Annotated in this window: 30 protein-coding genes (2 of these 30 only partly in view); 16 read left to right on the top strand and 14 right to left on the bottom strand. The window is 65.2% G+C overall.

Annotated elements, in window-relative coordinates; all coding sequences use genetic code 11:
• Both ACFC2Y_RS04000 and ACFC2Y_RS03995 read left to right on the top strand, forming a co-directional pair.
• A protein-coding gene (locus ACFC2Y_RS04000; RefSeq protein WP_375175343.1) for a tandem-95 repeat protein crosses the window boundary here: on the top strand, positions 1-29,443 show its 3' portion. The gene continues 3,092 nt to the left of window position 1, outside the view; 29,443 of the gene's 32,535 nt are visible here — the last part of the coding sequence; its start codon lies off the left edge, out of view; its stop codon occupies positions 29,441-29,443.
• 65 nt (positions 29,444-29,508) lie between these two features.
• On the top strand, positions 29,509-31,014 hold the full coding sequence (locus ACFC2Y_RS03995; RefSeq protein ID WP_375175344.1) for a tryptophan halogenase family protein: 1,506 nt from the start codon (positions 29,509-29,511) through the stop codon (positions 31,012-31,014).
• Positions 31,015-31,035: 21 nt separating this feature from the next.
• On the opposite strand, the gene ACFC2Y_RS03990 is transcribed toward ACFC2Y_RS03995, so the two are convergent.
• The 5 genes from ACFC2Y_RS03990 to ftsY form a co-directional block, all read right to left on the bottom strand.
• Positions 31,036-31,638 carry a toxin-activating lysine-acyltransferase gene (locus ACFC2Y_RS03990; protein WP_375175345.1) on the bottom strand — a complete coding sequence of 201 codons (603 nt, stop codon included), beginning with the start codon at positions 31,636-31,638 and terminating at the stop codon, positions 31,036-31,038.
• A 173-nt stretch (positions 31,639-31,811) separates the two neighbouring features.
• Positions 31,812-32,684 (bottom strand): carbon-nitrogen hydrolase family protein, encoded by an 873-nt coding sequence (locus tag ACFC2Y_RS03985; protein ID WP_375175346.1) that lies wholly within the window; start codon positions 32,682-32,684, stop codon positions 31,812-31,814.
• Positions 32,681-33,292, bottom strand: coding sequence for an inner membrane-spanning protein YciB (locus ACFC2Y_RS03980; RefSeq protein WP_375175347.1), 612 nt, complete (start codon positions 33,290-33,292; stop codon positions 32,681-32,683). Before ACFC2Y_RS03980 ends, ACFC2Y_RS03985 begins: the two co-directional genes overlap by 4 nt.
• A 13-nt stretch (positions 33,293-33,305) precedes the next feature.
• Positions 33,306-34,208, bottom strand: coding sequence for an EamA family transporter (locus ACFC2Y_RS03975; RefSeq protein WP_375175348.1), 903 nt, complete (start codon positions 34,206-34,208; stop codon positions 33,306-33,308).
• A gap of 244 nt (positions 34,209-34,452) precedes the next feature.
• A complete protein-coding gene (gene ftsY / locus ACFC2Y_RS03970) occupies positions 34,453-35,799 on the bottom strand; it encodes a signal recognition particle-docking protein FtsY (protein WP_375175349.1) in 1,347 nt (448 codons plus the stop codon).
• A gap of 194 nt (positions 35,800-35,993) precedes the next feature.
• On the opposite strand from ftsY, the gene ACFC2Y_RS03965 reads away from it, so the two are divergent.
• Together ACFC2Y_RS03965 and ACFC2Y_RS03960 are read left to right on the top strand one after the other, a co-directional pair.
• Positions 35,994-37,019: an alkane 1-monooxygenase gene (locus ACFC2Y_RS03965; RefSeq protein ID WP_375175350.1), complete on the top strand. Its 1,026-nt coding sequence runs from the start codon at positions 35,994-35,996 to the stop codon at positions 37,017-37,019.
• A 30-nt stretch (positions 37,020-37,049) separates the two neighbouring features.
• The gene (locus ACFC2Y_RS03960; RefSeq protein WP_375186405.1) at positions 37,050-37,496 is read left to right on the top strand and encodes a hypothetical protein; all 447 of its coding nucleotides are present in this window, start codon (positions 37,050-37,052) and stop codon (positions 37,494-37,496) included.
• Between the two features lie 7 nt (positions 37,497-37,503).
• On the opposite strand, the gene xseA is transcribed toward ACFC2Y_RS03960, so the two are convergent.
• On the bottom strand, positions 37,504-39,108 hold the full coding sequence (xseA, locus tag ACFC2Y_RS03955) for an exodeoxyribonuclease VII large subunit (RefSeq protein ID WP_375175352.1): 1,605 nt from the start codon (positions 39,106-39,108) through the stop codon (positions 37,504-37,506).
• A 233-nt stretch (positions 39,109-39,341) separates the two neighbouring features.
• Here xseA and infA point away from each other — a divergent pair, with 233 nt between their 5' ends.
• The 9 genes from infA (at position 39,342) to ACFC2Y_RS03910 (ending at position 45,026) form a co-directional block, all read left to right on the top strand.
• A complete protein-coding gene (gene infA / locus ACFC2Y_RS03950) occupies positions 39,342-39,560 on the top strand; it encodes a translation initiation factor IF-1 (RefSeq protein ID WP_010137880.1) in 219 nt (72 codons plus the stop codon).
• A gap of 56 nt (positions 39,561-39,616) precedes the next feature.
• Positions 39,617-40,192, top strand: a complete 576-nt coding sequence (locus ACFC2Y_RS03945) for a Maf family protein (RefSeq protein WP_375175353.1) — start codon at positions 39,617-39,619, stop codon at positions 40,190-40,192.
• Positions 40,189-41,250 (top strand): ribonuclease E/G, encoded by a 1,062-nt coding sequence (locus tag ACFC2Y_RS03940; RefSeq protein WP_375175354.1) that lies wholly within the window; start codon positions 40,189-40,191, stop codon positions 41,248-41,250. Before ACFC2Y_RS03945 ends, ACFC2Y_RS03940 begins: the two co-directional genes overlap by 4 nt.
• Positions 41,247-41,447 (top strand): DNA gyrase inhibitor YacG, encoded by a 201-nt coding sequence (locus tag ACFC2Y_RS03935; RefSeq protein ID WP_375175355.1) that lies wholly within the window; start codon positions 41,247-41,249, stop codon positions 41,445-41,447. The genes ACFC2Y_RS03940 and ACFC2Y_RS03935 overlap by 4 nt, the downstream gene beginning before the upstream one ends.
• A gap of 204 nt (positions 41,448-41,651) precedes the next feature.
• Positions 41,652-42,971 carry a histidinol dehydrogenase gene (gene hisD / locus ACFC2Y_RS03930; protein ID WP_375175356.1) on the top strand — a complete coding sequence of 440 codons (1,320 nt, stop codon included), beginning with the start codon at positions 41,652-41,654 and terminating at the stop codon, positions 42,969-42,971.
• A gap of 108 nt (positions 42,972-43,079) precedes the next feature.
• Positions 43,080-43,559, top strand: a complete 480-nt coding sequence (locus ACFC2Y_RS03925; protein ID WP_375175357.1) for a UPF0262 family protein — start codon at positions 43,080-43,082, stop codon at positions 43,557-43,559.
• Positions 43,560-43,562: 3 nt separating this feature from the next.
• Complete coding sequence (locus ACFC2Y_RS03920; protein ID WP_375175358.1) at positions 43,563-44,024, top strand: low molecular weight phosphatase family protein; 462 nt, start codon at positions 43,563-43,565, stop codon at positions 44,022-44,024.
• Positions 44,025-44,034: 10 nt separating this feature from the next.
• Positions 44,035-44,424 (top strand): ketosteroid isomerase-related protein, encoded by a 390-nt coding sequence (locus tag ACFC2Y_RS03915; protein WP_375175359.1) that lies wholly within the window; start codon positions 44,035-44,037, stop codon positions 44,422-44,424.
• The gene (locus tag ACFC2Y_RS03910) at positions 44,421-45,026 is read left to right on the top strand and encodes a GNAT family N-acetyltransferase (protein ID WP_375175360.1); all 606 of its coding nucleotides are present in this window, start codon (positions 44,421-44,423) and stop codon (positions 45,024-45,026) included. The genes ACFC2Y_RS03915 and ACFC2Y_RS03910 overlap by 4 nt, the downstream gene beginning before the upstream one ends.
• A gap of 77 nt (positions 45,027-45,103) precedes the next feature.
• Here the strand turns inward: ACFC2Y_RS03910 and ACFC2Y_RS03905 are convergent, their stop codons facing one another.
• From ACFC2Y_RS03905 to ACFC2Y_RS03895, 3 genes are read right to left on the bottom strand one after another with little or no spacing between them, the layout of a single operon-like run.
• Positions 45,104-46,402: a flavin-containing monooxygenase gene (locus ACFC2Y_RS03905; protein WP_375175361.1), complete on the bottom strand. Its 1,299-nt coding sequence runs from the start codon at positions 46,400-46,402 to the stop codon at positions 45,104-45,106.
• A 1-nt stretch (position 46,403) separates the two neighbouring features.
• A complete protein-coding gene (locus tag ACFC2Y_RS03900) occupies positions 46,404-47,363 on the bottom strand; it encodes an NAD-dependent epimerase/dehydratase family protein (RefSeq protein WP_375175362.1) in 960 nt (319 codons plus the stop codon).
• A 59-nt stretch (positions 47,364-47,422) separates the two neighbouring features.
• Positions 47,423-48,043, bottom strand: a complete 621-nt coding sequence (locus ACFC2Y_RS03895; protein WP_375175363.1) for a TetR/AcrR family transcriptional regulator — start codon at positions 48,041-48,043, stop codon at positions 47,423-47,425.
• Positions 48,044-48,291: 248 nt separating this feature from the next.
• Between ACFC2Y_RS03895 and ACFC2Y_RS03890 the strand changes: the two genes are divergently transcribed.
• Complete coding sequence (locus ACFC2Y_RS03890; RefSeq protein ID WP_375175364.1) at positions 48,292-50,961, top strand: Hint domain-containing protein; 2,670 nt, start codon at positions 48,292-48,294, stop codon at positions 50,959-50,961.
• Here ACFC2Y_RS03890 and ACFC2Y_RS03885 read toward each other — a convergent pair.
• From ACFC2Y_RS03885 to ACFC2Y_RS03865, 5 genes are all read right to left on the bottom strand, one after another.
• Positions 50,958-52,889, bottom strand: coding sequence for a sulfotransferase (locus ACFC2Y_RS03885; protein WP_375175365.1), 1,932 nt, complete (start codon positions 52,887-52,889; stop codon positions 50,958-50,960). The two genes, ACFC2Y_RS03890 and ACFC2Y_RS03885, sit on opposite strands and share 4 nt — an antisense overlap.
• Positions 52,886-53,656 (bottom strand): hypothetical protein, encoded by a 771-nt coding sequence (locus ACFC2Y_RS03880; RefSeq protein ID WP_375175366.1) that lies wholly within the window; start codon positions 53,654-53,656, stop codon positions 52,886-52,888. Before ACFC2Y_RS03880 ends, ACFC2Y_RS03885 begins: the two co-directional genes overlap by 4 nt.
• 98 nt (positions 53,657-53,754) lie before the next feature.
• Complete coding sequence (locus tag ACFC2Y_RS03875; protein WP_375175367.1) at positions 53,755-54,117, bottom strand: S-adenosylmethionine decarboxylase; 363 nt, start codon at positions 54,115-54,117, stop codon at positions 53,755-53,757.
• 74 nt (positions 54,118-54,191) lie between these two features.
• Complete coding sequence (locus ACFC2Y_RS03870; protein WP_375175368.1) at positions 54,192-55,328, bottom strand: acetate/propionate family kinase; 1,137 nt, start codon at positions 55,326-55,328, stop codon at positions 54,192-54,194.
• The gene (locus tag ACFC2Y_RS03865) at positions 55,325-56,707 is read right to left on the bottom strand and encodes a bifunctional enoyl-CoA hydratase/phosphate acetyltransferase (RefSeq protein ID WP_375175369.1); all 1,383 of its coding nucleotides are present in this window, start codon (positions 56,705-56,707) and stop codon (positions 55,325-55,327) included. The genes ACFC2Y_RS03870 and ACFC2Y_RS03865 overlap by 4 nt, the downstream gene beginning before the upstream one ends.
• A 133-nt stretch (positions 56,708-56,840) precedes the next feature.
• Between ACFC2Y_RS03865 and ACFC2Y_RS03860 the strand changes: the two genes are divergently transcribed.
• Complete coding sequence (locus tag ACFC2Y_RS03860) at positions 56,841-57,104, top strand: hypothetical protein (RefSeq protein WP_375175370.1); 264 nt, start codon at positions 56,841-56,843, stop codon at positions 57,102-57,104.
• A gap of 207 nt (positions 57,105-57,311) precedes the next feature.
• Positions 57,312-57,671: the start of an iron-containing alcohol dehydrogenase gene (locus tag ACFC2Y_RS03855; protein ID WP_375175371.1), read on the top strand. It continues 780 nt past the right edge of the window; the window shows 360 of its 1,140 coding nt (coding positions 1-360); it begins with the start codon at positions 57,312-57,314; the stop codon falls past the right edge of the window.

Here is a 57,671-nt window from a genome sequence, read left to right as displayed (position 1 = left end):
CAAAACCGCGATCGAAGCCTCGCCGGTGGCCGGGCCGCTTTTCAAGGCCTACGAAGTCCTGTCGCTGGCCAATGGCGCCGCCTGGCTGGGCGGTGCTGCGATCCGGCTGGCCAAGGGTAATGCCTGGGCCGCCGGGCAGGACCCGCTGGTCATCGACCTTGATGGCGACGGGATCGAAACCGTCGCCTTCGACAAGGCGCGCGTCTATTTCGACCTCGACATGGACCTGTTCGCGGAACTGACCGGCTGGCTCAAGGGCGACGACGGCTTTCTTGTCCGCGACCTCAACGACAACGGCCGGATCGACGATATCTCCGAGATGTTCGGAAACCGGTTCGATGGCGGTTACAACGACCTTTCCGTCTTCGATCTGGCCGAAAACGGCGGCAACGAGGATGGCAAGATCTCCGCCGCCGATCTGATCTGGCAGGAACTGGGGATCTGGCAGGATTTCGACCAGGACGCGGAGACTGACGAGGGCGAGCTCAGGACGCTGGACGAGCTGGGCATCGTCTCCATCGACCTCGCCCATGACGAGATCGACATCACCACGCCGCAGGGCGCGCAGCTTCTGGCCACCGGTCTGGTCGAATTCGACACCGGCGAAACCGTCCGGATGTTCGAGGCGATCTTCGAATCCTTCGACAGCTACACCATCTACGCCGGCGAGGCAGGCCGCGCCGCCTGGCAGCAGGACCTGACGATCGAGAGCAAGGGCTACGGCTCCATGACCGATCTGAGCGTCGCGATGGCCAACGACATTCTGTTGAGCCAGATCGTCGCTGACGTCTCCGCCTCCATGACGGTGCCGGACTATTTCATTCTGGGCCAACAGGTTGGCGAGGTTCTGAGCTATTGGGGCCAGACGCTGGAAACCTCGCGCGAACTGATGCCTGTCCTGCTGGGCGAGGATGCGGAAGGCAAGGTCACGCTGCTCGACTACGGTGTTTATGTCGAGGACGAGACGGGCGGCTACTGGACGCTCAACAGCGGCGATCCCATCACAGATGCGGGCGGCACGGCCATCGACCGGCCTACGCTGGAGGACCTCCTGGCCCAGGCCGAAGGCGCGGGCGAGACCTGGCAGCTGGAGCAGGCCTGGTCCCCGGCCACACGTGGCGAACCGGTCGCGCATCGCGAGAACGCCCCCTACCTGATGCGCATCGTCGAGGACCGGGCGGTCATCGACGACTACGGCATTCAGAACCCTGACGGATCCTGGCGGCTGGCCAGCGGGCGCGAGATCACCGATGCGGGCGGCACTGTCATCGCGGCCCCGACCATCGAAGATATCCTCGCCCTGTCAAAGGATACGGGCCAGGAGTGGCGGGTCGAGGAGATCAGCCACAACCCCTATGCGGATATCGACGTGGAGGCCATCGGCGTCCGCATCATCGACGGTATCGTGGTCGACTACACGGTCGAGGTCACCGACCGCGACGGCAGCTTCTACGTCTGGGCGCGCAATCTGGACCGGGCGCTGGAGCTGCAGTTCAAGACCGGCGATTCCCGCGAATTCAACCTGCGCAACTACGCCGTGGATTTCGAAACTCTGGACGAGGTGAATTCCAGCGACGACAGCTTCCACCGGGTGGAGCTGATGACACCCGGGGAATTCCACTTCTCCACCAGCCTCGCCGGAATTGACTTCCACGAAGAAATGCTGAGCGCGACGCTCGACAACGACACCGGCCTGATCGACTACAAGGTGGTCGAGGGCGGCAGCTATACCCATTCGGAAGAGCGCTACGAGTCCGTCATCAATCCGATGATCGACCTCGTGGAAATCTCCTTCCAGCAGTACTTCCTGACCAGCCGCCGCCTTGCCGTGCGACTGGCGCTGCAGGACGGCCTCAAACATTTTGCCCGCGATCTGGAATACGACCCCGTAGCGGACGTCTACCGTCCCACCACCGACCGCGAACTCGCCCCGATGTTCGAGGCGATCTTCGAATACGCGCCCGCCAGCAACGAAGACGACGCGGTCTACGACTATCTGCAGGGCTGGCAGACGATCCTGTCGCAGATCTACCCGGACTACAAACCGGCGGACAAGAAGTACTACTTCGACGCCGGTGTCGAGATGGATCAGGGCATGGTCATGCAGATGATCATCAATGCCTACGAACAGGTCGGCATCGACCTCGATCTCATCGGCATCGCCAATGCCATCGGCATCGACGAACGGCGTATTGTCGAACACGCGGCCACCGACACGGAGGTTCGGGGCCACGACGGCGTCAATATTTTCTACGTGTCCGAAGGTGATCAGACGATCATCGGCAGCTACGAACCCGACGCGGAGGTCTTTGACAACAGCGTCCAGTCGGATGTTTACATCGTCGGCGAAAACTCCGGCAATGACATCATCATCGACCGCGACACCGGCGACCATGACCAGTTGCGCTTTGCCAGTGTCCGGTCCGAGGATGTGACGGCCGTCCGCGATGGCGAGGACCTGATCCTCTACTACAACGACGACGGCAACTTCATCCGCCTGATCGACCAGTTCAAGGGCGAGTTGAACATCATCCTGACCAACGGCGACCGCGTGCAGACCGGGGTCGAGGAAATCGTCTTTGCCGATGGTGTCGTCTGGGACCGCTACCGCATGTCCTTTGCCGTGGTCGATTTCGACCGGGCGGCGGGGGATTTCAACGACGCCTACTATGGCTCCGGGTCCGGCGACATCTTCTACAGCGGCCTTGGCAACGACTACATGTCGGGCGGCGCGGGTGGCGACACCTATATCTTCCAGGTCGGCGACGGCAATGATGTCATCGACGACCTCGGCAATTTCTCCTTCGGACCGGTGACGGCCGGTCTCGACTTCCTCATGTTCCGCGGTGACATCACGCAGGACACCGTCCGCCTGACCCGCGACGGCGCGTCGGAAAACCTGCTGATCACCATCCTTGATGCCGACGGAAACGAAACCGGCGACAGCGTCGAACTGGTCGGCCAGTTTGGCGGGGTGCGGCTCAACCTCGGGGCCTTCAGCCAGGCGATCGGCGCGGATGACGGGCTGGACTACGTCGCCCCGAACCTGATCGAGAAGATCATCTTCGAAAAGGGCATGACCCTCGACTACACCGACATTGTCCGCCGGGTCATGGAGAACGCCAAGACCGACAATGACGATGCCATCTACGGCATGCTCAACGACAACCAGCTGGATGGTGGCAAGGGCGACGATTACCTCACCGGTCTGCAGGGGTTCGACACCTATGTCTTCGGCCGCGACTATGGTCAGGATGTCATCCTCGACAACGATTTGTCCTCGTCGCTGTTTGGCCCCAAGGACGACCTGCTGAAATTCACCGACGACCTGCGCTGGACGGATTTCGATTTCCTCCGCGACGGCTCCAGCGACACGCTGCGCCTGCAGGTCAAGGGGACCGAGGATCAGGTCATCCTGACCGACTTCCTCAAGGAAATCCTGCTGGTCGGCTACCTCAACCTGATCGAGGATATCGAGTTCGCGGACGGCACGGTCTGGAACTATCTCAAGCTTCTCCAGCACTACGTCGATATTGCCAAGACGGACGGCGATGACACGATATACGGGTTCGAAACCATCGCCGACACGGTCGACGGCGGGCTGGGCGATGACCGGCTGGAGGGGATGAGCGCGGGCGACACCTATGTCTTCGCTGCGGGCTATGGCTCCGACACTATTTTCGACACGGCCGGCACCGATACGATCGACTTCCGCGGGCTCAACAGCGATGACGTGGAATTCAGCCGCACCGCGCTGGATCTGATCATCACGATCAAGGGCACGACCGACCGGATCGTTCTGGAGAACCAGTATGTCCGCGAAGGCCGTCAGAAAAACGCGGTGGAGGTCTTCCAGTTCGAGGATCGCGCCCTCGACTTCACCGACTTCAACCCCGAAGACATTGATCTGGTCGGCACCGCCGGGGCCGAGACGATCACCGGTTCGAACTTCTCCGAAACCATCGACAGCCGCGGTGGCAATGACCTCATGGTCGGCGGTGACGGTGGCGACATCTACCTCTTCGACGTGGGCTATGGCGAGGATATCATCGTCGACACCCGGGTCCGCGCGGCCTGGAACGACCGCGAAGGCTTTAACGTGCCGGTGGATGACATCGTCCGCTTTGGCGACGACATCACCCAGGCGAACGTCGAATTCACCAAGGACGGCAATGACCTGGTCATCACCGTTGCCGACCGCACCGACACCCTGCGCATCCGTAATCAGTTCCTCGACCTCGACAACGGGGTGGAGCGGTTCGAGTTCTCCGACGGGAATTTCCTGCTGATCTCGGATGTCGAGGAACTGCTGCAGATCGAGGGCGGCAACCGCGGCGACAACGTGATCGAGGGCAATCCGACCAGCCCCAACACACTGGACGGGCGCCAGGGCGATGACACGCTGATCGGCGGGTCCGAGGCGGATCTCTACGCTTTTGGCGCAGATTACGATTTCGACCGGATCATTGAAAAGACCGATGCGCCGGGCGTGATCGACATGGTGCAGTTCGGCGCCTCGGTCACCCGCGACGTTCTGCGCATCACCCGTGACGGCGACAACCTGGTGATCGACCTGGGCAATGGCGCGGATGTGCTGACCATCGTCGGTGGTCTGGCGGATACCCGGGTCGAACAGTTCCGCTTTGGCGACGGCACGATCCTCACCCTCGACGAAATCATCGACCAGATGCTCACCGGCACCGAGGTTGATGAGGAACTGGAGGGGCTGGACAGCCGCGACGACACGATTTCCGGCGGGGCGGGCTCCGACGGGATGCAGGGCGGGCTGGGCAATGACACCTATCGCTTCGGCTATGGCGACGGCAGCGACGCGATCCGCGACACCGGCGGGATCGACCGTCTGATCTTCGGCACCGGGATCACCCAGGACAAGGTCAGCTTTGCCAATGTCGACGGCAATCTCCTGATCCGTCTGGCCACGACCGATGAACGGATCGTAATCCTGTCGGGCCACCGCGACCTGCCGGTCGAGGTGTTCGAATTTGACGACGGCACCGAGCTGACCATCGAAGAGGTCCGCGCGATCATTCACGACGAGTCGTCGAACCTTGGCCAGAATATCCTCTACACCTCTGATTTCGCTCCGGGAACGGAGCTGGAGCCGGGGGCGGGTCACGACCTGATCCTGCTCTCTGAAGGGGCGCGGGTCATTCTGCGCACCGGCGACGGCATCGACCGCGCGGAAATGCAGCCGGGCACCTCCGAGGCCACGATTGTCATGGCCGAGATCCAGGCCCGCTCTGTCGTGGTGCGCGCGGCGGGCGGCGACAGCGAAGACCTGATAGTCGCCAGCCCGGCGACCGGGGATCAGCTGATCATCAAGGGGGCGCTTGGCAACGGGGCTGTGCCGCGGATCGAATTCGCCGATGGCACTGTCTGGACCGCCGCAGAGCTGATCCAGTCCTACATCGAAACCCAGGGCTCCGAGGGCAAGGATACGATCCGGGGCAGCGACCGCGACGACACCATCGAGGGCGGCGCGGGCGACGATGTGACGGACGGCGGTTACGGCCACGACACCTACCTCTTCACGCGCGGCGATGGCCAGGACGTGATCGAGGACGCACATGGCACCGACCGCCTTGTTCTCACCGGCTACCGGCCGGAGGAAATGCGGGTGGAGCGGCTGGCCGCCGACCGCGACGACCTGATCCTGACCTTCATCGACGAAAACGACGCGATCATCATCCGGGGCGCGGCGCTGGAATCCGTCGAATTCAGCGATGGCACGATCTGGTCACGGGACCTGCTGCTTGATCTGGTCAATGCCAATGGCACCGATACCGACGACCGCCTGATCGGCACGCCGGGCGATGAAATCTACCGTCCCGGTTACGGTAACGACGAGGTGGTCGATGGCCGTGGCGCGGACCTCTACACCTTTGACCGGGGCGACGGGCAGGACCGCATCACCACCTCCGGGGCCGCCGACGGTTTCGGCACGATCGAATTCGGCAGCTCCATCGCGCTGGAGGACATCAGCGCCAAACGTGACGCGGACGGCAATATCATCCTGATGCTCGACGGGACGGACGACCGTCTGACCTTGATCGACCCGACCGGCGATCCCGACGCGATTGTCGGCACGTTGCTCTTCTCCGATGGTCGCAGCCAGACCTTGGCCAACGTGGCCCGGGCCATTGCCGCGACCGACGGCGACGATCACATCATCATCCCCTCGGGTGCGCCGACGGGCGGGGCCGAACCGGGGACGGATGCCTTCGGGCGGGACGGCAACGACTGGATTGAAACCGGGCGTGGCGCGGATGTCATCTATGGCGGGCAGGGCAATGACCTGCTGCAGGGGCACAGCGGCGGCGATACCTATGTCTTCAACCCCGGCGACGGTCAGGACACCATCGAGGATGTCGAAGAGATCGCCAATGGCGTGGTGGACCGCATCCGCTTTGGCGCAGGCATTCAGCCCGAAGATATCGAGGTCCTGGCGGCGGGCCCTTCGGACCTAGTGCTCGGCATCGCGGGGACCAGCGACCGGCTGACCGTAAAGGGCATGTTCGGATCGGCCGGGCGCGACAGCCGGATCGAGGAGATCGTCTTTGCCGACGGCACCACCTGGTCGCTGGCGGATATCGTCGCAATGGTGTCCACCGGCACGCCGGACGACGATATCCTCGACATCGGCACCTCTCTGACCACCGACACGACCATGGCGGGCGGCGCGGGCGACGACCTGCTGGCCGGGGGGCGTGGCAATACCTCCTATCAGTTCAATCCGGGCGACGGCCGCGACCAGATCGTGGAGGCCGGAAACTGGTCCGGCTCCACCGATACGATCCTTTTCGGCGCAGGGTTCGCACAGGCGGATATGGTGGCCGTGCAGCAGGGCAACGACCTGCTTCTGCGCTTTGTCGGCAGCCCGGACCAGCTGCTGATCCGCGATCAGTTCGCCTACACCAATCCGCCGATCGACATCTTCCGCTTTGACGGGGCCATCGCGCTCAGCGCCACCGACATCGCCGGGCTGCTTGTAACGGAGGAGGCCGCGCAGCGCCTCTTGTCCCCGGCCAGCGGCGCCGATCCCTTTGCCGATCCGGCCTTCGCCCATGCCAATGGCGGCACGGGGGACGGCGACGGCGGGGACACGGGCTCCTCCGGCGGCAGCGGCGGCACCTCTGGCCTGCCGCGCAACCTGACCGCGACCGACGGCGTTGTGGACGTCTTTGAAACCTTCGTGCCCGAGATCGACGATGGCACAGCCCTGCTCACCATTACCGGATTCGAGACGGGCGATCTGGGCGACAAACTGGACATCCGCCTCGCCACCGGCCTGGCCGGAGAGGTCGTCGCCCGGCAGGAAGGCGCCGACACCTACGTCTTCTTTGTCGATGACGGGATAACCGACCTTGACGCCGCCCGCCGCCTGATCCGCCTCGTCGGCGTCGACACGGCAGAGTTGACGCTTGGCAACTTCAACGGCGCGCCCTTTGTCACCGCCCTGCCGCAGACGATCAACGGCACCGGCGACGCGGAGACCCTGACCGGGGGATGGGGCGATGACAGCCTCTACGGCTCCAACGGCGCAGACGAATTGAACGGCGGCCCCGGCAACGACTGGCTGCAGGGCGGGCACCAGAACGACACCTATATCCTCAATCCCGGCTTCGGGCAGGATATCATTCAGGACAGCGGTTGGGCCTCGAACTCCGGCGCGGATGTTGTCGCCTTCGGTCCGGGCGTCGACCCGAACGACCTTGTCGTCACCAAGGACGGGTTCGACCTGATCCTCACGTTCCTCGGCAGCAGCGACAGTGTTCGCCTGCCGAACTTTGTCAACAACTCCGACAATCGGATCGAGACTTTCAGCTTCGATGACGGCACGACCTTCAGCGACTATGACCTGATCGCCATTGCCTGGACGATGACCGACGCCGACGAACGGATCGACGGCAGCTACGAAAACGACGATCTGAACGGGCAGGGCGGCAACGACAGCCTCTATGGCAACAATGGCGAGGACACGCTGACCGGCGGCACCGGCAACGACTGGTTGCAGGGCGGTCATCAGAGCGACACCTATATCCTGAACGCCGGGTTCGGGCAGGATATCATTCAGGACAGCGGCTGGGCCTCGAACTCCGGGGCTGATGTGGTGGCCTTTGGGCCGGGCATCGACCCGGATGATCTGATCGTCACCAAGGACGGCTTCGACCTGATCCTAAGCTTCCTCGGAAGCGAGGACAGCCTCCGCCTGCCGAACTTTGTCAACAACTCCGACAACCGGATCGAGACCTTCAGCTTCGATGACGGCACGACCTTCAGCGATTTTGACCTTATCGCCCGGGCGTGGGTGATGACGGATGGCGACGAGCGGATCGACGGCAGCTATGAAAACGATGTTCTGAACGGGCAGGGCGGCAACGACAGCCTGTACGGCAACAATGGCGAGGACACGCTGACCGGGGGCACCGGCAACGACTGGTTGCAAGGCGGGCATCAGAGCGACACCTATATTCTCAACGCCGGGTTTGGTCAGGATATCATTCAGGACAGTGGCTGGGCTTCGAACTCCGGCGCGGATGTTGTGGCCTTCGGTCCGGGCATCGACCCGGCCAACCTCGTCGTGACGCGCGACGGCTTCGACGTGATCCTCAGTTTCCTCGGCAGCGAGGACAGCCTCCGCCTGCCGAACTTCGTCAACAACTCCGACAACCGGATCGAGACCTTCAGCTTCGACGACGGCACGACCTTCAGCGATTACGACCTGCTGGCCCGCGCCTGGACGCCGACCGACGGTGACGACCGCATCGACGGCAGCTATGAAAACGACGACATCGGCGGCGCGGGCGGCAACGACAGCCTCTACGGCAACAATGGCGAGGACACGCTGACAGGCGGCACTGGCAACGACTGGCTGCAGGGCGGCCATCAGAGCGACCGCTATGTCTTTGAACAGGGCTTTGGACAAGACATCGTCGCGGACAGCGGCTGGGCGTCCAACTCCGGCGCGGATGTCATCGCCTTCGGTCCGGGGATCGACCCCGCCGATCTGATCGTGCGGATCATCGGCAACGATATCGTTCTCGGTTTCGCGGGCTCCGAAGATCGCGTGACGATGCAGAACGGCGTCAGCAACAACGATTTCGTGATCGAAACGGTGACCTTCGATGATGGCACGACGATCGCCTATGACGATCTGCTGGCCATGGCTGCGTCTGCGACGGAGGGCGATGATTACATCGTCGGCGGCTCCAATGCCGACAGCCTCGACGGCGCGGGTGGCGACGACCAACTCTTCGGCGGCAGCCGCGAGGACACGCTTGAGGGCGGCGCGGGCTTCGACACTCTCCGTGGCGGCAGCCACGAAGACCTCCTCTCGGGAGGTGCCGGAAATGACAGCCTTCTCGGCGAAGACGCTCGGGACACACTGATCGGCGGCTCCGGCGACGACACGCTGCAGGGCGGTGATCGCGACGACACCTACCGCTTCTCGCTCGGCTTCGGGCGCGATGTCATCGACGAAAGCGATGGTTCGAACAACCGCTCCGGCACCGATGTGGTGGAGTTTGATGCAACAATCGCCTCCACCGATATCACGATCTACACCGACGGCGCCGATCTGATCCTGAAGGTTGCCGGGGCAGAGGACGAGTTGCGCATTGTCGGCACCGTCGACGGCGGCAACAAACGGGTGGAATCCGTGTCCTTCCCGGCAGAGGGGCTGACCTGGACGCACGCCGACCTGATCGCCGCCGCACTGCCCTATCCCGGCCCTTCGGGGACTCAGATCAGTGGCGACCCGACCTCCAACGAGTTGATCGGCGGGCCGGGCGACGACCTGATCCAGGGCCTGCCGATCGGCAGCGCGATGGACGGTGGCGCGGGCAACGATACGCTGGAAGGCACCGACGCGGATGACGTCCTGACCGGTGGCACCGGCAATGACATCAGTGACGGCGGTCTGGGCAGCGATACCTACCATTTCGCCCCGGGCGATGGTCAGGACACGATCAACGACAGCGGCGCGAATGTCGGGGACGGTTCCGGCAATGCGGATATCGTGCAACTGGGCGCGGGGATCGAGCCGACGGATGTTTCGGTCGAGACGCAAGGCGATGATCTTGTCCTGCGCATTCTGGGCTCTGAGGACCGCCTGACCATCATCGGCGGTGCCGATCCTGCGCCCGCCACGGGCGGTATCGACGCGCTGCACTTCGACGATGGGACGATCTGGGATCTGACCGAACTTCTGTCCCGCGCCGTGCCTTTCAACCCCGATGGCCAGATCATCGAAGGCACTTATGGCGAGACCGCAGACAACCTGACCGGCGATGACCGCGACGAGTTCTTCGACCTTGGCGGCCTGGACGATACGGTCGATGCGGGCCACGGCAATGACGAGGTCTATGCAGGCGACGGCGACGACGAGATCCGCGGCGGCAGCGGCAATGACGACCTCAACGGCGAGGGTGGCAGCGACCGGTACATCTTTGCCGCAGGCTTTGGTCAGGACACGATCTGGGACGGCGATTTCGGCGAGGAAAGCCCGCCCGTCAACGAGATCATCTTCGAGGCCTCTCTCGCGCCGACGGATCTGGAAGTGTTCTTCGACAGCGTCTTCGGTCAGCTCGTCCTGGGCTTCGCAGGCACCGCCGACCGCATCGTCATGAATTCCGGCTTCGGCGGTGGCGAAGGCGAAATCGAAGGCGAATTCGAGGGTGAGCTTGAGGGCGAGGAAGAGGTCATCGGCGACGGCCCGATCCAGCTGGTCACCTTCCTGCTCGACGGGACGACCTACACCTTCGAAGACCTGCAGGAGATGGCCCTGCCGCTGCCGACGGGCCTCTACTACGGCGACGATCAGCCCGACACGCTGGTCGCAGCGGGCAACGTCGCGCTGCTGCGCGGCTTCGGCGGCGATGACGAACTGGAAAGCCAAGGGATCAATGCCACTCTCGAGGGCGGTGAGGGCGACGATCAGCTGACCGCAGGGCTGGGACGTCAGATCCTGGACGGCGGTCCGGGTGACGATTGGTTTGTGGTCGGTGCGAACTTCGACCACGTCAGCTTTGCCTCCGGCAGTGGCGGCGGCTTTGACACGCTCGACCTGACGGCCTTTGCCTCGACCGATGTGATAGTGAATTACGACGCCCGCTACAACGCGCAGATCGTGATCCCGGGCACGGAAAGCCGCATCGTCGTCAGCAATTTTACCGCTCTGGAGGAGATCCTCTTCTCCGACACGGTCTGGACGAATTCGGACCTTTTCGACGCGGCCAGCACGACCGGTCGCAGCGGTCTGGACATCTATCCAAGCTCGGGCCAGGTCGATGTGGAGGGCGCCTCCGGCGACGACAGCTTGTCTGGCCGTTCGGGCAGCCAGGTGATCAGTGGCTACGGCGGCTCCGACCGGATCTTTGCCTCCTCGGGCAATGACACCGTGGACGGCGGGGCCGGGCATGACGACCTGGACGGCGGGCGTGGTGACGACACCTATCTCTTCAGCGCGGGCTTCGGCCACGACATCATCACGCTGGACAGCGACAGCGACGCCCTCGACGTGATCGAGTTCGACGCCACGATTCTGCCCTCGGAGATCCAGGTCTTTGACGTGATGGGAACGCTGATTCTGTCGCACAACAACGGCGCGGGGACCATTCAGCTGCGCGATGAAAGCGGCTCCGGCACCGCCGCCCCGATCTCCGAGGTGCGTTTCGACGACGGCACCGTCTGGACCGCGGCCATGCTGACGGCGATGGCGACGGCGCTGGACACCCCGCTGGACGGAACGGCGATTGCCGAGGCGCTGACCGGCACCGGCGCCGATGATCAGATCTATGGCGGCGCGGACAACGACACGCTGCGCGGCGAGGGGGGCAACGACACGATCGAGGGCGGCATCGGTTTCGACGACATCACAGGCGGTGCTGGCGACGACATGCTGAGCGACCTGGGCGGCGGGGCGGTCTACCGCTTCTCCGCGGGCTTCGGCCAGGACGAGATCGTCAACCTGCTGACCCCCTCCGCCACCTCTGCCATCCTGTTCGACGCCACCATCGTTCCCACGGATGTGCAGATCCTGGAGGAATGGTCGGGCGGCCCGATCCAGTTGCGGATCATCGGCACCGGCGACCGGATCAGCATCCGGGAATACGGCCCCGAGGATGGCGAATACGGCATCGACGAGGTCCGCTTTGCCGACGGCACGATCTGGACGGCCGAAGACCTGTCCGCCATGGCGGAGGACGTCGATACCCCCTTCATCAGCGGGGATAATCCGCCGGTGCCTGCAGGCGGGGCCGGGGACGACAGCATCGAAGGCACGTCGAACGCCAATGTCCTGGACGGGAACGGCGGCAATGACACGCTGATCGGCAGTTATGACAATGACACGCTGACTGGCGGGTCGGGCAATGACCTGCTGAACGGCGGGTATGACGACGACACCTATCTCTTCTCCGCCGGGTTCGGGCAGGATTTCATCGCAGATGGCGGTTGGTCCTCGGATGAGGATGTCATCATCTTTGATGCAACGATTGCGCCCGCGGATATCATCGTCGAGCTCTCCACCACCGACAGCGGCGACCTCGTCCTGCGGCGTCTCGGCTCAGACGATCGCATCACGATCGAAAACGGCGCGAACGAAGACTACCTGTCCGAGGTGCGTTTCGACGATGGCACTATTTGGTCCCATGCCGATCTGATCGCCCGGATCACCGCGCCCCTTGGCTCCACTGTCACGGGACCCGTCGGCGATGACACGATCACCGGAACCGCGCTGGACGACATTCTGGACGGGCTGCAGGGCAACGACAACGTCAGCGGTCTGGCTGGTGACGACCAGATCATCGGCGGCTCGGGCGACGATACGCTTGGCGGCGGCGCGGATGACGACGACCTGAGCGATCTGTCGGGCAATGAGACCTATGTTTTCAACGCTGGCGACGGGGTCGACCGGATCACCGATGCGGGCGGCACCGACCGGATCGAGTTCGGCCCCGGCATTGACCCCGCCGACCTGATCATCACGCAGCGCGATGCGACCGACATCATCCTGCGGATCGCCGGGACCGGCGATCGGCTAGAACTGATCGGCGCCTTTGCCTCCGCCGACAATGTGATCGAGAGCCTTGTCTTTGACGATGGCACTGTCCTGAGCCATGCCGATCTGCTGATCGCGGCCGTGGCGGGCGACAATGCCCCGTCCGAGATCGTGGGCACTCTGGGTCACGATACCATCGACGCCCAGGGCGGCGACGACACGGTCGAGGGCCGGGCGGGCGACGACGATCTCTTTGGCAATTCCGGTGCCGATCAGATCTTCGGCCAAAGCGGCGATGACACGCTGGATGGCGGCACCGGCGCCGATCTGCTGGATGGCGGATCGGGCGACGACGCCTATCTCTTCGGCCTCGGAAGCGGCAATGACACCGTCACCGATGCGGGCGGCTCGGACCGGATCGAGATCGCCGCCGGGGTCGCCCCGGCCGACATGCAGGTCATGCTGTCGGGCAACGACATCATCCTGCGGATTGCCGGAACCGAGGATCGCCTGATCCTCACGGGCGTGCTGAACAGCGCCGCGCGGATCATCGAGGAGATCCGCTTCAACGATGGCACGACCTGGACCCAGGCCGATCTCATCGCGCTGACCAATATCCCGACCGCCGACAATGACGTGATCGACGGCACGCCTCATGCAGACGTGATCGACGCGCTGTCAGGCGCGGATCAGGTGGATGCCCACTCCGGCGATGACGATGTCTCCGGCGGGGCCGGGGCGGACACGATCGAGGGGGGTGTTGGTAATGACACCGTCACCGGCGGCACCGGTCCCGACACGCTGACCGACAGCGCGGGGGACGACCTGTATCACTTCGCCCCGGGCGACGGGCAGGACGCGATCACCGATCACTCCGGCACCGACGCCATCCAGCTTGGAGCGGGCATTGCCGAGGCGGATGTCTATGTCACCCAGTCCGGCGGCAGCGACCTGATCATCCGGTTCCATGGCAGTTCCGACCGTATCAGCCTGATCGGCGCTCTGAACACGTCCGCCCGCGCAATCGAGGAATTGCGCTTTGACGGCGGCGCGACCTGGACCTTCGACCAGCTTGTCGCCCTGTCCAAGACGACCACGGATGGCGCCGACAGCATCCATGGCACCGCCATCGACGACACGATCGACGGCGGCCTGGGCCGTGACCTTGTCGACGGGGGCTCCGGCGACGACGCGGTCAGCGGCGGCATGGGGGCCGATACGGTCAACGGTGGCGACGGCAATGACACGCTGACCGGTGGCACCGGCCCCGACAGCCTGTCCGGCGGGGCAGGGGACGACACCTACCACTTCGCCGCAGGCGATGGTCAGGATACGATCAACGATGCCTCGGGCACCGACCGGATCGAATTTGCCGCCTCCGTCAGCGCGGGCGATGTCACCGTGCTGAAATCCGGCAACGACCTGATCCTGCGCTTCGCCGGGACCGAGGACCGGATCACCATCACCAATGGCGTGACCACCGGCGCGATTGAAACCGTGGCCTTCTCCGACGGCACGGAATGGGATCTGGCCGAGTTGCTGCGGCAGGCGAACACGGGCACTTCCGGCAATGACAGCATGACCGGCACCACCGGCGCGGACGCGATGCTGGGCCTCGCGGGCAATGACATGCTCGAAGCGCTGTCCGGCGATGACACGGTCGAGGGCGGTCTAGGCGCGGACTCCCTCTTCGGTGGCGCGGGCGGGGATGAGCTGATCGGCGGCAGCGGCGACGACCTGTCCACCGGTGGCGCGGGCGGCGACCTTTATGTCTTCGCGGCTGGCGACGGCGTGGACGAGATCGACGATCAGGGCGACGACACCGCCGACACGCTGCGGATCGAAGGCTATGCGCTGGAGGACATCCGCTTCAGCCAGACCGGCGCGGACGGCGCGGACCTGACAATCCGCTTCGACGGCAGCCTGGACCGGATCGTGGTCCGTGGCGCCTTCGCCGCCGAGGCGGCGGGCCGGATCGAGGTCTTCGAAATCACTGACAGCCTGTCGACCCTGACGCTGGACGAGGTGCAGACCCGCGTTCAGCCCGATTTCGGCACCGATGGCGCGACCTTCTACGGGGATAACACCGCCAACAGCTTCACCGGCACCTCGCTTGGCGACTATTTCGAAGGCGGCGCGGGCCCGGACAGCATGACCGGCGGCTCCGGCGACGATGTCTTTGGCGATATCGCGGCCGACGATGCGGTGGACGAGATGACCGGCAACGCGGGGCGCGACACCTATCGCTTCCTGCCCACCTCCGACCCCTCCGGCACCATTGCCGAAGACATCATCACCGATTTCACCCCCGGCGACGCAGGCGATGTGATCCGGCTGGCCTCCAGCACGCCGAACCCGTTCACCTCCGGGCGGCTGCAGATCGTGCAGGATGGCGCGGACACCGTAATCCGCCTGGTCGCGGATGAGGGCGGCGTGCAGCCCGTACTGCGCCTGCTGGGCGTTCTGGCCGACGACCTGACCCCGGCCAATTTCGGCGGTGTCGAACTGACCGTCGACGACAGCGGCATCATCGACGGCGATGATCCCACGCTGCTGGAAGGTGGCCCGCTTGGGGATCTGATCGACGGCAACGGCGGCGCGGATACTATCCTGGGTTTCAACGGCGACGACACCATTGCCGGTGGCGCGGATGGCGACAGCATCTCCGGCGGGTTCGGCAACGACCGGATCGCGGGCGAAGAGGGCCACGACGTCATCACCGGCGGCGCGGGCGACGACACGGTCACCGGCGGGGCAGGCAATGACACGCTGACCGGCGGCGATGCGGATGCGGAGTTCGCGGGCAACGACGTCTTCTCCGGTGGCTCCGGCGATGACGAACTGAATGGGGGGGCGGAGAATGACATCTACCTCTTCGGCGCCAATGACGGACGCGACACGATCACCGATGCCGGCGGCACCGACCTGATCGAATTCGACGCCTCTGTCCTGGCGGGTGATGTGGCGGTTGTGCAGCTTGGCGACGACCTGGAACTGCGCGTGCTGGGCGGCACCACCCGGATCCGCCTGATCGGCGCGGTGGCCGATCCGGCCGGCACGGATATCGAGGCCGTGGCCTTTGACGACGGCACCACCTGGGCGCGGGCCGATCTGCTGTCCCGGGCCATGCTGGCGACGGAGGGGGATGACGACCTCACCATTCTGGCGGGCAACGAAATTGACGCGCTTGGCGGCAATGACACCGTCACGGGCAGCGCGGGCGACGACACGGTCACCGGCGGGGCGGGCGATGATCTGCTGAAGGGCCGTGGCGGCAACGACACCTACCGCTTTGGCCTTGGCGACGGTCAGGACCGGATCGAGGATACCGAGGGCAGCAATGTCATCGAACTGGGCGCCGGGATCACCGAGGCGGATGTGCGGATCGTGCGCGGCCTGCCGACCGTGGTGCTGGAGATCATCGGCACCGGCGACCGCATCGACCTGGGCTGGCAGCCCGATCCGGCGATGGCCATCGGCGAGGTCCGTTTCGAGGGCGGCGCGATCTGGACCGCACAGGACCTTGTGGACATGGCACTGGCCGGCGGGCCGGGCGACGATGTCATCTTTGGCACCGGCGGGGCGGAGACCCTGGCCGGTGCGGGCGGCGATGATCGCCTGATGGGCCTGTCGGGCGATGACGAGCTCTCCGGCAACGCGGGCGTTGACCTGCTGGACGGTGGAGAGGGCGACGACACCTACCACTTCGGCCTCGGCGACGATCAGGACCGGATCATCGACGCGGGCGGCACCGACCTGCTGCAACTGGGCACAGGCATCACCACGGCAGACGTGCGCGTGTCGCAAAGCAGCGATGGCAATGCGATCATCCTGCATGTCGGCACCGACGGCGACCGCATCCGCATCGACAACGCCCTGGGCGACGAACGGATCGAAACCGTCCGGTTCGAGGACGGTACCGAATGGACCGTGCCCGACATGATCTCGCGCGTGGCGACGCCGCTGGATGATTTCATCTATGGCGACAATACCGCCAACGACCTCTCTGGCGGGCTGGGCGACGACCGCATGTTCGGCGCGCTTGGTAACGACACCTATCGCTTTGCCGCCGGCGATGGCCGCGACATCATCCGCGACGGCTCCAGCTCCTCTGCAGACCGTCTGATCATCACTGGCTATGGCGAGGCTGACCTGCGCTTCACCCGCCTGGGCAGCGACAGTACCGATCTGGCGATCCAGTTCGCGGGATCGGACGACCAGATCATCATCTCCAACGGGCTGCGCACAAACGGGCGCGGCATCGAAGAGATAATCCTCGACGACGAGGGCACCACCCTGACGATCCCCGATGTTCTGGCGCGTCTGGTGACGGAACAATCCTCCGACGGCGACGACACGGTCATCGGCACCGATGGCAACGACGAGATCGCAGGCGGACCGGGCAACGACCTGCTGGTCGGCCAGAACGGCAACGACACCTACATCTATGCCAGCGGTGACGGCGACGACCGGATCGAGGCCCTGGGCCGTGGCAACAGCGTGGTGGAGCTGACGGATTACACCCCCGAGGACGTCTCCTTTGCCCTGCGGGCGGGACCGACCAGCGACGATCTGGTCATCCTGTTCAAGGAGCCCGCTGACCGCCTGGTCCTGGTCGATGCGCTTGGCGCCGCCAACGGGTCGCCGGGCAGCCTGATCATCCGGTTTGCCGACAACACCGTCTGGACCCGCGCCGAAATGCGCGCCCGCGCGTTGGAGGACATCCAGACCGACGGGGACGATTCCATCTTCGGCTTCGACGGGGCGGATACCGTCGATCTCTCGCTCGGCGATGACTTTGCCTCCGGCAACGGCGGCAGCGATCAGTATCTCTACGAACTGGGGGACGGCCACGACTGGATCGAGGATGCCAGCGCCTCACCGGGCGATCTGGATATCGTCAACCTTGTCGGGTTCGACCCGGCTGCGGCCACCGTGACACGCCTCTTCCGGGGCAGCGAAACGATCGAGTTGCGCTTTGCCGGGAACAAGAGCGACAGCCTGACCCTGATCGACGCCATGGCCCAGGACGGTCGCGGTGTGGAGGAATTGCATTTCGACGACGGCACGATCTGGACCCGGTCCTCCATCCTCGCGCTGCTCGCAAATTCCGCGCCGGTGGCGAATGATGATGGCTTCTTCGCCGTCATCACCGGGCTGGAGCTGGTGGTCCGGCTGTCGGACATCCTGGGCAACGACGTGGATGCAGATGGCGACCCGCTGCGCATCGTGGATGTGGACGCCAGCCCGGACGGCACCGCCATGATCGACGGCGACGGCAATGTCCGCTTCACCTCGGTCGCGGGCTTTACCGGGGCGACGACGATCCGCTACCGGATCACCGACGACCGCAACGCCTTTGACACCGCCGCCATCAAGATCAACGTCCGGCCCGAGGCCGAGGCGCATGATGACTTCGGCTTCACCGTGGCCGAGGACGACTTCCTGGCGATCAGCGCCGAGCGGTTGCTGTCCAATGACACCGACGGCGACCGGATGATCGTCGGCCAGGTGCTGGACGCCATCGGTGGCACGGTTGCCCTGACCAGCGACGGCAATATCGGCTTCACCCCGGATGCGGATTACAACGGACCCGCGCAGTTCACCTATGCCGCCAACACCCCCGAGGGCGGCCGCGCCGAGGGCATAGTCCATATCGACGTCACCCCGGTGAACGACGCGCCCGAGGCGCGCAACGACAGCGGCCTGTCGACCGACGAGGGGACACAGCTGATCGTCAGCGCCGCGGCCCTGATCAACAATGACGTGGATATCGACGGTGACCTGCTGTCCCTCGTCTCCGTCACGCCCTCCGCCAACCTGCAGGTGTCGATCAACGCCGCGGGCAATGTCGTCATCGACCCGGTGGACGATTTCTTCGGCCAGGCGAGCTTTGACTACACGGTGGCCGACCCCTCGGGCGAAACCTCCACCGCGACGGTCACCGTCACGGTCAACCCGGTCAACGACGCCCCCGTGGCCCGCGATGACCGGTTCGAGGAGACCCAGGCAGGCGGTCCGATCCTCGAAGACAACCCGATCATCATCAACATCACGCAGCTGATCGCGAACGACACGGACCTCGAGAATGACGAGCTGACCCTGATCGGCGTGCGCAACGCCGACGGTGGCCGGGCGACCCTGCTGGACAACCAGACGGTCCTTTTCGAGCCGGGATCGAACTTCAATGGCGAGGCGAGCTTCGTCTACACGATCGACGACGGTCAGGGCGGCACCGCCTCGGCGACGGCCACGATCGTCTATCAGCCGGTCAACGACCGCCCCAATGCGCGCAACGATCACTATTCGGACGAAGACCTCTACTTCCTCACCGGGCCGCAGAACACGCCGATCTCCATCCCGATTGCCGAACTGCTGAAGAACGACTTCGATATCGAAGGGCTGGCCGTGTCCTTCGAAACCGCCACCGGTGCGGTCAATGGCGATCTTGTTGTCGAGGGCGAGACGATCATCTTCACCCCCGACGCCGGGTTCGTCGGCGAGGCGACCTTCGGCTATTCCATCACCGACCCCGAGGGCGCGGTCGACGGGGCGCTCGTCACGCTCTTTTTCGAGGCGACGGAAAACGCGGCCCCCGTGGGGGTCCGCGACCTGATCTACATCGCCGAAGACATCCCGACGGTGATCAACCTCGACACCCTTCTGGCCAATGACACCGACGTCGATGGCGACACGCTGCGCGTTGTCGGCTGGCGCCCGCTGAACGGTATCGGCGATGCCTTCAAGTTTGGCGGCCAGGCGGCCGGGCCGCTGAACGGCACGATCGAGGTCAACGCTGAGGGCAACCTGCTCTTCACGCCCTTCATCGACGCCAACTTCTCCTCCGGTTTTGTCTATCTGGTGACCGACGACAACGACGGCACCGCCGAGGTCTTTGTCGATATCGAGATCATCCCCTCCAACGACGATCCCACGATCATCGAGGACCCAGGTTTCGTGACCCCCTTCGACATTCCGCTGATCATCCGCGCGGCCGATCTGATCTTCAACGATTTCGACATCGAACAGGCCGACCACGATCTGGATGGCACGCGCGACGATGATCTGGACGATCCCGACCGCGCCCGCCCGACCTTTGTCGGCGTCGACGCGATCCTCGACCCGCTGGAACTGGCGCAGGGCAATTGGGTCAGCGTCGGCAGCTTTGAACTGGTCGAATTCCGCGGCGAAGAGTTCCTGGTCGCGCGCTTTGACGAGGGCTTCACCGGGCCGGTGGTCATCGAATACCGCATCGCGGACGAGGAAGGGCTGGAAGACACCGGCTTCGCCTATGCCACCGTGTCGGACTACTACGGGATGGAGCTGACCGGCTCGCCGCTGATCGACTATCTTGAAGGCAACGAGCTGTCGGAACGCATATATGGCTACCGCCGCGACGACTGGATCGTCGCCAAGGCCGGGGATGACACGATCACCACCAGCGCGGGCCGCGACCTGATCCATGCGGGCTCCGGCGATGACGTGATCGACGCCGGGGATGATGCCGACGAAATCCATGGCGGCGACGGCTTTGATATCGTTCAGTTCTTCGGATCCAACACCGGGGTGCGGGCCGATCTGTCGACGCTGATCGGGCAGGGCGGCTATGCCCAGGGCGACCTCTACACCGGTATCGAGGGTTTTGAGGGCACCGATTTCAACGACACGCTCGGCGGCGATGCAGGGGACAACCTGCTGGACGGCAAGGCCGGGAATGACGAGTTGGAAGGCCGCGAGGGTGTCGACACCCTGCGCGGTGGCGCGGGCGACGACCGCGCGGATGGCGGCGAAGGCGGCGACGAGATCGACGGCGGCTCCGGCGATGATACGGCCAGCTATTTCTCCTCCGACGCGGGTGTCGACATCTCCCTCGCCGATGGCACGGCAAGCGGGGGCTGGGCCGAGGGCGACACCCTCACCTCCATCGAGAACCTCGAAGGGTCGGAACATGACGACCGGCTCGAAGGCGATGCGGGCGACAATGCCCTCATGGGCTTCCGCGGGATGGACAGCCTCTATGGCGGCTCCGGCGACGACCTGCTGAATGGCGGCCGCGATGCCGACATGCTCTTTGGCGGGGCGGGCACGGATACGGCGGACTACACCCTGTCGCTGACCGGGATCACCATCGACCTTGCGGCCGGTACGGCGGCAGGCGGCGATGCCGAGGGCGACATTTTCGACAGCATCGAGATCATCCAGGCCAGCTATCACGACGATACGCTGCGCGGTGACGAGAACGACAACCGGTTCCGTGGCAGCCGCGGTGCCGATCTGATCGACGGTCGCGGCGGCTTTGACACCGCGGATTACGCCCGCGCCGACGAAGCGGTGGAGGTCAACCTGGCCTCCGGTTTGGGTCTGGCGGGCGAGGCCCTGGGCGATCAGCTCTTCTCGATCGAGAAACTGATCGGGTCGATCCATGCCGACACCTTCACCGGCAGCGCCGGGGACGAAGTCTTTGACGGCGGCTTTGGCAACGACCTGCTGATGGGGGCCTCGGGCGATGACATCTATCTCTTCGGCTTCGACAGTTCCGAAGACAGGATCACCGAACAGGGCCATGCGGATGACATCGACCGGTTAGTCCTGGGCGAGGGGATCGAGACCAAGGATATCTCCGTCCTGCGCTTCGGCGACGACCTGTTTGTCGAGGTCGAACGCGACGACGGCTATCTGATCGACACGGTCACCGTCACCGACCATTTTCGCGGCACCGAAACCGGGATCGAGGAGATCGTCTTTGCCGATGGCACGATCTGGACCCGCACCGATATCGAGGACCGCCTGCGCGAGGGCCGGTTCAACGCGGCGGACGATATTTTCCGCCTCGGGATCGAGGATGAGATCGCGGTCATCGACCCTGCTACCCTGATCGAGAACGATGCCGAAACCGGGGTGGAGGATCTGATCCTCGTCTCCGTCCAGGCCGCCCAGGACGGCACCGCCTGGATCAATGCCGATGGCATGATCGAATTCCTCGGCGCGCAGGATCACAACGGCGATGCTTACTTCAGCTACACCGTGCGCGATCTGCTTGGCCGGGAATCCACCGCGCGGGTGGAGGTCAACCTGGCGCCGGTCAATGACGCGCCGGTCGCCAACGACGACCCCATGGTCTACGGCGTGGAGGACGAGCCGCTCCGTATCCGGATCGAGAACCTGCTGGCCAACGACTATGACGTCGATGGTGATGCGGAACAGGAAGGCCTGCGGATCAAGGAACTGATCCCGCTGGTCAATGTCGATGGCGAAGGGTTGCGCCCTTATATCAAGCGGCCGGAATATGACGGCTCCGCCACCGACGCTACCTGGAAAATCGACGGCCAGTACATCGAACTGCTGTCCCGCCCCGACTACTTCGGCTTCGCCGGCTTCCAGTACGTGCTGGAGGACAGCAGCGGTGCCACCGATACCGCCAGCGTCGAGATCTATTTCGCCCCGGTCAACGACGCCCCCCGTATCCGCGACAGCAAGTTCGTCCTGAAACTCGAAGAGACGACCGAGATCACCGTCGATCAGCTGATGGCCAAGGTCTATGACATCGAGGGCGACGATTTCGAATTCGTCGATCTGCACCTCGCGGCGGACGGCAATGCCTCCAAGAACGGGGTGGAAGTCTTCGACCCCTCGACCGGCATCATCGAGTTCACGCCATTCAATCTGGGCAACGCCTCGCTCTCCTTCGACGTGATCGACGCGCGCGGGGCTGAGGCGACGCTGGAATTCCTGATCTGGGTGCGCCCGCAGAACCTCGACCCGAACGCGCGAGACGACTACGGCCTTCGCGCGCTCGAAGACGAAACGATCCTGATCGACCCGGCAACACTGCTTGCCAACGACAGCGATCCGGACGACGACCCGATCACCTTCGAAGGCGTCTATCGCTTTGCAGAGAACGGCAAGGTCATCGTCAACGACGACGGCTTGATCGAGTTCGCCGTGAAGCCGAACTACAACGGCCAGGCGAGCTTTGAGTACACGATCAGCGACGGGCGCGGCGGCTTTGACACCGCAGTGGCCCATATCACGGTGCTGCCCTTCAACCATGGTCCGGAACTGCGCAACGACGTTGTCTTCGGCATCGAGGACGGCCCGCAATATGTCATCCCGGCGGAGGCCTTCGGCAACGACCTGGACCTCGACGGTGACGTTATCTTCTTCGACGGCGAGGTGCTCCTGGGCGCGCTGCCCTATCGCTTCCTCTCGCCCGACTACACGGTCGAGGCGAAATCGGCCAACAACACCGACCTGCCGGACTGGCTCTTCTTCGACGAGGCCACGCTCACCTTCTCCGGTATCGTACCGGACGATCTGGTCGACCCGGTCGAAGTGGCGGTCTTCCTCAAGGATATCGGCGGCGGAGCCGTGCATCCCTTCCGCTTCGAGTTCGGACCAGGCAACGCCGACGCCCTTGCAGAGGGCCGGTCGGTCGAAGAAGAGGTCATGGGCGGCTTCCGCATCCGCGAGGCCTTTGACTGGTCGCTCGACGAAGACGGCGATGACGTCGCAACCTTCGACATCTCCGAAGGCAGCTTTGCCGCGCAGGTCAATGGCGGGCGTCCGTTGCCCTCCTGGCTGCATTTCGACGCCGAGACCCGGATGCTGGAACGTACCGGCTTTGACCCGGACGAGGACGAGGATCCCGCCCGCGTGCAGATCGTCTTCACCCCGGAGAACCTGCCGGAGTTGGACGAGGACCAGTATTACGCGACCGAACGCGGCTTCACCGTCGAATTCCTGATCGACCCGGCGGATGCGCTGGACGACACGCTGGCCGCGATCAACACGCTGCTGGCGGGCGATCCGGCGCTGGAGGCTTCCGGCCTGCTCGGGCTCGACCTGTCAGCGGCGGCTGCCATGACCGCCACCCGCGAAAGCGGCGCGCCGCTGAACGACTGGCTGAGTTTCGACGCCGACACGCTGAGCTTCACCGGCATGCCGCCCTCGCATTTCGTGGGGGCCGTGCCGCTGCGCATCGACGTGACCGGGTCGGGCGATCTGCCCAGCCTGTCGATCATCACCGAGGCCGTGGTGGATCAGATCATCGAGGTGGACGAGGATGCGGGCGATGGCGCGCGGATCTTCGGCCAGCCGGACCGGATCGACGTCACCACACCCGAGGATTTCAATGGCACGCTGATCTTCAGCTATGGCGCGACAGACGAAAAGGGCGGCACTTCCGAAGAGCCCGCGCTGATCGCCTTCAACGTTCTGGCCGAACGCGAGGCGCCGGTGGCGGGCGAGGACCTGGTGGAACTCGTAGAGAACGGCCAGGTCACCTTTGCCGTTGCCGACCTGCTGGCCAACGACCGTGACGACGATGGCGATCCCCTGCGGATCACCGGCTTTGGCGATCCTGCCAATGGCGCCATCACCGTCACCCTGGGCCGCGTCACCATGGCGGCCCCCGCCCTCGCACCTCTCGCCGGCGGCACCTGGGCCGCGACGCTCGCCGATGGCGCTGACCTGCCGGACTGGATTGCGATCGACCCCGCGACGGGCGAATTGACCGCCGATGTCCCCCTCGACGTGATGCAGACGCTGTCGATCCTCTTCACCCTCAGCGACGGCACCACCACGCATAGCGACACGGTCGACGCGGCCTTCGACGGCAATGCCGAGGCCACCGTCACCTATGTCCCGACCGCCGATTTCTGGGGCGAGGACCCGCTGAGCTATACGCTGACCGACGATGCCGAAGGCCCCTCCACCGGCACCGTCATCCTCGACGTCGCCTCGCGCCTCGACCCGCCGCTGGCCGTGACCGATCGTTTCGAGGTGGACGAGGACAGCTTCATCATCCTCACCCCGGCCGATCTGCTGGCCAATGACATTGACGTGGACGGCGACCCGATCCGCTTCCTCAGCGTGCAGGACGGAATCAACGGCACGGTCACCTTCGACGGGACCGACATCCGTTTCACCCCGGCGGCGGATTTCTCCGGCAAGGCCAGCTTCACCTACACCGTCACCGACGACACCCATGGCGAAAGCACCGGCGACGTCGAAATCACGGTCCGCAGCACCAACACCGCCCCCGAGGCCGTCACGGATGTCTTTGCCACGGTGGAGGACACACCGTTCGAATTCTCCATTGCCGACCTGCTGGACAACGACACGGATATCGACGGCGACACGCTGAGCTTCGTCTCGATCCAGAGCTCCATCGCGGATGCCCGGATCATCGAACTGCCCGACGGCCGCTATCAGTTCGTCCCGGACGAGAACATCTTTGGCGAGCGCAGCTTCAGCTATTCGATCACCGATGGCCGCCTGACCGACCGGGGCACCATCACCTTTGACATCGCCGCAGTGAACGACGCCCCGATCGCCAATCCGGATGGGCATTTCCACGGCGATCAGGACACGCCGCTGGTCATCGACTTTGCCGACCTGATCTTCAACGACCGCGATGTCGAAGGCGATGCCTTCCAGATCGTCGATGTCTTTGACGGCGACAACGGCACCGTGACCCGCGATGGCGACACCGCCGTCTTCCTGGGCCGCGAGGGCTATTTCGGCGATGGCGGGTTCCATTACCGCGTGACCGACGAACACGGGGCGACAAGCACCGGCTATGCCACCGTGCTGATCTTCCCCGAGTTTGACGTGCCGGTCGCCGTGTCGGATGCCGGGTTCGAGATGCTGGAGGATACCTTCCTCGACATCGACCCCGATCAGCTTCTGGCCAATGATGAAATCCCCCTCGGCTCCGACGTCACCTTCCTTGGGCTGACGGGCCCTGGCGTGGAGGAGTTGGACAACGGTCTCTACCGTATCACGCCCGATCCGGATTTCTTCGGCACGCTGATTCTGGAATACCGCATCACCAACGAGATCGGCTTCGAGGTCCCGGCCTCTGTCACGATCGAGGTGCTGCCGGTCTCCGATGCGCCGGTCGCGGTGGACGACCGCTTCTTCCTGGTCGAGGATCAGCCGCTGGTCATCTTCACCAGCGACCTGACCGGCAACGATTACGATGTGGATCGCCAGGCCTTCACCCTGACCCGCATTTTCGACGCCGTGGGTGTCACGGTCCAGGATCTGGGCGACGGTCAGTTCCTGATTACCCCGGACGAGAATTTCACCGGCATCGCGGGCTTCGACTACGAGATCAAGGACACCACCGGCATCGCCGCCCAGGCCCATGTCACCGTGGCGCTGGAGGCTGCCAATGATGCGCCGGTCATCGCCGATCCCGGCGTGCTTATGGGGCTGGAGGACGAACCCCTCTCCATCGCGCTTGGCGATCTGGTCACCGATGCCGACAGTGACGCGCTGGTTGTGGAACTGCGCGGGCCGGGCGGTCTGGCCATGCCTGCCTGGCTCAACTTCGATGCGGAGACCCGGGTGCTGAGCGGCACGCCGCCGCAGGATTTCAACGGTGAAATCCTGATGGAGCTTTTCGCCACCGACGGGATCGAGGACGCGCTGCGGGCGCTGACCCTGAACATCGTCCCGGTGAACGACGCCCCGGTCATCACCTCCGACGCGGGGGCGGCCACGGCGCTGCACACCATCTTCGAGAATTCGACCGGCGTGAGCACCGTCACGGCCATGGATGTCGACGGCGACCCGCTCGGCTTTGCGATCACCGGCGGTGCCGATGCCACGCTCTTTGCCATTGACCCGACAACTGGCGAACTCACGTTCGTCGCGCCCCCGGACTTCGAGGCACCGACAGATGCGGGCGGCGATAACCTCTACGACGTGACGGTCGCGGTCTCCGATGGCCTGGCCATGGCGGAACAGCAGATCAGCGTCGCCGTGCTGAACGTCAACGAAACCCCGGTCATCGCCGATCCCGGGCCGCTGACCGGCGAAGAGGATCAGCCGCTCGTGATCGACCTTTCCGGTCTGATCACCGATCCGGAGGATGATCCTCTGCAGGTCGCGCTGACCGGCGATGGTGCGGCGGCCCTGCCGGGCTGGATGTCCTTCGATTCCGAGACTCAAATCCTCACCGGCACCCCGCCGCAGGACTTCAACGGCGAGATCCTGCTGGAGCTTTCCGCCTCCGACGGCGCCAAATCCGCGCTGCGCGATCTGGTCCTGACACTCACCCCGGTGAACGACGCGCCTGTCTTCACCTCTGGGGACGCCTTGGATGTCGCGGAAAACACCACCCTCGTCGCGACGATCACCGCCGAGGACGTGGATGGCGATGCCCTGCAATACGCCATCGCGGGCGGGGCGGATGCGGCGCTCTTCACCATCGACACGACCAGCGGGGCACTCGCCTTCCTCAGCGCGCCCGACTTCGAAGCGCCAACGGATGCAGACGGCGACAACGCCTATGAGGTGACCGTCTCCGTCACCGACGGCGAAGAGGTGGTGGCGCAGCAGATCACAGCCACCGTCCAGAATGTGAACGAGGCTCCGGTCATCACCTCTGACGGCGGTGAGGCGACGGCGGCGCTCTCGGTGACGGAGAACACCACTGGCGTCACGACCGTTGCTGCGCAGGACGTCGACGGCGATCCGCTCAGCTACGCCATCGCGGGTGGCGCGGATGCCGCGCTCTTCACCATCGACCCGACGACCGGCGCTCTTGTCTTCAACGCCGCGCCGGATTTCGAGGCTCCGGCGGATGCGGACGGCGACAACATCTACGACGTGACGGTCGAGGTCTCCGACGGCGCCATCACGGATAGCCAAGCGATCAGCGTCACCGTCACGGACGTGAACGAAGCGCCGATCATTTCCGACCCCGGCCCGCTGAGCACCTTGGAAGACCAGGCGATCTCCCTCTCCCTGGCCGGGCTGGTCTCCGATCCGGATGGCGATACCCTGACCGTGACCCTGCGCGGGGTTGCCGCGTCGGCGCTGCCCGGCTGGATGGCCTTCGACCCCGACACGCTTGTTGCCTCGGGCACGCCGCCGCAGGATTTCAACGGCGAGATCCAGCTCGAGCTCACCGCCACCGACGGGATCGAGGAGGTGCTGCGCGCGCTCACCCTCACCATCCAGCCGGTGAACGACGCCCCGGTCATCACCTCCGACGGCGGAGAGGCGACAGCAGCGCTGACCGTTGCCGAGAACACCACCGATGTCACCACGGTCACGGCGGGGGATGTCGACGGCGACGCCCTGACCTACGCCATCACCGGCGGCGCGGATGCCGCGCTCTTCACCATCGACCCGACGACCGGCGCGCTGGCCTTCCTCGCGGCCCCGGATTTCGAGGCCCCGGCGGATGCGGACGGTGACAACATCTACGATGTCACGGTTGAGGTCACCGACGGCACGGCGACCGACAGCCAGGCGATCAGCGTCACCGTCACCGACGTGGACGACACGAGCCACGAAGTTGTCGAAACCGACGACGACGGCTCGCAACCCTGGGCCTCGCGGACCCGGACCTATGACGCGGAGGGTAATCTCGTCGCAGAGCAGGTGGTCTATGACGATGATCGTGTCCGGACCAGCCAGTATGAAGATGGTCAGCGCGTCTCGGATAGCTGGGTGGATGTGGCGGGCCGCTATGGCTGGGCCGAACAGACCCGGACCTACGATGCCGAGGGCAATCTGCAGCAGAACCGGCTGATCAATAACGACGGCCTGATCTACGACACCCATTACGAAGACGGGGTGCGCCAGTCGAAAACCTACGAGGACGTCAACGATCTGCGCACCTGGGACACGATGTCGGAGAGCTACGATGCCGACGGGCTGATCGAAAGCCGGACCATCACCTACGACGATGGCCGCGAGGCCGTGCTGACCTTCACAGGGGCCGTGATCCGCAGCCAGGCCTACCCGGACCGGGGTGGCGGCGGCATGACCGAAATGGTGCGCTATGACTACGGCAACACCCTGGTCCGGAACATCATTGACGGCGTGGTCCGTAGCGAGCGCGGGATTGATGGCGCCGATGTCTTCGACTGGAAGTACACCACCGCTCTCTATGACGAGACTGGCGTTATCGAGCAGGAGGTTGTGGAGAACGACGACGGCTCCGTCGTGACGACGCTATATACCGACGGCGTGCGCCAAACGATGGAGATGGCCGATCCGGACGATTGGATGCCCTGGCAGAGCATCGTCGAAACCTATGATGCCGCCGGCATGCTGACGACCCGCACCACCGTCTACGACGATGGCCGCGAACAGGACGCGCAGTATGATGCGGGCGTGATCGAAAGCGTGGACCTGGCGGACCTGTCGGACGAATTCGTCTGGACGACCCAGACCGCCACCTATGACGCCGGAGAAGTCACGAGCCAGCAGACGGTCTTTGACGATGGCATCACCGCCACTTCCGACTTTGTGGACGGGGTGATCCGGACGCTGCTTGAAGAGGACACCGGCGACATCGTGGATTGGCTGACCCGGACGACCACCTATGACGAGGCCGGTGTCGCGACGCAGCGGGTGACCGAGTTCGACGATGGCTCGACCGATACGCTCATTTACTGAGGCGGGGTCTGACCGTGGTGATCCGCGCCTCTGGCGCACCCGGCGCCGCGTGGTAGCATCGTGACATGACCTCTCCCGGCTCCTTACCGCGGCGCGTGGTCATCCTCGGCGGCGGGACCGCTGGCTGGATGGCGGCCTCTGCACTGGCGAAATACTTTGGCGACGCCCTGGCCATCACTCTGGTGGAGTCGGAGGCCATCGGAACCATTGGTGTGGGCGAGGCGACAATCCCGCAGATCCGGCTGTTCAATTCCAGCCTCGGCATCGACGAACGGGATTTCCTGCGGGCGACCGGCGGCACGATCAAACTGGGGATCGAATTTGTCGGCTGGCATCGGGAGGGCGCACGGTACTTCCATGGCTTCGGGGATGTCGGACGGACCATCGGGCTGGTCCCGTTCCACCATTACTGGCTGCGCTACCGGGCCGAGGGCGGGGACCTGCCGCTGGATCATTTCATCCCCACCACCCGCGCCGCACGCGAGGGGCGCTACGGGCCTGCGCCGGGCGGCATGGGCGCGCGGCTTCCGGCCTCGGCCTATCATTTCGACGCCGCCCGCTATGCCGCCTTCCTGCGCGACTACGCCGAGGCACGGGGCGTGACGCGTCAGGAGGGCATCCTGAGGCGCGCCCTGCGAGACGGGGAAAGCGGCCATCTGACGGCCCTCGAACTGCAGGGCGGTCGGCAGGTCGAGGGAGATCTCTTCCTCGATTGCTCCGGCATGCGGGCCCTGTTGATCGAGGGGGAAATGCAGTCGGGGTTCGAGGATTGGTCGCATTGGCTGCCCTGCGATAGGGCCATCGCCATCCCGTCGGAGGGGGACGGGCAGCTGAACCCCTTCACCCGCGCCACCGCCCGCGCCGCAGGCTGGCAATGGGAAATTCCGCTACGCCATCGCACCGGCAATGGCCATGTCTACTCCAGCGCGCATCTGAGCGAGGAGGAGGCGCTGAAGACCCTGCTGGCCAACCTCCCTGGAACGCCCCTTGATGACCCCCGCACCATCCCCTTCCGCACCGGCAAGCGTCGCGAGATATGGAAGGGCAACTGCCTGGCCATCGGCCTCTCCAGCGGGTTCCTGGAGCCGCTGGAATCCACCAGCATCCACCTGATCCAGTCCGCGATCGCCCGGCTGATCGCATTATTTCCCGACCGGCGCCACGCCCCGGATCTGGCGGCGGAGTTCAACCGGCAGAGCGATCTGGAATATGCCTCGATCCGGGATTTCCTGATCCTGCACTACCACCTGACAGCGCGCGAGGGGTCGGAGTTCTGGCGCGAGTGCCGGGCCATGACCGTCCCCGACAGCCTGACCGCCAAGATGGAGCTCTTTCGTCGCACCGGCCGCTTCATCCGGGGCGAGGGCGATCTGTTCGACACGCCGAACTGGGTGCAGGTGATGTGGGGGCAGGGGATCAGCCCCGGGGGCTTCCACCCGATGGTCCGGGCGGCCTCGGCCCCCGATCTGGCGCAGTTCATCGCCAGGACGGCCGCCGAAACCGACGCTCAGGTCGCGACGCTTGGCCCGCATGCCGACTGGATCACCCGTCTGGCTGGGGACGGGGGCTGAAGGCCGCCGGTCCGGCCCGGTTCAGTCGGAGGCCCCGGCCCCCTCGGGTGTTTTCTTTGCGCCCATCTTCTCCAGCACCTCGGGATCAACAAGGCGCGTGATCAGCGGATGCAGCCGCAATTCGCCCTCTTTGACCACCTGACGGAAGTTGGCGATCACGGTCGTGATCGTCGACCGATCCTGCGCCACGACGTCGAGCAACCAGTTGATATTGCCGCTGTTCCATTCGTCGGGCTTCAACCGGATCGGAAATACGCCACTGGAGATCTGCTCGCGGATCTTGGCGTCCACCTCTTCGGACACGCTGGCCCAGATCCCGAAGCCCGCCATGTCGGCAACATCTGACTTTTCGGCGGCATTGGGATAGGCGATGGCGATCCTGTCGTGCAGCATCGGATCGAGGACCAGGTGCTGCAGGTCACCCAGCATCTGCGAGCGATAGCGCGGCATCATCATCAGGGCCATCACGACCTTGCCGAAATTCTCGCGCAGGGCAGAGCGGAGTTGATTGATCTTCTTCGCGACATCGGGGTCGATCTGCGAGGCATCCGCCATCTTGGTTTCGGACCCGTTCTTGCCATCCGTCTGGTCCGCCGCTTCCGTCTTGGTCGTCTTCTTTGCCATGTCCGTCGGCCTTCTCTCTGTCTTGCGTTCAAAAAAGTGTTTTCAATTAGGTTCTTGCAAGGATCTTGCCCCCGCGTGAATGTGCCTAACCAAAGGCGGCTTGGCCCTGTCTGTCAAGCCCGCAGGCTTCCGGCCGACCGAACACACTGTCCACACCCGTCCCGGGCGGGCGGTCAGGTCAGCGAAACTGACCGAACCTCTGCCTGTTCGGAGAGCGGCCAATCCGCACGCAGGCGCACACCGCCGGCCTTCCGCACCTGGCCCAGCACGCTCAGGTCGACATCCCCATAGGTCCAGCCCGGGGTATCCAGCTCCGCACTGGCGATCACGCCATCCTGCGGCAGGCCAACATCCGGCGGACAGAAAATCCCCCCGGCCCCATGGCTTACATCCACCGCCGACAGGGGAAACTGCCCGGTGAGGGAGGCCATCGCGGTATAGCACTGCCCCTCCAGCGCCCGGGCCATCGCGCCGATGCGCACGCGGGAATAGCCGCCAACGGTCTCCGTCGCCGAGGGGATCAACAACAGGTCCGCCCCGGCCTCCGTCAGGTGACGCGCCAGCAGGGGGAATTCGCAGTCATAGCAGATCAGTACACCGATCCGGCCTAGCGCGGTGTCGAACAGGGTAAGCGGCCCCTGGCCCGCGATGCACCAGGGGGTGACCTCCCAGGGGGTCATGATCAGTTTGTCCTGATATCTGATTGATCCATTGGGCGCGAGGAAGGCGGCGCGGTTGACCAACTGACCGCCATCCAGCTGCGGACCGGAGGGGGCGAGGATATGTACACCCTCCGCCACCGCCAGACCCGACAGAAAGGCATTCGCCCGGGGCAACAGCTCTGACACCGCCGCCGTCGCGCCCTCCAGATCCTCTGCTACGACCCCGACCAGCGAGGCCAGCTCCATCGCGCCATATTCGGGGAAAACCAGGATCTGCGCCCCTTCCCGGGCGGCCTCAGTCACCCAGGTGGTCAGCTTCGCCTCATAACCGGCCCAGTCAGCGAACCAGTCCAGCGGATAGGTTGCCGTGGCGATGCGGATCATTCTTCCTCCGCGGTGTCGGCCAGGGCATGATCGCGGAACAGACGGCTTTGCGCGATGAAGAAGATGAATAGCGCGGCGGTCAGCCCGAAGGTCTTGAAATAGACCCAGGTTTCGGTCGACTGCGTGCGCCAGATCACCTCGTTCGCCAGGGCAAGGCCGAAGAAGAACGCGCAGAGCCGCCGTGTCAGTTTCATCCAGCCCTCGTGGTCTAGCGGAACCAGTTCCTCCATCACGTGGCGCAGCCAGCTCTGCCCGCGCAACAGGCCGAGGCCCAGGATGCCGCCGAATAGCAGATAGATCAGCGTCGGCTTGATCTTGAAGAACCGGTCGTCATTCAGCCAGACCGACAGCCCGCCAAAGACCGTGACCAGCACCGCCGTCACGATCTGCATCTTCGAGAGATGGCCGGTCAGCTTCCACAGGATCGCGGTGGAGGCGAGGATCAGCGGGATGAAGGCGGCCGTGACGAGGATGAACCCGTCATACTCCGTCCCGCCGATGGTGAAGACCCGGTCCTTCAGTTTCACATAGGCCGCGAAGAACAGGACGATCGGTCCCAGTTCCAGCCCAGTCTTCAGCCAGGGGTTCACTTTGTTTTGGTCCGTCATGATCTCTCCTGCTTCAGCCGCCAACTTCCACGATCACGGCGCCAAGGGCAATGAGCGTCATCAGCGCGATCCGACGCGGCCCCACGGTTTCCTTCAGGATCAGCCAGCCGATCAGCGCCGCAAAGACGGTCGAGGTTTCGCGCAGGACCGCCGCTTCGCCCACCTTGTCCAGTCGCGTGGCCAGCATGACCGAGCCGAAAGAGCCGAAGGCGATCAGCGCCCCGGTGATGCCGAGCCGGGCCAGATGGACCGGATCGGGCCGGTCCGACATCCGCCGCCAGCGCAGCGCCGCCAGGATGGGCATGTCCACCGAACAGATCACGAAGAACCAGGCGAGGAAGGTGAAGGGATCGGGCGTGGCCCGGATCGCATAGGCGTCATAGGTGGTATAGAGCGCGACCAGCCCGCCGGTCCCCGCCGCCAGCCAGAGCGCAGGCACCAGCGTTTCCCGCGCCACCTCGATCGTGACCAGATTGTAGAGCGCCAGTCCGAAAATCCCCATCAACAACACGATCACGCCGAACCATTGCGTCAGGGTGAAGACCTCTCCAAAGACGATCCAGGCCGCGAAGACGGTAAAGACCGGACCCATGCCCCGCACCACCGGATAGACCACGGTGAAGGCCCCGCGCGAATAGGCCAGCGCCATGCCCAGCTTGTAGGTGAAATGGATCGGCAGGGCGCCCAGAATAAGCAGCCACTCCGTCCCCTGCGGCCAAGGCACGAGGAAAAGGGCCAAGGGCAGGCTGATGATGACCTGCGCCGTGTCGATCGCCCCACGCGACAGCCAGGGGTCGATCCGCCCCTTCTGGAGCGAGCCGAAGACCGCATGCAGAAAGGCCGCCAGCAGGGCAAGCAGCATCGCCGCCGTATGCCCCGCCTCGGTCCCTTCGATGGAGATGATCCAATCGCTCATGCGGCTAGATCACGGTTGCCGTTTGGGTGGTCGGGCGGAGGGGCCGCCGGGGAGGGTTTTGGCAGACGCCTGGTAGAGCAAAGGGTTGAGGCCCCGGCGCAGGGCCGGGGCAGCGACCACCCCTGTCCCGGCCCTGAGCCGGGACCTCGCGGCCGCAATGCCATGACCTCCCGGCCTTGGGCCGGGACCCCACCACAGCGGTGCACACCGACATCGCGCCGCATGCTGTCAGACCCCGAACCGCTCAGCTGTCCGCTCCGGTCAGGGCGCGGGCGAATTCCTCCGGATCGAAGGGCGCAAGATCGTCGATCTGTTCCCCCACGCCAATCGCGTGGATGGGCAGGCCGAACTTGTCCGCCAGCGCGACCAGCACACCGCCCTTGGCCGTGCCGTCGAGTTTCGTCATCACGAGGCCGGAGACATCGGCCATCTTGCGGAAGGTCTCGACCTGGCTCAGCGCGTTCTGGCCTGTCGTCGCATCCAGCACCAGCAGCGTGTTGTGGGGGGCGGAGGGGTCCTTCTTGCGCAGCACGCGCACGATCTTGGCCAGCTCTTCCATCAGGTCCTGGCGGTTCTGCAGCCGCCCGGCCGTGTCGATCATCAGCAGGTCCGCACCGTCCGCCTCGGCCTTTTCCAGCGCATCATAGGCCAGCGCGGCAGGATCGGACCCTTCGGCGGCCTTCAACACGGGCACACCCGCCCTGTCGCCCCAGATCTCCAGCTGTTCGACAGCAGCGGCCCTAAACGTATCGCCCGCCGCGATCACCACCGATTTCCCGGCGGCGCGGAACTGGCTGGCCAGCTTGCCGATGGTCGTCGTCTTGCCCGATCCGTTCACCCCGACCACCAGTACCACCTGCGGCTTCTTGGGGAAAAGCGGCAATGGCTTGGCCACCGGTTCCATGATCCGGGTGACCTCCTGCGCCAGTAGGTCCTTGATCTCGGCCGTCGACAAGCGGCGGCCCATGCGCCCCTCGGCCATATTGGCGGCGACGCGCAGCGCCGTGTCGACCCCCATGTCCGAGGTGATCAGCAGCTCTTCCAACTGTTCCAGCATGTCGTCGTCCAGCACCCGGCGCACCACCGGCGCCGCGTCCCGGCGGCCAAAGATCCGCGACAGCAGCCCGCCTTCGCGCGGGGTGTCTTCCGCGGGGCTCTCGACGGGCACTTCCGCGGGTGCGGTCGGGGCAGGTTCCGGCGCGGGAGAGGGGACCTCCGTCGGCGCGGCGGGGGGCACCTCCGGCGGGGGCGCGGGGGAGATATCGGGCCGGTCCGGTTCCGGCCCGCGCGGTGCTGGGGCGGGGTCCTCGGGCTCCGGCAGGTCGGGAACCTCGGGCTTCGGCGCGGGTTCGGGCTCCGGCACGGGCATTGGCTCCGGCGCAGGCTCCGGTTCGGGCGTGGGCTTGACCTCCGGCGTGTCGGGGACCTCCGGCTCCGGCTCCGGCGTCGGGGTCGGCTGCTCTGGCTCCGGCGCAGAGCTTTCGCCCGCCGGCTCTTCAACGCCCCCGTCGGCCACGATCGCATCCAGCCCCTCTTCGAGCTTGGACGAGGACTTGAACAACCGGTCCTTGAGTTTCGAGAAAAAGGCCATGCGGGCTCCGTCTGCGGTGGTCGGCTAACACCTAATGCGCCCGGCAGGGAAGGGGAAGGGTATTGGCGACAATCCCGCCGACTGCCCCCACAGACCTTGTCGGCCCCGGCGCTTTTGCGCTAGGCGGACCGGCACCGAATGCGATAAAAGGTGCCAAAGGGCGTCAAGCCTTCGAAAGACGAGGTAGAGCGGACATGATCGGATTCCTGATCGCAACACTCCTGCCCATCCCGCTGTTGATCATCGGGACGGCCATGGGCGGTGAAATCGGCTGGGCCGTCCTTGTCTATCTGACACTGTTCACCGCCCTGCTGGACCACGCCCTGCCGCGCAGTTGGCGCAATCAGGACGCAGCCCAGGAATTCAAGACCGGTCACGGCCTATCCATCGCGCTTGGCGTGGCGCATCTATTCCTGCTGGTCATCGCGGTGCGCTACCTTGGCGGGCCGGGCGGGGCGGAGGGCTGGGATATCCTGCCCCTTGTGCTGGCCTACGGTGTCTATTTCGGCCAGGTCAGCCATCCGAATGCGCATGAGCTGATCCACCGGTCCGGCCGCGAGGCGGTGCAACTGGGCAAGATCGTCTATACCTCGTTGCTTTTCGGTCATCATGCCTCCTCGCACCCGAAGATCCACCATATTTACGTCGCCACCCCCTATGACCCCAATTCCGCCATGCCCGGCGAAAGCTTCTACCGCTTCTTCTTCCGGGCCTGGATCGGATCCTTCCGCGAAGGCTGGCGGATCGAGCGGCATGATCTGAAACGCGCGGGCCGTCCCTGGACCGCGCATCCCTATATCGGCTACGTCTTCGGCGGGATCGGCTTTGTCGGGCTGGCCTGGCTGCTGGCCGACTGGCCGGGTGTCCTTGTGCTTCTGGCCATGGCCGGGATGGCGCAGCTTCAGATTCTTCTGTCCGACTATGTCCAGCATTACGGGTTGGAACGCGGCGAGGCGCCGGACGGCAAGCTGGACCCGGTGCGCCCGATCCACAGCTGGAACAGCCCGCATCGTATGTCCTCTGCCATGATGCTGAATGCCTCGCGCCATTCCGACCACCACATGCATCCCGGCCGGATTTACCCGGGCCTGCAGATCGACCCCAAGGAAATGCCGATGCTGCCCCGGTCCCTGCCGGTCATGGCGGTTGTTGCCCTTTTCCCGCCGCTCTGGCGCAAGATCATGAACCCGCGTCTGCTGACATGGCAAAGCCGGTTCTGAGCGGCGCGCAAGGTGGCGCCGATCACATGAATGTCGCTGGCCGCGCTGGCGCCGGTCTGGCAGGCTGACCTTATGAAACACCCGATCCTTTTGCTGCTCGCCACGCTTATTGCCGCCCCGGTTGCGGCCCAGTCCCCAATGACGGCGGCGGAATTCGATGCCTATTCCCGGGGCAAGACCTTCTATTACGGCTCCATGGGAGAGGCCTACGGCGTCGAGCAATATTTCGACAACCGGCGGGTCAAATGGTCCTTTCTGGATGGGCAGTGCTCGGATGGCGTCTGGTATGAACGCGACGGGCTGATCTGCTTCGAATACGAAGAGGTCGTGGACCCCAACCCGCAATGCTGGACCTTCTTCAAGGGGCCCTCCGGGCTGATCGCTCAGTTCGAGGGCGATCCGGAGCAGACCACCCTTTACGAAGTGCAGAACGCGGATGAGCCGATGACCTGCCTCGGGCCGGAGGTCGGCGTCTAATACCCGCTCAGAACAAGCTGCCCTGTTCCGGCGGCGTGTCTTTCTTGGTGGTCCTGGGCTTCGCCGATTTGGGTTCTGTCGCCCGTGGTTGGGGCGCCTCGGTCGCTGACCCCCGGCCAACCGCCAGCGTGCCATCCGCGAACTGGATCGCCAACTCGGCCGCCTCGACGGCCTGCGCCCGGCGGGTCATCACCTGGCCCGCGCCGTCGCGCACCACGGCATAGCCCCGCTCCAGCGTTGCCTCGTACCCGAGCGTCGCGCGCAGCCGGTCCAGCGCAGCCAGCCGGTCGCGCCGCGTTTCCACCCCGCGCCGGGCCACATCGGCAAAGCGGGCGGCCAGCCGGTCCAGGTCCTGCCGCTGCCGGTCGAGGCCCCGGCGCATGGCCGCAGGCTGCGTCGCCAACCGCCCCGTCCAGAGGTCGAGCGTCTCGCGCCGCCGCGACACCCCGCGGTCCAGCGCCGTGGGCAGTCGGTCGGCCCATCCCGTAACCCGCTGACGTTCCTGCGCGATCCGCCCGCGCAGAACCCCGGGTTTCAGTGCCCCCGCCGTCTCGGACAGGCTGACCCGTCGCGCCGCGACCCCACGGCGCAGCGCATTCGGTAGCCGGTCGGCCCAAGTGTCCAGCCGCTGCCGCGCGCTTTCGGTCAGGCGTTCCGGCCGGGGCAGGGCGCGCGACAGATCGGCCAGTCGCTGCCGCCGCGACAGCACCGCCTGCCCCTGGGCGCGCACCAGCCGCGCCTGCATATCCGCCGCCCAGCCCAGCAATTCCGTCCGCACCGGCACGGCCAGCTCTGCCGCCGCTGTCGGCGTGGGCGCCCGCCGGTCGGAAACAAAGTCGATCAGCGTCGTATCCGTCTCATGCCCCACGGCAGAGATCAGCGGGATCTCCGACCCCGCCGCGGCCCGGGCCACGACCTCCTCGTTGAAGCCCCAGAGGTCCTCGATCGAGCCGCCCCCCCGCGCCACGATCAGCACATCGGGCCGCGGCACCGGGCCATTCGGCGACAGGCGGTTGAACCCTTCGATGGCCGTGGCGACCTCCGCCGCGCATCTCTGCCCCTGCACGGCGACCGGCCAGATCAGCACATGCACCGGGAAGCGGTCGCGCAGCCGGTGCAGGATATCCCGGATCACCGCGCCGGAGGGCGAGGTCACCACGCCGATCACCTTGGGCAGATAGGGCAGGGGGCGCTTTCGCTCCGCCGCGAAGAGCCCCTCCGCCTGCAGCATCGCCTTGCGCTTTTCCAGCAGGGCCATCAGCGCCCCGGCGCCGGCCGGTTCGACATTGTCGACGATCAGCTGGTATTTCGACTGGCCCGGAAAGGTTGTCATTCGACCGGTGGCAATGACCTCCATCCCCTCCTCGGGCTGGACCTGCATCCGTGCCACCTGACCCTTCCAGCTGACTGCGGCCAGCACCGACCGGTCATCCTTCAGGTCGAAATACATATGACCCGACCGGGGCCGCGACACGCGCCCCACCTCTGCCCGAACACGGACATAGCCGAACTGGCCCTCGATGGTCTTCTTGACTGCGCCCGACAGCTCGCTGACGGTAAACTCATGCGCATTGCCACCGGGTCCCGGGGTCTCGTCTTCGAACAGGTCCATGCATCCCTCCGTTGCCCGCACCCTAAGGCCGGTGCCGCCGCTCTGCCAGCCCGTCCCTCTTCTTCTGGGCGAAAATACTTCGGGGGATTGATCAACAGGCGCAAGGCGGCAGCACCGGGATGTGGCCCTCTCCGCCGCCGTGATCACGCATATTCCACTTGAAAACCCGGCAAAGAAGGATCATTTAACGCGCACCCGCGCGAATTCGCGGGCAACGCAGCAATGGAGACTACATGGCCAAGGAAGACATTCTCGAATTCCCCGGCGTCGTGAAGGAACTCCTGCCCAATGCGACTTTCCGGGTCGAACTCGAGAACGGCCATGAAATCATCGCACATACGGCAGGCAAGATGCGCAAGAACCGCATCCGTGTTCTGGCCGGCGACAAGGTGCAGGTCGAAATGACCCCCTATGATCTGACCAAGGGTCGGATCAACTACCGCTTCAAGTAAGACCGCGCGCCCCGGCCCATCCGCCGGGGCCCCGCGACCAAGGCAGGAGGCCCGCCGTGAAACTGATCCTCGGCTCCGGCAGCCCGCGTCGCCTCGACCTTCTGGCGACCCTCGGGATCACCCCCGACGACATCCGCCCCCCCGACATCGACGAAACGCCCCTCAAGGGCGAGTTGCCGCGCGCCTATTGCGCCCGGATCACCCGCGCAAAGGTCGAGGCCGTTACGGCAGACGCCGACGACATCGTCCTCTGCGCCGACACCACCGTCGCCCTGGGCCGCCGGATCATGGGCAAGCCCGCCGACGCGGGCCAGGCGGCCGAATTCCTCCTCGCCATGTCAGGGCGTCGCCACCGCGTCATCACCGCCATCGCGGTGCGTCGTGGGGCACAGGTCTGGACCCGTGACGTAGTAACGACCGTGAAGATGAAGCGCCTCTCCGACACCGAACTCAACGCCTATCTCGCCACGAACGACTGGCAGGGCAAGGCGGGCGCCTATGGTATCCAAGGCCCGGCCGGGGCCTTTATCCCCTGGATCCAGGGCAGCTATACTGCCGTCATGGGCTTGCCCGTTGCCGAAACCGCCGCGCTGCTGACCGCCGCCGGCTACCCCGTCTGGAGCGCCGAATGAAAGGCCAGCTGATCCTTCTCGACCACCTCACAGGCCCCGATGGCCCGGTGGAGGCCGCCGCCCTGATGCGCGATGGCCGTCTCGAGGACCTCTTTATCGACAGCGACGCCCCGCGCCCCGGGGCGATCTACCGCGCCAAGGCCGACCGCCCGGTGAAGGGTCAGGGCGGCATGTTCCTGACCACGCCCGACGGCCCCGCCTTCCTGCGCCAGGTCAAGGGCCTGTCTCCGGGCGCGCCGCTGCTGGTGCAGGTGACGGGGCATGCGGAACCCGGCAAGGCGATCCCGGTGACCACCAAGCTCCTGTTCAAAAGCCGCTATGCCATCGTCACCCCCGGCGCCCCGGGAATCAACGTCTCCCGCCAGATCAAGGATGACGAGACCCGCGATGCCCTGCTTGAGATCGCCCATGACACGCTGGACGGCCACCCGATCCACGATCATGAGGGCGGGCTGATCCTGCGCTCCTCCTGCGCCGAGGCGGAAGGCGACGCGGTGGCCGAAGATATCGCCGCCATGGCCGACCTGGCCGTGCAGGTGCTGAACGACGCCGAGGGCGAGGCCGAGAAGCTGACCGAGGGCGACGGCCCCCATGCCATGGCCTGGCGCGAATGGGTCACCCCCGCGCAGATCGAGACCGAAGCGGGTTGTTTCGCCCACCACGGCGTGCACGAGAAGATCGAGGCGCTCTTCCGCCCCGAGGTCGCGCTCGGCTCCGCCACTGTTTTCATCGAACCGACCCGCGCCTTTACGGCCGTGGATGTGAACACCGGCGCGGATACCTCGCTCGCCGCGGGGCTGAAGGCCAACCTCGCCCTGGCCCGCGACCTGCCGCGTCAGCTGCGCCTGCGGGGTCTGGGCGGCGTGGTCATCCTGGATCTCGCCCCCATGCCGAAAAAGGACCGCCGCAGTTTCGAGGGCGCGCTGCGGGCGGCACTCAAAACCGATGACACGGATACGGTCATGGCAGGCTGGACGCCCCTCGGCAATTACGAGCTTCAGCGCAAACGCGCCCGCCAGCCCCTGACCGACATCGTGACGGAGGAGATGCTGCAATGAGCTGCCCGATCTGCCACAAACCCTCAGACGCGAAATTCCGCCCCTTCTGCTCCAAGCACTGCGCCGACGTGGACCTCGCCCGCTGGTTCAAGGGCGGCTATTCCATCCCCTCGACCGATCCAGAGGATATGGAGAAGGCCTTCGAGGCCATCGAACGCGGCGAGACCGGCGAGGACGACGAACCGACACGGCATTGAGGGGGGCGTTATCCTCGGGCTTGACCCGAGGATCTCCCGCCACCCCGAGCGCCCTTGATCCGGAGATCTCCAGACCAAGTCCAAGGATGGCGGGTACGCGGGCCGTCGGGGCGGACCCGGGGCGAGCCCCCCAATCCAAAACCTCCCCGCCACTTGTGAGCCGCGCCCACGCCCGGTAACAAGCGCCGACAGATGGAGAGTGCCATGCCCCACATCCTCAACACGACCGACACCGATTTCGAGACCCGTTTCACCGAGTTGCTGACCATGAAGCGCGAGGACAGCCCGGATGTGGACGACGTGGTGGCCGGGATCATCGCCGATGTCCGGGCCCGCGGGGACGCCGCCGTGATCGAACTGACCTCGAAATTCGACAGACTGGACCTCACGCCGGAAACCCTGGCCTTCTCTACAGAGGAAATCGACGCCCAATGCGCCCTCGTCACCCCCGAGGAACGCAGCGCATTGGACCTGGCCGCCGACCGGATCCGCGCCTACCACGTCCGCCAGATGCCCGAGGATGCGAACTGGACCGACCCGGATGGCGCGACCCTCGGCTGGCGTTGGACGGCGGTCTCCGCCGCCGGGCTCTATGTGCCGGGCGGCATCGCCTCCTACCCCTCCTCGATGCTGATGAATGCCATCCCCGCCAAGGTCGCGGGGGTCGGACGTCTGGCGGTCTGCGTGCCCACGCCGGATGGCAAGGTGAACCCGCTGGTCCTCTACGCCGCCCGCCTCGCCGGGGTGGACGAAATCTACCGCGTTGGCGGCGCGCAGGCGATTGCCGCCCTGGCCTACGGCACCGACACGATCGCCCCGGTGGACAAGATCACCGGGCCCGGCAACGCCTTTGTCGCCGCCGCCAAGCGTCGGGTCTTTGGCAAGGTCGGGATTGACATGATCGCGGGCCCGTCCGAAATCCTCGTCATCGCCGATGTTGACAATGACCCCGACTGGATCGCGCTGGACCTGATGAGCCAGGCGGAACACGACGAAAGCGCGCAGTCGATCCTGATCACCACGGACGCGGCCTTTGGTCAGGCCGTCAGCGACGCGGTGGATGCCCGCCTGAAAACGCTGGACCGCCGCGAGATCGCAGGAAAATCCTGGGGCGACAACGGCGCGATCATCACCGTCCGAGATCTGGAGGAGGCCGCCGCTCTGTCCAACCGCATCGCCCCGGAACACTTGGAGCTTTGCGTGGCCGACCCCGAGGCGCTGGCAGAAGACTGCACCCATGCAGGGGCGATCTTCCTTGGCCAATGGACGCCGGAGGCCATCGGCGACTATGTCGGCGGCCCCAACCACGTCCTGCCCACGGCGCGCTCTGCGCGGTTCTCCTCCGGCCTGTCGGTCATGGATTTCCTCAAACGGACCACCCTGGCCCGGATGACGCCTGCGGCCCTTGCAGCCATCGGCCCCGCCGCCGAAACTCTTGCCGCCTCGGAAAGCCTTGAGGCGCATGGCCTTTCCGTTCGCGCCCGCCTTGAGCGTGTGAATGACGACCTGAAAAATCGCGGGTGACATTCACATAGTTTTTAACCAAAGTTCACATAGACGTGGAAATTTGCTGCGCCGCAGCATAGATTGGAAGGCAGGGAGACCTGCAACCGATCAGAGGGAACCGGACCGATGTCCTATATTGCCCAAATCGAGTTGGACGACCGCAATCTGCCGCCGCCCACCCCGGAGATTGAACAGGAACGCCGCGTGGCGATGTTCGATCTGTTGGAAGAAAACAGTTTCAGCCTGCCCAAGCGGGACGACCGCCTTGTGCCCGACGGGCCCTACAAGATCGGCCTGTCGATTCAGGACAAACGCCTGGTCTTTGACGTCCAGACCGAAAACGACAGCCCCGCTGCACAGTTCATCATGTCGCTCGGTCCTTTCCGCCAGGTGGTGAAGGACTATTTCGCCATCTGCAAAAGCTATTTCGACGCGGTCAAGAACCTGCCGCCCGCGCAGATCGAAACCATCGACATGGCCCGCCGCGGCATCCATGACGAAGGCGCCCGCATTCTTGTCGAACGCCTCGAAGGCAAGGCCGATGTTGACCATGACACCGCCCGCCGGCTTTTCACCCTGATCTGCGTCCTGCATTTCGGAGCCTGACCTGTGGCAGCAGAACTTCCGCAATCCATCCTGTTCTGCTGCGACCACAACGCCGTCCGCTCTCCCATGGCCGAAGGCATCATGAAGAAGTTCTACGGCACCGACACCTACGTCCAGTCCGCAGGCTGCCACAACGATCTGGAAATCGACGGCTTTGCCATCGCCGTCTGCGAAGAGATCGGGGTGGAGCTGTCGCGGCACCAGTCCCGCTCCTTCGACGAGATGGCAAAGTTCGGGGATGACCTTTCCAGCTTCGACATGATCGTGGCCCTGTCCTCGGCCAGCCAGAAACGCGCGCTGGACCTGACCAAGTTCTATCACCTCACGGTCGATTTCTGGCCGATCATGGACCCCACGGGCATCGGCGAAACGCGGGAGCAGAAGCTGAACGCCTATCGCCAGTGCCGCGATCAGATCATCGACAACCTGCAACGCCGTTTCGGCCCGCCGATCCTGGCCCCCTGAAGGCAAAGACATGAGCATCGTTCAGACCTATTTCGACGCATTCAACGCCGGCGACACCGACGCCATGCTGGGCTGCCTGACCGATGACGTGGCCCACCATGTCAACGAGGGCAACATTCGGACGGGCAAGGAAAAGTTCGCTGACTTCTGCGCCCATATGTCCCGCTGCTACAAGGAGCAGCTGACCGACATGGTGACCTTTGAAACCCCCGACGGCACCCGCGCCGCCGCCGAATACACCGTGAACGGCACCTACCTCGCCACGGACGAGGGCCTGCCGGAAGCGCAGGGCCAGACCTACCGCCTCCCCGCCGGGTCGTTCTTCACCCTACGCGATGGCAAGATCGCCCGCGTCACGACCTACTACAACCTCGCCGACTGGATCGCGCAGGTCTCGTGACCACGCTCCGCATCCTGACCGGAGAGGCGCTCTCCACCGCCATCGACGACATCGCCCGGCTGCGGATCGCGGTCTTTCGCGACTGGCCCTACCTCTACGACGGCGACCTCGACTACGAACGCGAATACCTCAGGAACTACACCCACCCCACGGCTATCGTCGCCGCCGCCTTTGACGGGGCGCGCATCGTCGGCGCGGCCACCGGCATGGCGCTGGATGTGCATGCGGACGACTTTTCCGCCGCCTTCGCCACCCGCCCCGAACCGCTGGCCGAGATCTTTTACTGCGCCGAATCCGTCCTGCTGCCCGACTACCGGGGGCAGGGCCTCGGCCACGCCTTCTTCGACGCGCGCGAGGATCATGCCCGTGCGCTCGGATACCGCTACAGCGCCTTCTGTTCGGTCATCCGCCCGGAGGATCACCCGCTGCGCCCCGCAAAGGCCCGCACCCACGACGCCTTCTGGCGCGGCCGGGGCTACGCGCCGCTTCCTGGTGTCATCGCCCGATTCTCATGGCGCGACATCGACCAGCCGGAAGAGACCGTCCACCCCCTCCAGTTCTGGATGCGGGAACTGCAAAGCACCGGTCATCATCGGACGTGATCCGATGACCTCCCGGACAGCGACAGAGGGCAAGAGATCCCCGATTAAGCCGGAGGATGACGGGCGGATGATCCCCCTCAGACCCCGCCGACGCCCGCCGCCATGTCCGCCTTCATCTGTGCCGTATAGGTTCTGCCATCGACCTCCAGCACATAGCGTGGCGCGTCGAGGTAGGTCTTGCGCTGATAGGCCTTGTGGGCCTCGATCTCTCGCAGCATCCCGGGTTTGCCGGGCAGGGTCATTCTGCCCGCAGCCAGGGCGGCGATCCATTTCCCCTGGGTTTCGACCAGCGGAATCGTCGGCCCGACCGGCTGGACCAGCCCGGCGTGGATCAGCCCCGGATGGTCCGGCACGACCATCCGCCGGTAGAGCGCGCCCGCCTGTGTCCCGGGATCAAAGACCGCCTTGTCGAGGAAAGGAAAGCTCACCGTGTAGCCTGTCGCATAGACGATCGCGTCATAAGGCGCGTCGGTTCCATCGACAAAGGCCACCCGATCGCCCTTCAGCTCGGCGACATTCGGTTTGATGTCGATACGACCGTGGCCAATCAAGGGCAGCAGGTCGCCGCTCAGCGTGGCATGTTCTCGGTACATCGGATGCTCCGGCCGGGGCAGGCCGAAGCGGCGCTGATCGCCCATCCCGATCCGCACGAGGGTGGCCATGATCCGGCGCACCCAGGGGGTCGGCAGTCGCAACTTTTTGCCCAGCATGGCGGAGATCTGGTCGATCGGTCGGCCCATCAGGTATTTCGGCATGACCCATGCCGACCGCCGGGTGGACAGCGTCACATGCGCCGCCCGCCTTGCGATATCCGCCGCGATATCCACGGCCGAATTACCGATCCCCACGACCAGCACCCGCTTGCCCGCATAGGGATCGTTGGTGCGGTAGTGGTGCGAATGGATCGCCTCGCCGTCAAAGGTTCCGGAAAACTCCGGAAAGCGCGGGTCCGACAGGTGCCCGGTGCCGATGACGACGCGGTCGTAAGTCCTGCTCTCGCCACTGTCGAGGGTGACGCGGTAGTGCCCGTCGGGCTGCGGGTCGACTGCGGTGACGCGCGTCTTGAAAGTGACATGGCGCGGTATGTCGAAGGCGTCCGCGTAGTCTTCGAGGTATTTCAGAAACTGCCGGTGGCTCAGGAAATCCGGCATCGACGGGTCGATGGGAAAATCCGAATAGCCCAAGTTCGGGCGGCTCGTGTCGATGTGCAGCGAGGCGTAGCAAGAGGACTGGCCATTGTCGTTCTCATAGCGCCACATCCCGCCGATCTGGCTGCCTTTTTCATAGATATCAAACTCCTCACCCAAGGCCTTGAGCGATTTCGCGACAGTGACGCCGGAGGAGCCGGCGCCGATGATACAGGTGCGTCCAGCCATGTCAGACCTCTCGATGTGCCAGATAATCCGCGATGATCGCGTCGAAATCCCGGTCAGGGGCAATCCCGAGCGGCCCGGCATGGTGAGAGATGAAATGCTGCGGCCAGCCCGCCACTACGGCCTGGGTCGCCGGGTCCGGGGCGGAGGTCACGCGCCCCGTCGCGCCGGCCCTTGCGGCGGCGGCGACCATGTGGGCGACTGTGACCGAAAGCGCAGGCAGGTTGAGCGTGCGTTTCGGGGGCAGCCGGTCGGGCGGCAGATCGTGCAGGTTCAGGAACCCGCGCACCACCGCCCCGGCGGAGGCGACGGGCACCACGGCTTCCGGCGGCAGTGGCGCTGCAAAGTCGCGCCCCTCCAGCGGTTCGCGCACGATGGCGGCCACCTTGTCGGACACAACGGGCTGCGTGACGCCCGGGCGGATCAGGATGATCGGCAGGCGCAGCGCCCGCCCGTCGATCCGCCCATGGCGCGAGGCATCCGCCAGGATCAACTCGTTCACCGCCTTGTGGGTGCCATAGGTCGTCTCGGGCAGGGGGGCGAGGTCATCGGCCACCTCGGCGGGGAAGTCGCCACCAAAGACCGCGATGGAGGAGGCAAAGATCACCCTGGGACAGCCCTGCGCGGCTGCGATCAGGGCGCGCAACGGGTCCACATTCACCGCCCAGGCATGATCCGGGTCCTGCTCCGCGTGGAAGGTGAGTTGGGAGGCCAAGTGAAACAGGCTGTCATAGGGCCGGGCGCAAAGCCGCTCCAGCGTAGACGCGTCCGCCAGATCCCCCTGGATTACCTCGATCTCGACGCCCGGGGCCTCCGGCAGCGGCACCGGCCCAAGATCGGCCAGCGTAAGGTGCGTGATCGGTTCAACCTTGCCGGACGGGCCGACGATACCCTCCCGCGACATCAGTTCACGCGTCAGTCGGCGGCCCAGGAACCCGCCTGCGCCGGTGATCAATACTCTCATGGTGACCTCCCTTTCAAAAACATACTCACGGGTATGTTTCTGAAAGTCAATCGCCTGTGTCAGAGCCCCGTGATGACAGCCTCGACCATCCTGCGGGCCAGATCCGCCCGCTCCGCATCGGTCTCGCCCGCGCGGGGGCGGTACCAGACCAGCGTCCATTGCAGCGCGCCCAGCATCATCTTGACCGCGATGGAGACATCCCGCGGCGCGACCTCCCCCGTGTCGATGGCCGCGGCAAGCGCGTCCTTGAACAGCCGCTCGAATTCGTCCCGCGTGGCGATCAGATCGGCCATGACCAGCCGTTCCTCCGGCGTGGTCTGATCGAACCGGTGGACCTGCACCCCCTGCGCAACCACGGTTTCAAAGGTGTGATGCTCCAGCATGGCGCGGGCGTGGGCCTGCAGCATCGCAATTAACCGGTCGCGGGGACCGCCCGCAGCCCCGATCCCCTCCTGCGCCGCAAAAAGCCGCGCCATCCCCTCGCGGTGCACGTCGAAAAACAGCTCGGTCTTGGAGGCGTAGTGATGGTAGATCCGCCCTTTGGTCGCGCCAAGGCGGGCGGCCACGTCATCCACCTTCGTCGCGTGATACCCGCGTTCCATGAAGCATTCGGCGGCGGCGGCGATAATCTCCGCCTTGCGCCAGCCTCTCTTCTTCGCGCCCTGCACTGTCTTGGTCATGTCGGCCCTTTCTGCGCAGACCCTAGTCGGCCCGTCCGCCGTTGCCTAGGTGGCAGGGCATGGGGCCTCGCGCCCCTACGACGCGCGCACGGCCCATATTTTCAAGGGGAAATACACGTATCACGTGTGCCGAATGTCATATTTCAGCCGCATTTCCGACAAATACCTGTCATGCCCCGCGCGGATGCGGGAGCACAGAAGAGTGACCCGCTGGCAATGCACCTGCGGGCGCGGGGCGAAGGCAGAGAATGGCTGACGGTAAGGTCGACGGGACATCAGGCAACGACACGATCCCGTCGTCCTATGTGGATGCCGACGGCGACTTCGTAGATGGTGCGGATGGCAACGACGATTCCATTTTCGGCTACGCCGGCGGCGATGAGATTGATGCCGGCCTTGGCGATGACACGGTCTATGGCGGGACCGGAAATGACACGGTTTATGGCGGAAGCGCGGGCAATGACCTGATCTATGGCCAGTCCGGTGACGATTATGTCTCCGGTGATGGCGACAATGATACGGTCTACGGCGGCGCTGGCCGCGACACCATCACCGGCGATACCGGCGACGATGTCCTTTATGCCGAAAGTGGCGATGACGAGCTGTTTGGCGGTCGCGGCGCCGACTACATCTGGATCCTCCAGGGCCAGAGCGACTACATCGAAGGCAACAGCGGCGACGATACCATCGACTTCAGCGCGCTGACCGGCACCACGATCACCGGACTTAACTTCTACGGCGGCGGCACTTCGGACGGCTATGTCACATACGCCAATGGCGAGCGGCTCGAATTCCGGTCGATGGAGAGCTTCGTCGGCGTCGGGGATGGAACGGTCGACGGGACCGCTGGTAGCGATTCCATGGGCGGGGGCTATGACGACGGCGGTCTCGACGCCATTGGTCATGGCGATGGCAATGACGCCGATCTTGTTATGGGCTACGGCGGTTCGGACACGATCGCCACCGGCACCGGGGATGACACGCTTTACGGCGGCGCGGCGTCCGACACGCTTTATGGCGGCAGCGGGGATGACCATCTCTACGGCGACAGCGGCGATGACTATCTCGTCGGTGGCAGTGGCAGCGACACGCTCCATTCCGGCGCTGGCAATGACACCTATCAAGGCGGCACCGGGCTCGACTATATCGACTTTGGCGCGGAAACGAGCGGCGTCTCGGTTGATCTGAACGGCGGTGGCTTCGGCGGCGCGGCCAGTGGCGACGCCTTCGGCGGCGGGATCGACGGGATCTACGGCTCCGATTTCGACGATACGATCTCCGGCTTTGATGCCTTCGCCCTGTCAGGCGACGCCTATACCAACATCTTCTACGGCCGCGCGGGCAACGACATATTGAACGGGCGGGGCGGCCCGGATGAGCTTTACGGAGGGTCCGGCGACGACACCTTCTCCATGACGGCCTTCCCGGGCAACGACACGATCGTCGGCGGCGAAGGGGGCGCGGACGACGATGTCATCGACTTCTCCGCCACCTCCGGCCCGGTCACCGTGGCGTTCTCCGGGGCGGAGACGGGGACGGTTGTCTATGGCACCGACACGGTCTCATTTTCCGAGGTCGAGACGGTCCGGATGACATCCGGCGCAGATACCGCCACGGGCAGTTCCGGGGCGGAAACCATCCTGGGCGAAGGCGGCAACGACTCCATCACCATGAACGGCGGGGCCGATTCCGTGGCCGCAGGGCAGGGGGCGGATACAGTCTACGGCGGCAGCGGCAACGACAGCCTCGCCGGGGACAGCGGCGACGATTCCATCTTCGGCGGCACCGGTGCGGACGTGCTGAGCGGGTCCGCCGGGGCCGACCGGATCGAGGGCGGCAGCGGCGACGACGTGATCCTCGGGGGCGTGGGGGGCGATACGCTTCTGGGGCAGGCCGGGTCGGATACGATCTTTGGCGGCTCCGGCGATGACAGTGTCGAGGGCGGCGCGGGCGGCGACAGCCTGTCGGGCAATGCTGGCAGTGATACGATCTACGGCTATTCTGGCGATGACACGCTGACCGGCGGCAGCGGGATCGACAGCCTCTATGGCGGGATAGGCAACGATAGCCTCTATTCCGCGTCCGGCGATGACCTGATCTACGGCAACTCCGGTGACGATACCGTCACGCTGACCGGCATGAACAACTATACGCTCTACGGGGGCGAGGATCCGGGCGATACCGATTTCGACGTGCTCGACATTTCGGCCCTGGGCGGCGCGTCGCAAGTGGCGTCGATCACCTACGACACGCCCGACCGCGAAGACGGCACGATCTTCTTCACCAATGGTAACAGCGCCGCCTTCGAGGGTTTCGAACAGATTATCTGTTTCGCGCGCGGAACCCGCCTGCTGACCGACACGGGCTATCGCCGCGTCGAAACCCTGCGTGTCGGCGACCTGTTGCAGACCCGGGACAATGGCCCGCAACCCATTCTATGGATCGGGAGACGGCGGATCAGCGCCACGCCCGACACTGCCCCCGTGGTCGTGACCGAAGGCACCTGGGGCGCGACCCGCCCCGTGAAGGTCTCGCCTCAGCACCGGCTGTTGTTTTCGGGCTGGGCGGCCGAGGTGTTGTTCGGCGAGCCGGAAGTCCTCATCCCCGCCAAACACTTGGTCGACGGGCGCAGCATTCGCAACAAGACCGGCGGCGAGGTCGTCTATTTCCACGTCTGCCTGGAGCGGCACGAGATCCTCTGCGCCGACGGCGTGGCGGCGGAAAGCTTCCTGCCCGGTGACATCGGCACCGCCGCCTTGCCTGCTGACCAACTGGAGGCCCTGCACGCCGCCTTGCCCATCCTGCGCGACAAACCGGACGCCATGCGTCCCGCCCGTCCGCTGCTGAAGGGATACGAGGCCCAGGCCCTGCGGGACTTCATAGAAAACTCAAGGGTACGCCGGGCGGAGGACGCCTAGGCTCGCCCCTGGTCCGTCGGTCGAACTAGAGCGGCGCGGGCCGTCGCCTCGTCGAAGGGCAGCCCTGTCGCATCGATCACCCGCTCGACCTGCCGGAAATCCCCGCCTGAAAGGGCATCGCTGTCCACATCGTAAACCCGCGCGCCCGAGGTGCGCAGCAGGTTGAGCCGGTGGTCATAGGCGTTGCAGAAAGGGGCCCAGTACTCCGGACTGGTCGAATGCCGCGCCAAGAAGGACGTCCGGCAGAGGCTGTCAATTACCTTGTCCCGGCTGCGCGAGACGATCACCCAGATCGCGTCGGGAAAGGCCTGATCGAACACCCGCCAGAGCAGCGTCAGCTTGGGATCCTTGAACCCCCAGGGCGTGGTGCCCTCGTACCCCTCGGCGGTCAGCTGGGCCATCACCCGCGCTCGCAGGGACGGATCGGGCGGCAGCACGTCCCACGGCGGCAGGTTGCGCACGCCAAGCGGATCGGCCCCGAGCGCGGTGAGCATCGGTTTGACGATCCCGTCCCGGATGGCACGGCTTTCGAAGTAGCCCTGCGGATTTTCGGCATTGCCCGGCACCGTGTCGCCCAGCCACAGCCCATGCTCGTGCAGGACCCGTGTCGTCATGGAGGTGGCAGAGCGGGGCAGCCCCAGAACAAAGACCGGCTGGCGCGGCATGACCGTCGGCGCGGGCCGCGCAAGGGCGGGGCGCTGGCCAAAGGCCGCGCGGCTCTGGTCCATCCATTGGGCGAGCTTGTCTGCCGTCAGCTCTTCTTTCCGGACGGTCGTCGCGCTGGCATAGGCGCTCTCTGCCTTGGCCTCCGCCCCCCAGAACCAATGCGAGGTCCGGTTCATGATCGCCAGCAGCGGCACCTTCGACAGGCCCGCCATATGCCAGTTGGCACTGTCGACAGAGATCACCCCGGCCAGCGGGCGGATCATGTCGATCGTCTGGACCGGGTTTGTGGTGATGTCCGACAGCGGCACCATGCAGCGCGCATCGGCCAGCAGCAGCTTGCGCTCTGCCTCGGACAGGTCGAACTGCAGCGCCAGGAATCGCCCGTCGCGCGGCAGCAGGTCCAGGAACATGGGCAGGGGGATATGCCGCTCCTCCCGCCGGTTCTGGCCCGATCCACCACGCCAGCAGATGCCCCAGACCGGCGGCTCGCCCGCATGCCGAACCGGGCTGTCAAAGGTGACCGGCGCCGCGACCTGGCCGGTACGCGCAAAGCCCCGCCCGACGAAATCCGCCGCCAGATGGGCGCGCGGGCGCGTCCCGGTCTTGTTCAACGCCTCATGCGCCGTGAACCGCGCCTGCGGGAAATAGCGCCGGATCAGCGACCCGTATTTGCGCAGCCCGACAAAGCGCGAGGTCTCATGCCGTCCCTCGTGCCGGATATGCGCGAGATGGAACAGAACATCGCCCAACCCCTGTTCCAGGATGATGACATCCTCGTCCTCCGCAGGATCGGCGGGCAGCGGCGCATGGGTCAGCGCCTTGGGCACCGTCCGGGGAAAAAGGATCGCATTGTGCCGCGCCGCATAGAGCGGAAAACCCGTGCGATAGCGGTTTGACCAGAGCATGTTCAGCCCGGCGGAGGTGCGGAAATCGTCACGTTCCTGCGCCGTCACCTCGGGGTCGGAGCGCAGCCGCTTGGCCGTGGCGGGATCACGCTGGCGCAGCGCAAGGCGATAGCGCATGGGCCGCCAGTGCCGGGTCGGCAGGCTGGCGTTCAGCCGCCGGGCGGCCTCCAGATCGCCAGTGTAGTAGAGCGCACAGCCCAGTTGCAGATAGGCCAGTCGGCTCCGCTCCCGCGCGCCGTCGGGCGGATCGGCCAGAAGCGGGCGGATCAGGGCGTGGCACTCCGACACCCGCCCCTTGTTGAAGGCCGTCGTCGCCTTTTCGAACAGCGCCGCGAGGTCCTTGTCGCCAGCGCTCACGATTTGCGCGGGCTCAGCAGGGTGTCGGGGCGCACCCGCTCCGCCGCTTCGAACAGGGAAAAGGTCTGGTTCACATAGTTCACCGCGCCGCCGATATGCTCGATGTAGGTCTTCAGCTCCGGCGTCATCTCGGCCTCGACCATCTGCACATTGCGCTCCGGGCTGTCGAATTCGAACTGGCAATAGAACAGCGGCTCACCACGGCGGATGACAATCGGCTTCTCGGTGTCATGCCATTCAAAGGCCCACATCAGCGGCCGGGGCCAGACGTTGATCGGAAACCGCCCGCCAAAGATCGTCCCGGGCAGGGGTGTCTTGCGGTAATGCATATAGGCGTCGATCTGCGACAGATAGACAGGTTCGTCCGCCACGAACAGGTAGGGCAGTTTCAGTTGCAGGATCGGCCGGTCCGGATAGCGCCATTCGCTCTCCGGCACGACGAAGATGCGCTTTCCCAGGGTCGAGCCCCGGATCGCGCTGGTCGCGCCGGACAGGTTGCGCAGCGCCGGTTTGCCGTCCTTGTCCCGCGAGAACCCGAGGTTCAGATCGAAAGGGCAGGGGATCTCGAAATACCGGCTTTCGAGGTTCAGGACCGCGGGGCAGCGCGAGGCGCTCTTGGCGTGGGATTTCCGGGCCTCGCGCGAATTCACTCGGCGCGGCGGATCATAGATGACGGGGCTGTCCACATTCGTCAGCACCCAGCCTACCCGCACCGGGCCGCTTCGTGGATCGTGATCGTCGCGGGTGTAGGTGATGGAAAACTGCATGTCTCGCCCCCTGCGCCCGCCCTGCGCTGCGGGATCTGCCGCGAATTGGTACGTGCTTGCATCCCGCCTGACAAGCGTGCTGCGGCGGCCCGTTGCGATCAGGCCGGAGGTGGGGCGAAAGAGTTACGCGTCATCGCCTTGATCTGCGTCCAGTCCGGCAGGAGCACCCGCGCCAGATGATCCGCCGCGATCTTGCCGCGCCCGTCGCCGGGAATGAAGATGTCGAAGGCGGCATAGCTTTGATCTGCCCAGCTTCGTACCGCAATATGACCGTCGGTCAGGATCACCGCGCCGCTGATCCCGGCCCCCTCGGGCAGCAGATGCAGGGTGGCGGACAAGACCTCGGCGGTCGCGGCCTCGGCGGCTCCGCGCATGGCAGCCTCCAGGGCCTCCGGGTCGGTCAGATAGCGATCCCCGCGATGATCGACTAGAAGATGCGGGCCGGGCAGAAAATCATCCATACGGGCGTTGTACCCCTCTCTCCGGTCGGAGGGAATAGGTCGGACCAAGGTTCACTGTGCAGCCCTGCACAGGCCTATGACAGCGCCAGCGCAGCCCGGGCGATGACGATCTCCTCATCCGTGGGGATCACCATCACGCGCACCGCCCCGGTGCTGATGACCGGCGCATTCGCGGCGTTGGCCTCGGTATCCAGCGCAATGCCCAGCCACGCCATCCCGTCACAGACCCGCCCCCGGATCATGGCCGAGTTCTCCCCGATCCCGCCGCAGAAGACGACCCCGTCCAGCCCGCCCAGCACCGCCGCAAGCGCACCCAATTCGCGCCGGATGCGGAAGGTGAAATAGTCGATGGCTTCGGCCGCATGCGGATGGTCCGAGGCCTCCAGTTCCCGCATGTCATTGCTGATCCCGGACATGCCCTTCAGCCCGCTCTCCTTGTAGAGCAGGTCCGAGATTTCCTCCGCGCTCATCCCTTCCTGATCCATGAGGTACAGTACGACACCAGGGTCCAACTGCCCGGAGCGCGTGCCCATGGGCAGACCGTCCAGCGCCGAAAACCCCATGGTCGAGGCGACGGAGGCCCCGTCGCGCAGCGCGCACATAGACGCCCCGTTGCCTAGATGCGCGACCACCACCCGCGACAGCCCGGGTGCGCGGCGGGCGATCTCTCCGGCGATGTAATCATAACTCAGCCCGTGAAACCCATAACGGCGCACGCCCTTCTCGTAATAGGCGCGGGGCAGGGCGAAGGTGTCGTTCACGAAGGGATGGCCCCGGTGAAAGGCTGTGTCGAAACAGGCCACCTGACGCGCCTCCGGAAAGGCTGCCATGGCCGCACGTACCCCGGCCAGGTTATGCGGCTGGTGCAGCGGGGCATAGGGGCAGTACCCCTCCAACTCCGTTAACACCGTGTCGGTCAGAACGATCGGCGCCGCATGATCCGGCCCGCCATGCACGATCCGGTGACCCACCACCTCGATCCGTGCTTCCGGATGCGAGGTCTCCAGCGCCTCCAGCACCGCCACCAGCGCGCCGCCGTGATCCGTCCCCTCGGGCAGGCCTATATCCTCGCCACCCTCCGGTTGCAGCCGTGCCGCCCCGCCGATCCGCCCGACCTTGCCCCGGGCCACGACCCGGGGTTGCGCCGCCGCCTCGTACAAAGCGTATTTCAGCGAGGAGGACCCGGCGTTGATGGTCAGGATATGGCTCATGCGCCGATCATCCGGAAATGATGCAGCGCCGCCACCGCGCAGGAGGCAAGCCGGGACATCTCGTCATCCGCCCGGCTGTTGAGGATGATCGGCACCTTCGCCCCCATCACCACGCCCGCCGCCTCCGCGTGGGAGATATAGGTCAGCTGCTTGGCCAGCATGTTGCCCGCGTCCAGCCCCGGCACCACCAGCACCTCCGCCCGGCCCGCGACCGGTGACACGATCCCCTTGGTCCGGGCCGCCGCCATGTCCACCGCATTGTCCATCGCCAGCGGCCCGTCCACCAGCCCGCCGGTGATCTGCCCGCGCTCCGCCATCTTCGACAGTAGCGCCGCGTCTATGGAGGAGGGGATGGCCGGGTTCACCGTTTCCACCGCCGAGAGGATCCCGACCTTCGGTTCCTCGATTCCAATGGAGATCGCCACGTCGATGGCGTTCTGCACGATGTCGACCTTGGTCTTCAGGTCCGGCGTGATGTTGATCGCCGCATCCGTCACCAGCAGCGGATGTGCCAGCCCCGGCACGTCCATCACGAAGACATGGGTGAACCGCCGTCGTCCGCGCAGACCCTTGTCCTTGTCCAGCGTCGGGCGCAGCAGTTCGTCCGTATGCAGATGGCCCTTCATCAGCGCATCCGCCCGCCCCTCGTTGACCAGCGCGACAGACCGCACGGCGGCCAGCGCGTGATCGGGCACGTCGATGACCTCCACCCCGGTCAGATCGGCGCCGATGGCTCTGGCGGTTTCGGCGATCTTTCCGGCATCGCCGACAAAGATCGGGTCGATCAGGCTGTGCTTCCGCGCCAGCAAGGCCCCGCCGAGGGAGTTTTCCTCCTCCGGGCAGACGACAACGGTCCTCAGCGCGGGCAGGGGCGCGGCGCGCTCCAGCAACGCCTCGAAATGGCGGTGCCGCTGGACGATCAGCCCGGGCAGGTCCGAAGCGCGCTGTTTCAGCTTGGCCTTCGGGGCCTCCACCACCGCCTCGCCGCTCAGGATCGGCAGGTCGTCCGAAACGCGCCGGACCTCCGTCCGCAACGTGACCGTACCGGCCGCCGCATCCTTGCCCGTTACCTCGACGGAGGAGATCAGCTCATCTCCCGCGCTGGCACGGTTCAGGAACTCGAAGGACTGCGAGCGATAGAGCGTCCCGGCCCCCGGCAGCACATTCCCCAGTACCGCCGAGACCAGTGAGCCCACGAACATCCCCGGGCAGATCGCCTCTTTCTCGCCATCGCCATCGCCGTCCTCGTCATGCAGGTGCATCGGGTTGTGATTGCCCGAGACATTGGCAAAGACGATCAGGTCATCCGCCGTGCACAGCCGCCGCAACTCGGACCGGTCCCCGATATTCAACTCGTCAAATGTGTGATTTTCCAACATGTCATCCCATCCGGCCGTGGCTTGCCCGCCATGACACCCAGATGTGACAGGCATGTTGACAAGGATCAACGCGAACCGACCCGGGGGACGGTATTCTTTCCTGGTGCACAAGACAGACGCGGAGGAATGACGCATGGCCAGGAAGAGCTACGCCGAAGCCAAGGCACCCGCCATCGACTGGTACGGGGAATTCATCCAAATGGGGGCCGATCTGATCGCCTTCGGGACACGGCGGCTGGAAAAGGACCTCGCCTTCCAGAGGGAACAGATGCAGGCCAAGCCGGAGGACATCCCGCATCTCCAGCTGAAATTCTGGCAGGGCGTCCTGGAGGACTACCACGAGGAAACCGGCAGGATGGTCGACAGGGCCCACAAGGCCGGGATGCCCGAACTGTGATGAATTTCATCTACGGCGTTTAGACCGAAGAGTTGCGCCGCCAACTGACCGATGTCATGGACCGTTTGCCCCGGGCTTTCGAAACCTCGAGCCGCTACGATCGGGACGAGGTGGAAGGTGTCCTGCGGGCCCAGGAACTGACCGAGAGGTAAGTCCACCCTCGACATCCCCGTCCGCGCCGTGGCTTCATCGGCGCGGGAGGAGACCATGACAATCATCAGTTTCACCACGACCAAGTCATTGACCGTCCTGCGCGGGTCCGGGGCCATGTCCGAGGTCGGCCCGGCGCTCGACAAACGTAAGGTGTCCCGCGCCTTCGTTCTGACCGGGCAGAGCATCGCGACAAAGACCCCGCTGCTGGACGACCTGCGCGGCGCCCTCGGCCCGCGCTATGTCGGCCACTACGACCGCATCGGGGCCCATACCCCCATGCCCGAACTGATCGAGGCGGTCATCGCCGCCCGCGCCGCCGGGGCGGACACAATCCTCGCCCTCGGCGGCGGCAGCGTGGTGGACGCGGCCAAGATCGCCGCCGCCTGCCTCGCCTTCGGGATCGACACGATGGAC

It is taken from the genome of Pseudooceanicola sp., from assembly GCF_041987405.1.
Lineage (GTDB): Bacteria > Pseudomonadota > Alphaproteobacteria > Rhodobacterales > Rhodobacteraceae > Pseudooceanicola.
Note: the sequence above shows the minus strand (reverse complement) of the source record. Positions and strands in the feature narration are given on the sequence as shown.

Excerpts from the sequence above, each read along its gene's own strand:
- ACFC2Y_RS03995 (WP_375175344.1), top strand. The coding sequence starts at position 29,509 with ATGACCTCTCCCGGCTCCTTACCGCGGCGCGTGGTCATCCTCGGCGGC.
- ACFC2Y_RS03990 (WP_375175345.1), bottom strand. The coding sequence starts at position 31,638 with ATGGCAAAGAAGACGACCAAGACGGAAGCGGCGGACCAGACGGATGGC.
- ACFC2Y_RS03985 (WP_375175346.1), bottom strand. The coding sequence starts at position 32,684 with ATGATCCGCATCGCCACGGCAACCTATCCGCTGGACTGGTTCGCTGAC.
- ACFC2Y_RS03980 (WP_375175347.1), bottom strand. The coding sequence starts at position 33,292 with ATGACGGACCAAAACAAAGTGAACCCCTGGCTGAAGACTGGGCTGGAA.
- ACFC2Y_RS03975 (WP_375175348.1), bottom strand. The coding sequence starts at position 34,208 with ATGAGCGATTGGATCATCTCCATCGAAGGGACCGAGGCGGGGCATACG.
- ftsY (WP_375175349.1), bottom strand. The coding sequence starts at position 35,799 with ATGGCCTTTTTCTCGAAACTCAAGGACCGGTTGTTCAAGTCCTCGTCC.
- ACFC2Y_RS03965 (WP_375175350.1), top strand. The coding sequence starts at position 35,994 with ATGATCGGATTCCTGATCGCAACACTCCTGCCCATCCCGCTGTTGATC.
- ACFC2Y_RS03960 (WP_375186405.1), top strand. The coding sequence starts at position 37,050 with ATGTCGCTGGCCGCGCTGGCGCCGGTCTGGCAGGCTGACCTTATGAAA.
- xseA (WP_375175352.1), bottom strand. The coding sequence starts at position 39,108 with ATGGACCTGTTCGAAGACGAGACCCCGGGACCCGGTGGCAATGCGCAT.
- infA (WP_010137880.1), top strand. The coding sequence starts at position 39,342 with ATGGCCAAGGAAGACATTCTCGAATTCCCCGGCGTCGTGAAGGAACTC.
- ACFC2Y_RS03940 (WP_375175354.1), top strand. The coding sequence starts at position 40,189 with ATGAAAGGCCAGCTGATCCTTCTCGACCACCTCACAGGCCCCGATGGC.
- ACFC2Y_RS03935 (WP_375175355.1), top strand. The coding sequence starts at position 41,247 with ATGAGCTGCCCGATCTGCCACAAACCCTCAGACGCGAAATTCCGCCCC.
- hisD (WP_375175356.1), top strand. The coding sequence starts at position 41,652 with ATGCCCCACATCCTCAACACGACCGACACCGATTTCGAGACCCGTTTC.
- ACFC2Y_RS03925 (WP_375175357.1), top strand. The coding sequence starts at position 43,080 with ATGTCCTATATTGCCCAAATCGAGTTGGACGACCGCAATCTGCCGCCG.
- ACFC2Y_RS03915 (WP_375175359.1), top strand. The coding sequence starts at position 44,035 with ATGAGCATCGTTCAGACCTATTTCGACGCATTCAACGCCGGCGACACC.
- ACFC2Y_RS03905 (WP_375175361.1), bottom strand. The coding sequence starts at position 46,402 with ATGGCTGGACGCACCTGTATCATCGGCGCCGGCTCCTCCGGCGTCACT.
- ACFC2Y_RS03900 (WP_375175362.1), bottom strand. The coding sequence starts at position 47,363 with ATGAGAGTATTGATCACCGGCGCAGGCGGGTTCCTGGGCCGCCGACTG.
- ACFC2Y_RS03895 (WP_375175363.1), bottom strand. The coding sequence starts at position 48,043 with ATGACCAAGACAGTGCAGGGCGCGAAGAAGAGAGGCTGGCGCAAGGCG.
- ACFC2Y_RS03890 (WP_375175364.1), top strand. The coding sequence starts at position 48,292 with ATGGCTGACGGTAAGGTCGACGGGACATCAGGCAACGACACGATCCCG.
- ACFC2Y_RS03880 (WP_375175366.1), bottom strand. The coding sequence starts at position 53,656 with ATGCAGTTTTCCATCACCTACACCCGCGACGATCACGATCCACGAAGC.
- ACFC2Y_RS03875 (WP_375175367.1), bottom strand. The coding sequence starts at position 54,117 with ATGGATGATTTTCTGCCCGGCCCGCATCTTCTAGTCGATCATCGCGGG.
- ACFC2Y_RS03870 (WP_375175368.1), bottom strand. The coding sequence starts at position 55,328 with ATGAGCCATATCCTGACCATCAACGCCGGGTCCTCCTCGCTGAAATAC.
- ACFC2Y_RS03865 (WP_375175369.1), bottom strand. The coding sequence starts at position 56,707 with ATGTTGGAAAATCACACATTTGACGAGTTGAATATCGGGGACCGGTCC.
- ACFC2Y_RS03860 (WP_375175370.1), top strand. The coding sequence starts at position 56,841 with ATGGCCAGGAAGAGCTACGCCGAAGCCAAGGCACCCGCCATCGACTGG.